Here is a 54,823-nt window from a genome sequence, read left to right as displayed (position 1 = left end):
ACGCCCTCGACCTGGACGACGTCTCCGGCAGCGCGGCGGCGGTCCGCGAGGTCCTCGCACCCGTGCTGGCCAAGCCCGCCCACGCCAGCGCGCACACGGTCTCCGGCGTCGGCCACGCCCACATCGACTCCGCCTGGCTCTGGCCCATCCGCGAGACCAAGCGCAAGACGTCCCGCACCTTCTCCAACGTCACCGCGCTCGCCGACGAGTACGACGACTTCATCTTCGCCTGCTCCCAGGCCCAGCAGTACGAGTGGGTCCGCGACAACTACCCGCACGTCTGGGCCCGCATCCAGGACTCCGTGAAGAAGGGCCAGTGGGCCCCGGTCGGCGGCATGTGGGTCGAGGCCGACGGCAACCTGCCCGGCGGCGAGGCCATCGCCCGCCAGCTCATCCACGGCAAGCGGTTCTTCATCGAGCACTTCGGCGTCGAGACCAAGGGCGTCTGGCTGCCGGACTCCTTCGGCTACACCGCCGCCTACCCGCAGCTCGCCAAGCTGGCCGGCAACGACTGGTTCCTCACCCAGAAGATCTCCTGGAACCAGACCAACAAGTTCCCCCACCACACCTTCTGGTGGGAGGGCATCGACGGCACCCGGATCTTCACCCACTTCCCGCCCGTCGACACCTACAACGCCCGCTTCAGCGGCGAGGAGATGGACCGCGCGGTCCGCAACTACAACGAGAAGGGCGGCGGAACGCGCTCCCTGGCCCCCTTCGGCTGGGGCGACGGCGGTGGCGGCCCCACCCGCGAGATCATGGAGCGGGCGCGACGCCTCGCCGATCTGGAGGGCTCGCCCAAGGTCGTCGTCGAGCACCCCGACGAGTTCTTCGCCAAGGCCCGCGAGGAGTACCCCGACGCCCCGGTCTGGGTCGGCGAGCTCTACCTCGAGCTGCACCGCGCCACCTACACCTCGCAGGCCCGCACCAAGCAGGGCAACCGGCGCTCCGAGCACAAGCTGCGCGAGGCCGAGCTGTGGGCGACGACGGCCGCGCTGCACGCGCCGGGCTACGCGTACCCGTACGAGAAGCTCGACCGCCTGTGGAAGACGGTCCTGCTGCACCAGTTCCACGACATCCTGCCGGGCTCCTCGATCGCCTGGGTGCACCGCGAGGCGGAGGCCGAATACGCCCGCGTGGCCGCGGAGTTGGAGGCGCTGACCGCCGAGGCGGTGGCCGCGCTGGGCGCCGGTGGCACCCGGGTCTTCAACACCAGCCCGTTCGACCGGGCCGAGGTGGTCCGCACGTCCGAGGGCGCACTGGCGTACGTCGAGGTGCCCGCGAGCGGCAGCGCGCCGCTGACGAACGCGGAGCCCGCCCGGGCCGTGAAGGCCGAGGGTCGGGTCCTCGACAACGGTCTGGTGCGCGTGGAGGTGGCGGAGGACGGCACCCTGTCGTCCGTGTACGACCTGCGTGCCCAGCGCGAAGTCCTGGGTGACAAGGGCAACCTGCTCCGCCTGCACACCGACCTCCCGAACTACTGGGACGCCTGGGACATCGACAAGCACTACAACAACCGGTACACCGATCTCCTGGAGCCCACGTCGGTCGAGGTCGTCTCGGCGGACCCGCTGCTGGGCGCGATCCGTGTGACGCGGGCCTTCGGCAAGGGCTCGACGATCACCCAGACCATCACCCTGCGCGCCGGCAGCCCCCGGATCGACTTCGAGACCGAGATCGACTGGCACGAGGCCGAGAAGATCCTCAAGGCGGCCTTCCCGGTGGACGTCCGGGCCGCGCACTCCTCCGCGGAGATCCAGTTCGGCCACATCCAGCGGCCCACGCACACCAACACCAGCTGGGAGGCGGCCCGCTTCGAGGTCTCCGGCCACCGCTGGGTGCACGTCGGCGAACCGGGCTACGGCGTCGCCGTGCTGAACGACTCCACCTACGGCCACGACGTCTCCCGTACCGTCCGGGAGGACGGCGGTACGACGACCACGGTCCGGCTCAGCCTGGTCCGCGCCCCGCGCATCCCGGACCCTGAGGCCGACCAGGGCACGCACCGCTTCACCTACGCGCTGCTGCCCGGCGCGAGCATCGAGGACACCGTCGCCGAGGGCTACTCCCTCAACCTCCCGCTCCGGGTGGCGGACGCGGCCGGTGCCCCCAAGCCGGTCGTCTCGGTCGACGGCGAGGGCGTGACCGTCGAGGCGGTCAAGCTCGCCGACGACGGGTCCGGTGACGTCGTGGTCCGGCTGTACGAGTCGGGCGGCGGTCGCGCCCAGGGCGTGCTGCGCACGGGCTTCCCGCTCGCCGGCGCCCAGGTCACCGACCTGCTGGAGCGCCCGCTGGAGGACGAGACGGCCGAGGTCGCCGACGGCGGTGTGCCCGTCTCGCTGCGGCCGTTCCAGGTGCTGACGCTCCGCCTGCGGAGGGGGTGACCCGTGACGATGCAACCCTGGTTCACCGACGCCAAGTTGGGGATTTTCATCCACTGGGGCATCTACGCCGTGGACGGCGTCCAGGAGTCCTGGTCGTTCTACGACGACATCGTCCCGCACGATCAGTACATGTCCCAGCTGGAGCGTTTCACGGGGGCCAAGTACGACCCCCGTGCGTGGGCCGACCTGTTCGCCCGGGCCGGCGCCAGGTACGCCGTGCTGACGACCCGTCACCATGACGGTGTGGCCCTGTGGGACACGGAGTACGGCGACCTGAACCTCGGCAAGGACTACGTCGGCCCCTACGCCGAGGCCCTGCGCGAGAAGGACCTCAAGGTCGGCTTCTACTACTCCCACTCCGACTGGAACCACCCGGACTACGCCTCCACGCGCAAGCCGGGCCGCCCGCCGGAGCAGGAGGACAACCGCTACTCCGAGGTCGCCGCCGAGGACGAGGACCTGGCGGCCTGGGAGCGGTTCATCGCCTACCGGGACGGCCAGATCCGGGAGCTCGCCTCCCGCTACCGGCCCGACCTGATGTGGTTCGACGGCGAGTGGGACCGCAGCGAGGAGCAGTGGCGCATCCCCGAACTCGCCGCGCTCATACGGTCGTACGTGCCGGACGTCGTCTTCAACGCGCGGATGCTCAGCGAGGGCGACTACGCCACCCCCGAACAGGGCGCTCCCATCGAACCGCCCGACGGTCCCTGGGAGTTGTGCCTGACGATCAATGACTCGTGGGGTTACCAGCACCACGATCACCACCACAAGTCACTCGCTCAGCTGATCCGCTACTTCACCGAGACCATCGGCGGGGGCGGCAATCTGCTGCTCGACGTCGGCCCGAGGGAGGACGGCACCATCCCCGAGCCTCAGGTGGAGCGCCTGGAGGGTCTGGGGGAGTGGATCCGCAAGCACTCCGAGGCCGTGTACGGGACCGTGCGCGGGCTGCCCGCGGGGCACCACTACGGGCCGAGCACGCTCTCCGCGGACCGCCGCACCCTCTACCTCACCCTGTTCGACGTCCCGCGTGCCGAGATCGGGGTACGCGGCCTGGCCACACCGGTCCGCAAGGTCACCGTCCTCGGCACCGGTACCGAGCTGGCGCACCAGGTGGTCGGCGGGCTGCACGAGGCGGTCGGAGTGCTGTGGATCGATCCGCCGGCCGGCGCGGACCTCGATCCCTACGCCACGGTGCTGGCGGTCGAGCTGGACGGGGAGCTGGAGCTGTACCGGGGGTCGGGGCGGTTCTGAGGCTCCTCGCCCGAGGCCCGTGAGGCGGGGCACCCGAGCCGGAATTGACCCATGATTCCGGCCGGGAAATGCCCCCCGCCGCCGGTCGGTCGGCTCCGTAACGTCGTAGGCATGACGACGACGAAGAAGAACGAGCTCGCGCGGACCACGGACTTCCCCCCGATCCTCACCCGCGCCGCCGACGCCGAGACGACCCGCGACCCGAGCAGCGTGATGACGCTCCTCGCGGACTCCGACCACACCGGCGGGCGGCTCACCGGCTACCGGTCGACCTTCGCCGAGGGTGCGGTCGGCGCGCCCGCGCATCTGCACACCAGGGCCTCCGAGATGTTCTTCGTGATCGACGGAGCGCTCCAGGTGCTGGTGGGCGAGGAGATCACCGTCCTGGAGGCGGGCGACTTCCTCGTGGTGCCGCCGCACACCCCGCACGCCTTCGCCGCCGCGCCCGGCAGGACGGCCGACGTGCTGTTCGTCTTCACGCCGGGCGCGGGCCGCTTCGACTACCTGCGGCTGCTCGGCCGGGTGATGCGCGGCGAGGCCGATCCGCAGGAGATCAAGGACTCCTCGGCGCGGTTCGACAACCACTACGTCGACAGCCCGGTGTGGCGCGAGGCGCTCGCGGCACGGGGCTGAGGGAGGACCGGAGGTCCCCGGCAGCCATACGGCGCCGGGGACCTCGCGCGTCCTCAGCCGGTGAAGCCGGCCGTGATCGAGGTGAACTGCCAGTTGTTCTGGCTGATGCCGGAGCAGTTGCTCGTCACTCCGCCGCCCGGGCACGGCCGGTCCCGGTTGACCGACCAGAACGCGAGCCGGGCGATGTGATGAGAGTTCGCCCAGTCACGGATCTGGGTCCAGATCGCCGTGCTGGTCAACTCCTGCTGATCACTGAGCCCGTTCATGCCGGAGATCCCGACGTGGGCGTAGGCCGTCGCGTCGTCCCACCCGAAGGTCGACTTCAGCTTGGTCTTCAGGCCCTCCGCCGCGTTCACGGTGTTGCCGTCCATGTCGCTGCCGCCGCCGAAGTCGAACGGCATGATCGTGAAGACGTCGATGTTCGCGTTCAGCGCCTTGGCCTGCTCGATCAGCCGGTTGCCCCAGTACGTCGGCCCGGTCGTCGAGGTGCCGAAGGTGAGGATGGTCCGCAGGCCCGGGTTGTTCGCCTTGACGATCTTCAGGGCGTTCAGGATCCGGTCCTGCACGGTCGCGTTCTCGAACTCGTCCGTGTTCTCGATGTCGACGTCGATGGCCTTGAGGCCGTACGCGTCGATCACCTTCTGGTAGGCACCCGCCAGCGCCTCGGGGGTCGAGCAGTTCGGACCGAGCTTGTTGCCGCTCCAGCCGCCGATCGACGGGACGATGTCACCGCCCGCGGACCGGATCGAGTTGATGACGGACTGGTCGTTGCCGCCGGTCAGCGGCCTGCTGCCGTCCCAGGCGGGGTTGCAGCCACCGGAGGAGAGGACGAACGCCATCGTGAACCACTTGATCCCGGTCGCGCTCATCACCGAGGTCGCGCTCGGCGGATCACCCCAGCCGAGGTAGAGATAGGGGGCGGCCTGCTTGAACCCGGTCCCGCCACCGCCGCCCGCGTCGGTCGTCACGGACACGGCGTTGGAGGCCGCCGAGACGTTGCCGGCCGCGTCCCGGGCCTTCACGGTGAAGGTGTAGGAGGTACTGGCGGCGAGGCCGCTCACGGTCGCGCTCGCGCCGGACACGCTCAGCACCTGGTTCGAGCCGCTGTAGACGTCGTACGCCGTCACCCCGACGTTGTCGGAGGAGGCGTTCCACGCGAGGGACACACTGGAGGAGGTCTTCCCGGTGGACCGCAGACTCCCCGGCGCGCTCGGCGCCTGGGTGTCCGAACCACCGCCCCCGCCGGGGCCGTCGAGGCTGATGTCGTCGGCGTAGTAGGTGCCCTGGGCGTACCAGCCGTGGACGTAGACGGTGGCACTGGTCTGTGAGGCGCCGGTGGTGAAGCTCGTGGTGAGCTGGCTGTACGCCGACGGGGACGAGGTCCAGGTGGAGGCGCCGCCGTTCACGCCGAGGTAGACGTAGGAGCCGCGCACCCAGCCGCTGAGGCTGTAGGTCGTGTTCGGCTGGACGGCGACGGTCTGGCTGCACTGGGCATTGTCGCTCGAACTCACCGCGCCCTGAAGGGACTTGGTGCCCCCGTGCACGGGTGAGGAGACAACCGAGCCGAGGTTGCCGGTGCAGGTCCAGGGGGAGAGGTTCCCGGATTCGAAGCCGGGGTTGGTCAGGACGTTGGCCGCCTGAGCCGTGCCGGGCAGAGCGACGGCACCGACGAAAGCCAGTGCCGCGGAACCGAGGAGAGCGAGAAGTCTGGAACGTCTGAGTGGGTTGCGCACGCGATCTCCCTGAAGATATGGGGGTGTTCGGGAGTGCAGAGAGGTGCAGGGGGGTGCGCAACCAAGTTGGTATGGACCAATCCGCCTGTCAAGATGAGCGGCGGGATTGGTCCATACCGGTGGGGGTGAGATGCCTGGGGGCGCGGGGCTGTGTCAGATGTGCGGCTCCGCCGCGTGCGCGCGATCAACCACGACGGCTCCGCACCCGGCGGGCAACCTAAAGCGGCAGGGCCTGAGCCGTTTCCACCGCATGTGCAGGCGCGGGAACGGAAGGCAGCAACGGCTCGACCTCCTCGACCCGCTGATGAGGCACCGACACCGGCCGCAACTGCCTCAGCCCCGACACCACCGTGTAGTCCTGCCCCAGGAACGGCGGCTCGATCACCCCGGTGTCCTCACCGAGCGCCAACTGCACAGCGGCCCAAGGCACGTTGACCCCGCACAGGGAGAGCTGGTGCAGCCCACCCGCAGGCCGCGTGTTGACGTCCATGAGCACGGGCCGGTCACCGAACATCCGGAACTGGATGTTGGACAGATAGTGCAGCCCGAACCCCTCGGCGATCAGCCGTGCCGGTTCCAGCCACTGCTCGTGCTGGGTGAACCCGCGCCGCCGCCCGTTCTTCGTGCGGCCGATCGCCAGCCGCACCCGGTTGTCGGTCCCGGTGAGCGTGTCCACCGACACCTCCGGCTGCTCGAGACGCGGCATGACCAGCCAGTCCACCTGCTCGTCGGCCTGCTCGAGCGCCTCGACGACCGTGTCGAGCGACACGTACGGGCTGGGGAACCCGTTGAGCTGCGCGAGCGAGAAGGGCGCGCGTGTGATGACCCGGAAGCCCACCCCGCCCGCGCCGGACGCGGGCTTGAAGCAGGCCTTGTGACCGTCGGCCTCCAGTTCCTCCACGGCCGCGACCAGCTCGTCCGCGGTCCGCACCCGCCACCACGGCGGCACCGGAACGCCGACCGCCTGGACCGCCTCGTAGGCGACGACCTTGTCGTGGAAGACGGCGACGGCCTCCGGCGGCGGTGCGAGCAGCGCCGTACCGATCGCGGCGAAGTCGGCGCGGTGGGCGACGATCGCCGCCTGGTGCAGCCGGGGCACGAACACGTCGATGCCACGCCGCTGACACTGGTCGAGGGCGAACTCTACGTAACCGGCCGGGGACAGCCCCTCCGGCTCCAGCTCGGCGGTGTCCGCGGCGGCCAGCACGGGAGAGTCGGCGTCTCCGTGCGTCGCATGGATCTCGACGGCTCTGGCGCTGGGATTTCGCCGCAACTGATCCATGAAGAACACGTTCTCCGCGTACGTGCGGTTGAGCCAGACGCGTACGCGAGAGAGCATGCAGGCCGCCTTTCGGGTTTGCGGGCAGGGCGAAGCAGGCCCGTGCCCGGGCAGGGTGGTTTGAGGGTCACCAAACAGCCCCTTGCGAAGGGGAAGTTTTCAGAGCGGTGGTGGTGGGGCGATCATACGGCTTTCCAGGGGGCACGCGTGCAACACCCGTGTTACGGAATTCCCGATCATGAAGCCCCGCCGCCCCGGGCCACTCTTGTACCAGGAAAACAAATGTGTTCTCGTGGTCCCACTCGGTGCGCGGAGGGGGCGAGAGGTGACGTCTACGGCCGGTGGTGCGGCCCAGCTGCTGGCCGTCAGTGACCTGCACATCGGCTATCCCGAGAACCGCTCCCTCGTCGAGCGGATGCGCCCCGACACCGACGACGACTGGCTCCTGGTGGCCGGTGACGTCGCCGAGACCGTCGCCGACGTCCGCTGGGCCCTGCAGACCCTCGCCGGCCGCTTCCGCCAGGTCGTCTGGGCTCCCGGCAACCACGAACTGTGGACCCACCCGAAGGACACCGTCACCCTGCGCGGGGTCGCCCGCTACGAGCACCTCGTCGAGATGTGCCGGGAGCTCGGCGTCCTCACCCCCGAGGACCCCTACCCGGTCTGGGACGGCCCCGGCGGCCCCGTCGCCGTCGCCCCGCTGTTCCTGCTGTACGACTACTCGTTCCTGCCCGCCGGCTGCACCACCAAGGAGCAGGGCCTGAAGTACGCGCACGGCACCGGCGTCGTCTGCAACGACGAGTTCCTGCTGCACCCCGACCCCTACCCGACCCGCGAGGCCTGGTGCCGGGCCCGGGTCGCCGAGACCGAGCGCAGACTCGCCGCGCTCCCCGACGACCTGCCCACGGTCCTGGTCAATCACTACCCGCTGGACCGGCACCCGACGGACGTCCTGTGGTACCCCGAGTTCGCGATGTGGTGCGGCACCACGCTGACCGCCGACTGGCACCGCAGGTTCCGCGTCGAGACCATGGTCTACGGCCATCTGCACATCCCGCGGACCACCTGGCACGAAGGTGTCCGCTTCGAGGAGGTGTCGGTGGGCTATCCGCGGGAGTGGCGCAAGCGGCCGGAGCCGCCCGGACGGCTGCGCCGGATCGTGCCCGGGGAGGTCGGCGCACGGTGATCGAGGAACTCCTTCCGGACTCGGTGGTGGCCGTCGAGGCCCACGGTCACGACGAGCCGGAGAACGCCACGCTGTACCCCGAGGAAGCCGCGCTCATCGCCCCCGCGGTCGCCAAACGCCGGCGTGAGTTCACCGTCGTGCGGGCCTGCGCCCGCCGGGCCATGGAGAAGCTCGGGGTGCCGCCGCAGCCGGTCCTGCCCGGGGAACGCGGCGCCCCGCGGTGGCCGGCCGGCCTCACCGGCAGCATGACCCACTGCGACGGCTACTGCGCCGCCGCCCTGGTCCGCGCCGCCGACCTGGCCTCCCTCGGTATCGACGCCGAGCCCCACGGACCGCTCCCTGAGGGCGTGCTGGAGAGTGTCTCCCTGCCGGGGGAACGGGTCAGGCTGCGGGAACTCGCCGGGACGTACCCCGCGGTCCACTGGGACCGGCTGCTGTTCAGTGCCAAGGAGTCCGTCTACAAGGCGTGGTTCCCGCTCACCGGCAAGTGGCTGGACTTCAGCGAGGCCGACATAGAGATCCTCGTCGACCCCGCACAGCCCTCAGGCGGCACTCTGCGCGCCGAACTCCTCGTCCCCGGCCCGCTGGTGGGCGGCGAGCGCCGAGGCGTCCTCGAGGGCCGCTGGACGGTCCAGGGCGGCCTGGTCGCGACATCGGTGACCGTGCCGCACGCCTGAGCGCGCGGCGTCGGTCGTACGTCCCGTCTCTACGGCTCCGGCGGACACCAGCTCTGCAGCAGCCTGAAGAACGCCTCCTCGTTGCCCGCGAGGCCCGCGTCCGCCAGCGCCTGTTCGGCCTCGGCGAGGACCGCCGGCGGGACGACCGGTGGTCGGGCGGAGTCGGGCGGGCCGGCCGCGGTGTCGAAGGCGGCTCGGACCGTGTGCAACAGCCGCAGATAGGCCTGGACGGCGGTGCGCTCACGGTCGGTCAGTACGGCGGTGGGCATCGGCGGCTCTCCCCAAGTCGGCGTCGGTCGCACCCCCGGGCGGGGCGCGTCGGTCGCACACCACATGGGCGTGCAGGTCCAGCTTGCCGTCCACCACTGACAATCCGGGTTCCGCGCCCATGCGTTCGCCCGCTTAGCGGAGGCGAAACCTCCCCGAAACCACGGGAGGGAAAGCGGTCCTACGCTGGGAGGAAGGGCTTTCGGCCGTGTTGATCCGCGGCCGGCAGAACGAGAGGCGAGCACATGGTCGACGACCCGCGCCGGCGCCCGGTGCGCGCCGTCCGGCTGCGCTCGGTGGGCGACGCGGAACTGGAGTTGCGGTACCGCGTGGTGCACGGATACCGCCGTGCCTTCCGCATGGCGGGCGAGGGACCGCCGCTCGTCCTCATCCACGGCATCGGTGACTCCTCGGCGACCTGGGCCGAGCTGATTCCCGACCTCGCCCGCACCCACACCGTGATCGCCCCCGACCTGCTCGGTCACGGCGACTCCGACAAGCCGCGGGCCGACTACTCGGTGGCCGCGTACGCCAACGGTGTCCGTGATCTGCTCACCACCCTGAACATCGAGTCGGCCACCCTGGTCGGGCACTCCCTGGGCGGGGGAGTGGCCATGCAGTTCGCCTACCAGTTCCCCGAGCGCACCGAGCGGCTCATCCTGGTCAGCGCCGGAGGTGTGGGCCGCGAGGTCAACCCCGTGCTGCGGCTGGTCTCCCTGCCCGGCGCCCACCTCATGCTGTCCTCGCTGCGGCTGCCCGGCATGCGGTTCCAAGTGGGCCTCGCCGTCCGCCTGATGAAGCTCCTGGACACCGACCTCGGCCAGGACGCCCCGGATCTGCTCAACCTCGTCGACGCGCTCCCGGACGAGACTTCACGCAACGCCTTCATCCGCACCCTGCGCGCGGTCGTCGACTGGCGTGGCCAGGTCGTCACCATGCTCGACCGCTGCTACCTCACCGAGGGCATGCCGACCATGCTTCTGTGGGGCGACCGGGACAGCGTGGTGCCCGTCCGGCACGCCTTCGGGGCGCACGAGGCGATGCCGGGCAGCCGCCTGGAGATCTTCGAGGGCGCCGGTCACTTCCCGTTCCACACCGATCCCACGCGGTTCGTCTCGCTGGTCGAGGAGTTCACGGCGACCACGGCTCCGGCGGACTGGAGCCGTGACCACTGGCGGCAACTGCTCCGGGACGGCGGCCCCGGCAGCTCGCCGACACGGCGCGGGGAGCGTGACCTGAGAGAGGCGAGCGAACGCAGCGCGACGTGACGTCGGGGCAGGCTCAGCCCTGTGGCCCCAGATACCCCAGTGACGCCTCGATCCGTCCCGCCAGACGGTCCCGCTGCACCGGCCCCCGCAGCGATGAACCGGCCAGCCACGTCCGGCACTTGCTGGCCAGCAACAGGCCGAAGCTCTCCGCCTCGCGCTCGTCGTCGAGCTCGAAGCGGCTACGCGCGGCCACCTTGCGGACCGTGGCCTGGAGATCGGCGTCGTCGTCCAGGAGGCGGGCGGCGACCGCGGCGCCCTCGACGTGGTGGGAGCAGTGGCCGGCGTTCATGTGCCACAGCTCATGGCCGAGGATGACCAACTGGTGGTCGGGGGCGGTGCGTTCCTCGATCACCACGAGGTCCTGGTCGGCCATGTCGAGCCACAGCCCGCTCGCCGTACCGGGCGGGAAGGGCGCCGTACGGAAGTGGACCGGGCGGCCCCGGCGTCTGCTCATCGCGTCGCACAGGGCACCGTAGAGGTCCTCGGGCCGTGCCGGGGCGTCGAGTTCGAGCTCCGCCACCAACTCGCCGCTCAGGCGGCGCATGTGCTTACCGATGCCCACAGTTGTCTCCCGGATCAGGACTCGGGCCGCTTGACGCTCTCCAGGAGCATGTCCAGCCACTCGGCGACCTTGTCACGGTGCTGGTCGGTGGGCAGCTGCGCGGCCCGCCAGGCGATCCCGCGGACGCCGTGGTCCTGGAGCAGTCGCTCCAGCGGGTCGTGGGCGGCTGCGGCGGCCTCCCGCTCCCGGTCGGCGAGCTTGTGCAGGAGCTCCTGCTCGGTGTGCTGGAGCGCACCCGCGAGCGCCTCGGGGTCCTCGGCCGTCAGGAACCCGGCGTGCACCCGGAAGAACCGCTGGATGGCGTCGCAGTGCTCCATGGTGGGGCGCCGGTCGCCGTTGATCAGGGCGCCCGCCTGCTGCCGGGACATGCCCGCGCCGTCGGCGATCTCCTGCTGGGTGTACTTGCGCCCGTTGGGCTTGAGCCTGGTGCGGCGCAACAGGTCGAGCCGCTGCAGGAACCGCGCCTGGACGTCCGGTTCACCCGCCGGGCGCCCGCTCAGCAGGGCCTTGACCACGGGCTCGGGGACACCCGAGGCGACGGACAGCCGACCGGTGTCGAAGACCTGCGCGTGCGGTACGCCGAGCCGGTCGGAGAGTGCGGTGACGCGGGCGACGACGGCCTTCAGCACGACCGTTGCCGCGTCGTCCGGGCTCTCGAAGCCATCCGACACCGACAGATCTCCTACGTCTCTCACCCGATGACCCACAGGCGGTCGCCGTGAACTTCCCGGAGAGTAGCCCCTTGTTCGAACTCACATCCAGGTGTCGCCACAACTGTGGCCAATTTCAGCCGTCAACAGCTACGGAATGCCACGATAGTTGACACCACTCGTTCCGGGGCAGCAGGATCAAGGCGCCGCGTGAAGGCCGCATAGGCAAGAGGGGTGACCTCCCGATGGCGTATCAGGCAGGTGGGCAGCGGTCGGAACTGCGGCCCGTCCCCGAGGGGCTGGAAGCCCAGGCGTATCTTCAGGACTACGCCACGCTCCTGGAAGCCGTCCCGTTCCCGTCCGTCGTCCTTGACCACCGCTGGGACGTCGTCCTCGCCAACGCCGCTTTCGCGTCACTTTTCCGTGCCGTGGGTCCGCATCCGACGGCCATGCCGGGCGACAACTTCCTCCGGTTCGTCCTCTTCCACCCCGACGCCGGCAGTGTTCTCGGTGAGCACGAGTCGCGCTGGTGTCTGCCGATGCTCGCGCACTTCGCGGCCGCGGTGGAGCGGCACGGCCACGACCACGGCATCCAGGCGATCCGCCGGGACATCGCCCAGGACCCGATCATGGACGCCGCCTACCGGCACGGCCTGCCGCACTGGATCCGCGCGGTCGGCGAGCGCGCCGTGGAGCACGACGGCTCCGTACGCCCGCTGGTGCACCCCGACCCGCGCTGGGGCGCCACCGACTGCCGGGTCGTCGACGAGACCCCGCGCACCCTGCGCGACCTGGGCTACACGCGCCTGACGCTGGTGCTCCGCCCGGCTCCCACCAGGCGCCGCCCGCGGCGCACGGCGGCCCATCTCACGGTGGTGCCCACCCCCGAGGCCTGACGGGCACCGTCGGCGTTCAGGTCGTCGACGGCGCCTCGTCAGTAGGTGTCGGGGGCCGCGTGGAGCAAGGGTGTTCACCCGGGGCCGCCCCTCCCGGCTCACTCCGCCACCACGAGCACCAACGGCACCCCCTCGCACGGCATCAACCGCGCCCCGCCGGTCCGTGCGGGCCTGCCGGTCGCCAACGCCCCCGCGAAGTCCGGGCCCTTGTCGAGGGAGCCGACCAGCCGGCGCGGGTCGGTGGAGGCGGCGACCCGGCCGCGGGCGTTCACCAGACGTGCCGGGCCCGGGAGTTGGTGCAGCATCGGCATCACGGCCGCCTCGAAGTGCCGTAGATACACATCGGCCGCGGCCACCCCGGCGAACCGGCCCGCCACCTCGACGGGCGCCGACAGCGTCAGGCTGTACTCGTCGGAGCAGAGGTAGTCGACATACGGCCCGGCCACCGCCCGCTCCCCGGTGTCGCGGGGGAGCGCGAACCAGTCCCAGTGCGTGTAGTCGGCGTACGCCGAGTGCTCGGGGTCCAGGTCGAGCAGCAGCGGCCGTACGTCACCCTCCGCGCCGCTCTGCCACCACTCCAGCCACGCGGGCACGTCCGTCAGCAGTCCCGGCGCGGCGACGAAGCCCACCCCGGACACCAACTCGTGCCGGGCGAGCCGCAGATGAAGACCCGGGCGCAGGGCGGCGAGGTCCACGGTGGCGGGGCGGCGGCCCTCGGCGGCCACCCGTTCCAGCAGGGCCGCGGTGTCCGCGCGGGTCGCGGCCACGGCGTCGAAGACCGTCTCCACGGCCGAGCGGACGCGCGCCGCGACCGATTCCTCCGGTGCCGTGTCGAGCATTGCCGTCGCGAGGCCCATGGCTGCCCTCCAGCGGACGGGGACCGGTCGAGCGAGGCGGCTACAGCGACAGACGCAGGGCGATCAGCCGCGCCATGGACTCCCGCACGCATCGCTCGGTCAGTTCCCTGGCCGATTCGTGGGCCCCATCCTGCACCGCGGAGATGACGAAACGGAGTCGCCCGGACACCTCTTCACGATATTCGCCGTCCCCCAGCACAAGACACAACAGCGCCCCGACCTCCGTCTGCAGGGCGACCTGCTCCCGGGTCAGCCGCGCCGACTGCGCGGCCGCGGCCAGCTCCACATGGAAGCGGCCGTAGAGGCGACTGCGCGCCGCCGCGTCCTCCGCCCGCGCCAACTCCTCGGCCGTACGCCGAAGTGGTACGAGGTCCTCGGGCTCCGTGCGCTCGGCCGCGAGCCCCGCCGCCGTACCGGAGAGGGCGGCCCAGTGGTCGCCGAGGTCACGCAGTTCCTCGGTGCTCCAGCCGTGCAGACGCACCTTGAGCCGTTCCTCGCCCGGGGCTTCGGGCAGCGAGACGAAGGAGCCGCCGCCGCGGCCCCGGCGGGTGGTGACGAGCCCCTGCTGGCGCAGTGCCATGAGCGCCTCCCGCAAAGTCACCGTGGACACGCCGAGCTGACCGGCCAGCTCGCTCTCGCCCGGCAGCTGCTCACCGTCGCCGAGCAGCCCGAGCTCGATGGCGTCGCCGATCCTGCGCACGACCGCGTCCACCCGTGCCCCGCTGTCGACCGGGGCGAAGACGGCTCTGCGGGCGCCGCCGTCGATGCGCTGCTGGTTCACGGCCACCACCTTGCACGTTGACTCAAGCTTTACCCCAAGGGGCCCTTGAGATTGGAACTATGACTTCATATGTTTTCGGTCTATCGGTCAACTCTCTAGCGAGCCAGAAAGGTTCCCGCCCATGGAGGGAAGCGCGATCCGGCTGCACCACCTGCGGAAGTCGTTCGGGGAGACGACCGCCGTGGCCGGGATCGACCTGGAGATCCGGGACGGGGAGTTCTTCTCGATGCTCGGCCCCTCCGGCTCGGGCAAGACCACGGTCCTGCGCCTGATCGCCGGCTTCGAGACCCCCACCGAGGGCCGCGTCGAGCTCGCCGGGCAGGAGGTCACCGGCCTCGCGCCCTTCGAACGGGACGTCCACACCGTGTTCCAGGACTACGCCCTCTTCCCGCACATGAGCGTCGAGCAGAACGTCGCCTACGCGCTCAAGGTCCGGGGTGTGCCCAGGGCGGAGCGGTCGGTGCGGGCACGCAAGGCGCTCGGCGAGGTGCGGCTGGAGGGCTTCGGCAAGCGGCGTCCGGCCCAGCTGTCCGGCGGGCAGCGCCAGCGCGTCGCTCTCGCCCGGGCCCTCGTCGGCCGTCCCCGGGTGCTGCTGCTCGACGAGCCGCTCGGGGCGCTCGATCAGAAACTGCGGGAGGAGATGCAGGTCGAACTCAAGGCGCTCCAGCGCGAGGTCGGCATCACCTTCGTGCTCGTCACCCACGACCAGCAGGAGGCCCTGACGCTGAGCGACCGTATCGCCGTCTTCCACCAGGGCCGTATCGAACAGGTCGGCACCCCGGCCGAGATCTACGAACGCCCCGCGACGCCCTTCGTGGCGTCCTTCGTCGGCACGTCCAATCTCCTCGAAGGGGACACCGCGCGGCGGATCGTCGGCGTGGCCGGCACCTTCAGTGTCCGGCCCGAGAAGATCCGCGTCCTGAAGGAGTCCGCGGAGCCCGACGAGCCGGAACAGGCTTTCGCGACCGGCACCGTCGCCGAGGTGGTCTACCTGGGCGACGCCACGCGCTTTCTCGTCGACCTCGACGGGGGCGGCCGTCTCACCGCCCTTCAGCAGAACCTGGAGACGTCGTCCGAGGATGTGGCCGCGTACCGGGGTGCCCGGGTGCGACTGCAATGGCACCGGCGGCATGCCGTCGCGGTGCCCACCACTGACTGACCCCTTCTCGCGGATGGAGTACGTCGTGCGCCTCACCCTCAAGGCGGCTGCGGCCGTCACCCTCCTGTTCGTCGCCACCGCCTGTGGCTCCTCCGACTCCGGCTCCGGCGGCTCCTCCTCCGGACTCAACCCGCCCGATCTCAAGGCCCCCACGAAGCTCGGCGCGACCGAGGGGCAGGTCAATCTGATCGCCTGGGCCGGCTATGTCGAGGACGGCTCCAACGACCCGAAGGTCGACTGGGTCAGCGACTTCGAGAAGCAGACCGGCTGTCAGGTCAACTCCAAGACCGCCGCCAGCTCCGACGAGATGGTCAAGCTGATGAAGACCGGTCAGTACGACGCCGTCTCCGCTTCCGGCGACGCCTCCCTGCGCCTCATCGCCTCCGGCGACGCGGCCCCCGTCAACACCGCACTCGTCCCCAACTACCGTGACATCTTCAGCGGGTTGAAGGACGGCGCCTGGAACTCCGTCGACGGGCAGATGTACGGCATCCCGCACGGCCGCGGTGCCAACCTGCTGATGTACAACACCGAGAAGGTCACACCCGCGCCGACCTCCTGGTCCGCCGTCTTCGACGACGCGTCCACCTACAAGGGCCACGTCACCGCGTACGACTCACCGATCTACATCGCCGACGCGGCGCTGTATCTGAAGGCGACGAAGCCCGACCTCGGCATCAAGGACCCCTACGCCCTCGACCAGAAGCAGTTCGACGCCGCCGTCGCCCTGCTCAAGCGGCAGAACGCGAACATCGGCGAGTACTGGAGCGACTACCTCAAGGAGATCTCCGCGTTCAAGAGCGGCGACTCCGTCATCGGCACCACCTGGCAGGTGATCGCCAACCTCACCGCCGACGAGGGCGCCAAGGTCAAGGCCTTCGTCCCCAAGGAGGGTTCGACCGGCTGGTCCGACACCTGGATGGTCTCCGCCAAGGCCAAGCACCCCAACTGCGCCTACAAGTGGCTCGACTGGATCGTCTCGCCGAAGGTCAACGCCCAGGTCGCCGAGTACTTCGGCGAGGCACCCGCCAACTCCAAGGCCTGCGACCTCACCAGCGACAAGAACTTCTGCACGACCTACCACGCCTCCGACGAGGCCTACTGGAAGAACATCGCTTTCTGGAACACGCCCATCGAGCAGTGCCTGGACGGCCGCACGGACGTCACATGCGTGCCGTACCCCAAGTGGGTCCAGGCCTGGACCGAGATCAAGGGCTGAGGCATGGCCCTGCTGACGCGGACCGCGGGGGCGCTGCACCGCCGCCCCCGCCTGAGGCTCTCCCTGCTCCTCGCCGCCCCGCTGCTGTGGCTGGCGGTGCTCTATCTCGGCTCGCTGACCGTGCTGTTCGTCTCCGCGTTCTGGACGACGAACTCCTTCACCTCCGAGGTGGTGAAGGTCTGGTCGACCGACAACTTCCGCGAGCTGTTCACCACGCCGGTGTTCCGGCAGGTGGTCCTGCGGAGCGTGGGGGTGGCGCTGGCCGTCACCGTCCTGTGCGCGGTCATCGCCTTCCCGGTCGCCTTCTACACGGCACGGGTCGCGCGGCCCAGGTGGCGCCCGCTGCTGGTCGTCGCCATCCTCACCCCGCTGTGGGCGAGTTACCTGGTCAAGGTGTACGCCTGGCGGCTGATCCTCTCCGAGGGCGGGCTCGCCGACTGGATGCTGAAGCCGTTCGGCCTGAGCGGCCCGGGGTTCGGCCTTCCGGCGGCCGTGCTGACACTGACGTACCTCTGGCTGCCGTACATGATCCTGCCGATCCACACGGCCCTGGAGCAGCTGCCCGCCAACCTGCTCGACGCCTCGGCCGACCTGGGGGCGCGGGCCGGCCGTACCTTCCGGTCGGTGGTGCTCCCGATGGTGCTGCCGTCGGTGGCGGCCGGGTCGATCTTCACGTTCTCACTGAGCCTCGGCGACTACATCACCGTGCAGATCGTCGGCGGCAAGACCCAACTGATCGGCAACCTCGTCTACTCCAACATCGAACTCAACCTGCCGATGGCCGCGGCGCTCGGCACGGTCCCGGTGGTCGTCATCGTGCTGTACCTGCTGGCGATGCGCCGCACGGGCGCACTGAGCAGCCTGTAGAGGAGCCTCGTGCAACTGTCCCGCTCCGCCCGTATCGCACTGCGCGTCGCCGCCGGGTTCGGCTTCGCGGTGATCTACGTCCCGCTCGTGCTCGTCCTCGTCAACTCCCTGAACCCCGACCGGAGCGCGAGCTGGCCGCCGCCGGGGCTGACCCTGCACTGGTGGTCGGTGGCCTGGGGGAACTCGGGCGCCCGAGAGGCGCTGTGGGTCTCGGTCAAGGCGGGCCTCGGCGCCACTGCCATAGCACTGGTCCTCGGCACGCTCATCGCCTTCGCCGTCGCCCGGTACCGCTTCTTCGGCCGGGACGCCCTCTCCTTCGTGGTCGTCCTGCCGATCGCGCTCCCGGGAATCGTCACGGGCATCGCGCTCAACTCGGCGTTCAACACGGTGCTCGAGCCGCTGGGCGTCGGCCTCGGCCTGTTCACCGTGGTCGTCGGCCACGCCACCTTCTGTATCGTCGTGGTCTTCAACAACGTCGTCGCCCGGCTCCGCCGCACCTCCGGCTCCTACGAGGAGGCCGCGATGGACCTGGGCGCGAACACCTTCCGCGCCTTCGTCGACGTCACCTTCCCCCTGGTCCGCTCGGCCCTCCTCGCGGGCGCCCTGCTCGCCTTCGCCCTCTCCTTCGACGAGATCGTCGTCACCACCTTCACCGCGGGGCCGGGCATCGAGACCCTCCCCATCTGGATCTTCAACAACATGACCCGCCCGCAACAGGCGCCGGTGGTGAACGTGGTGGCGGCCGTGCTGGTGCTGCTGTCCGTACTCCCGATCTACGTCGCCCAGCGGCTGTCGGCGGACACGGCGACGGGGAGCCGGGTCTGACGTCGCGACCCAGGCCCTGGTCGTACGAAGTACCTGACCGTGGCCGACCTGGGCCTGCTCAACGACCCCCTCGCGATCTTGCGGTTCTTCGACCAGCTCCCGCGCGATGTGCTGGAGGCCGCCGAGATCGACGGGGCCGGAAAACTGCGCGTCGTGTGGTCGATCGTGCTGCCCATGTCGAAGGCCGGTCCTCGGGGTGGTCTCGATCTTCGCCCTGGTCGCCGTCTGGCAGGACTTCCTGTGGCCGCTGATGGTCTTCTCCGACACCGGAGCGGGCCGACTGCCCGAGGACACCGCGGTCTGGCTCCGGAGCTGCGACCGCAGCACACCGCCGGCCGGCCCGCAGGGCAGTTCAGCGAACTGGAGGCGTATCCGACTTCGTGATGACGGCGTCCTGAACGACTCCGCGCTTCGCCGCCTGGATCTGCTCGTACACATGGGTGCGCAGTTCGGCGAAGCGCGGGGCCACACGCGTGTGCAACTGGTCACGCTCGTCCGGGAGATCGACCTTGAGCTGCTCCCGCACGACCGTGGGCGAGGCGGACAGCACGATCACCCGCTCGCCCAGGTAGACCGCCTCGTCGATGTCGTGGGTGACGAACAGGATCGTGATGCCGCGCTCCCGCCACAGCCGTCGTACGAGGTCCTCCAAGTCGGCGCGGGTCTGCGCGTCCACGGCCGCGAAGGGCTCGTCCATCAGCAGGACCTCGGGCTCGTACGCGAGTGCGCGGGCGATCGCGACGCGCTGCTGCATACCGCCGGAGAGCTGCCAGGGATAGGCCCCGGCGGCCTCTGTGAGGTCCACCGACTCCAGCGCGTCGGCGACCAGCTCGCGTCGTCTCGCCTTGCTCAAGTCCTTCTGCTTGAGCGGCAGTTCGACGTTGTCCGCGACCCGCATCCAGGGGAAGAGGCTGCGGCCGTACTCCTGGAAGACGAAGGCCATCCCGGGCGGGGGACCGCTCACCTTCCGTCCCGCCAGGAGGACTTCGCCGGCGGTCGGGGTGAGCAGGCCACCCATGCACTTCAGCAGGGTCGTCTTGCCGCAGCCCGACGGGCCGACCAGACACACGAGTTCGCCCGCTTCGACGGTGAAGGTGAGGTCGCGAACCGCCTCCACACGGCGGCCGGAACCCTCGTAGACTTTCTTGAGGCCGCGTACGTCGAGCATGGACCGCCCTTTCGGGTTCGGGTGATTCACGGGGACCGCCGGGTCGACGCGCGCAGGCCGTGGTACCAGGCGAGGGCCCGCCGCTCGACCAGCTGGAAGACGGCGGAGAGGACGAACCCGAGCAGGCCGAGGACGAGGATCCCGGTCCACATGTCGGGGACCGCGAAACTGCGCTGGAACTGGACGATGGTGAAGCCGATGCCGTTGCTGGCCGCGAACATCTCGCTGATCACCATCAGGATGATGCCGATCGAGAGGGACTGGCGCAGACCCGCGAAGATCTGCGGACTCGCCGAGCGCAGCACCAGGTTGCGCAGGCGCGAGGGGCCGGTGATGCCGTAGGAACGGGCCGTCTCCAGCATCACCGGGTCGACCGCGCGCACGCCCTCGACCGTGTTGAGCAGGATCGGCCAGACACAGCCGCTCGCGATCACCGTGACCTTCATGGTGTCGCCGATGCCCGCGAACAGCATGATGACCGGGACCAGGACCGGCGGCGGGACCGCCCGCAGGAACTCCAGGACCGGTTCGCACACCGCCCGCACCCGCCGGTAGGAGCCGATGACCGTGCCCACCGCCACCCCGACGACGGCCGCCAGCGCGTAACCGGCCGCCAGCCGCCAGATGCTGGGCAGGACGTCGGCGCGCAGGCGCTCGGCGGTCCACACGTCCGGGAAGGTCTTCAGGATCGTGCGCAGCGGCGGCCAGAAGACGTTGGTGCTGCCGTCCGACGCGAGCCACCAGACGGCGACCAGGAGCGCGGGCAGCGCGAGCACGAAGACCAGCCGGAGAGGGACCCGCTTCACACCGTCACCTCCCCGCGCACCGACTGGTGCCAGGCCAGCGCCCGTCGCTCCACGGTACGCGCGCCGACGTTGATGAGCAGCCCCAGAAGACCGGTCACCACGATCAGCGCGTACATCTCCGGGACCGCCTGCGAGTTCTGTGCGACCGCGATCCTGGCGCCCAACCCCGGTGCGCCGATGACGAGTTCACCGGTGATGGCGAGGATCAGCGCGACGGCCGCGGCCAGCCGGACACCGGTCATCACATACGGCAGCGCGGTCGGCCACAGCACGTGCCGGATCCGCGCCCAGGTGCCGAGACCGTACGACCGTGCCGTCTCGTCGGCGACGGGGTCGACGTCCTGGACGCCGTAGAGCGTCTGGATGAGGACCTGCCAGAAGCTGGCGTACACGACGAGCAGCAGCGCCGAGCGCAGTTCGCTGCCGTACAACAGCACCGCCAGCGGGATGAGGGCGACCGAGGGGATCGGGCGCAGGAACTCGATCGTGGAGGCCGTCGCCTCGCGCAGATACGGCACGACGGAGACGACCACGCCGATGACGATCCCCGCCGAGACGGCGATGGCCAGGCCCAGGGCCCAGCCGGTGAGGGTGTCGCCGAGCGCCGTCCAGAAGGCGCCGTCGGAGAGTTCGTCGGCGAAGGCGCGCGCGATCCGGCTGGTCGGCGGGAAGTACTCCTCCTTGACCAGACCGAGCCGCGGCACCGCCTCGCCCAGGGCGAGGAAGGCCGCGAGGCCGGCGGCGCCCAGCGCCGCGTTCTGGAGCCTCACGGAAGCAGCGCGTCCACGTCGGGGGTCTTCTTGAAGAACCCGTCGTCCTCGCCCAGCTTCGCCAGCGCCTCGATGGACTCCTTGTTCGGCTCGGCCGGCCACTTCGGGAGAGTCACCTGCGCCAGCACCGACGCCGGGATCTTGGTGTACGTCGTGATGATCTGGCGTGCCTCGTCCGGGTGGGCGTCCGCGTAGGCGAGGGACTCGGCGGTGGCCTCCTGGAACTTCTTCACCACGTCGGCGTGCTGCTGCTGGTACCGCGTCGAGGTGAAGTACAGGGCGACCGTGGTGTCCTTGGCCACGTCCACCAGCGGGGAGGCGATCACCTGGCCGCCCTGGCTCTTGATGGTGGCGAGCGCGGGCTCGACCGCGCAGGCCGCGTCGACCTGGCCGCTGTCGAGAGCGGCCGGCATCTGGTCGAATGCCAGCTCCACGAACTTCACCTTGTCCGGGTCGCCGCCGTCCTTGCGGACCGATTCGCGCACCGCGGACTCGTTGATGTTCTTCAGTGTGTTGATGGCGACCTTCTTGCCCTCCAGGTCCTTCGCGGACGTGATCGAGCTGCCCTTCTTCACCGCGATCGCCGCAAAGTCCTTGCCCGCCATGCCCGTTGAGGCGATGCCATTGGAGACCGCCTTGACCGGCACCCCGGAGGACTGGGCGATCAGCAGGGAGGTGACGTTGGAGAAACCGAACTGGAACTGCCCGCTGGCGACTCCGGGCACGATCGCCGCGCCACCGGACGCGTTCGATATCTCCAGCTTCAGGCCGTGCTTGTCGTAGAAGCCCTTCTTCTGGCCCAGATAGATCGGCGCGACATCGACGATCGGAATGAGGCCGAGCTTGACGGTGGTGGTGCCGCCGGACGACGATCCCGAGTCCGAGGCTCCCGAGTCGCCGGACGAACCGCAGGCCGACGCGGTGACCAGTAATGCTCCGGCCGCGAGGGCGACGAGCAGACGACGCATGGCTCCTCCTGTGCAGACTTGTTGTTCCGACAGGCTGTGCTGACGACAGGCTGTGCGCGCAGACCGCACAGTGGTGCTCAGCGCGAAAGGTATGGGGCTCGCGGGGGTGGGGTCAACACCTTCGGCTGACAATATTGTTGACAGTTTCCCTCGTCGACCAGGAACTGGAGGAGGGGTTGCGCTCGATCGCCGCCCCGGTGCGGGACCGGGGCGGCGAGGTGGTGGCGGCGGTCAACATCCCCTTGCAGGCGGGGCGTACGACACTCGCCGCGGTACGGCGGGATCTGCTGCCGCCGCTGCTGGAGACCGTGGCCGGCATCAACGCCGACCTCCGGATCGCTACAGGTCCAGTACCAGCTTCTTCCCGCGGCACCGGGACACACAGATCATCATCGTCTCCCCGGCCTCCCGTTCCTCGTCCGTGAGCACCGAGTCCCGGTGGTCCGGGGTGCCGTCGAGGACGTCGGTCTCACAGGTGCCGCAGGTGCCCTCGGTGCACGAGAACAGCACCTCCACGCCCGAGGCGCGCACGGCGTCCAGCACGGAGACGTCCGGAGCGACGGTGACCGTGGTGCCGGTCTGGGCCAGTTCGACCTCGAACTCGGTGTTCTCGCCTGCCAGTTGCTCCTTCGGCGTGAACCGCTCCATGTGCAGCAGTCCTGCCGGGCAGCGCTCCTCGACCGCGTCGAGCAGCGGGCCGGGACCGCAACAGTAGACGAGGGTTCCCTCGGGGACGCCGTCGAGCACCGAGGCGAGGTCCAGGAGTCCGGTCTCGTCCTGGGGAGCGACGGTGACCCGATCCCCGTAGCGGCTCAACTCCTCGGTGAACGCCATGGATTCGCGCGTCCGCCCGCCGTACAGCAGGGTCCACTCCGCGCCCTCGGCCTCCGCCGCCGCGAGCATCGGGAGGATCGGGGTGATGCCGATGCCGCCCGCGATGAAGCGGTAACGGGGTGCGGGCCGCAGCGCGAAGTGGTTGCGCGGTCCGCGCACCCTGACCTTGTCGCCCTGCCCCAACTGCTCGTGCACATGGGCCGATCCACCGCGCCCGGCGGACTCGCGCAGCACGGCGATCCGCCAAGCGGTGCGGTCGGCCGGGTCGCCGCACAGGGAGTACTGCCGCTCAAGGCCGGGGCCGAGCACCACGTCGATGTGGGCGCCGGGCTCCCACCGCGGGAGCTGTTCGCCCAGCGGGTGGCGCAGGGTGAGGGCGAGCACGCCGTCGGCCGCCGGGTCCCTGCGGTCGACGACGAGTTCGGCTTCGTAGGCGTCACTCATGAACTGTTTCCTTGCGGCTCGTGTCCCTGTGGGGCGTGCCCGTTCGGGTGCGCGAGCATCCACTCCCACATCTCGATCGGGTCCTGCGAGGTGTGCTCGCGGCCGCAGTGACAGGTGCCGTGCAGGACATCGGTGCCCGGCAGCCAGTCGATGCGGTAGATCTCCCCGGTGGCTCCGGCACTCACAGGACCTTCTCCACGGGCTTGTCGCCCTCCTCGACCAGGCGGGCGAGGATACGGCGGGCGGCGAGACCGCCGGTGTCGATGTTGATGCTCAACTCCTGGTAGCCGGTGCGCTCGGTGCCGAGCGTCCGCTGCAGCAGGTTGAGCGCGTCGACGTCCTGCATGACGACGGTGTGGTTGTTGCCCCGCAGGAACTCGGTGACCTCGGCGTCCTCGGTCGCCCAGTCCCGCGAGACCATCCAGAAGTCGTACACGTGACCGTCGCTCGACGGCGTGATGGCGTACGTGATCTCGGTGTGGAAGCCGTTCGGGTCGCTGCCGTCGGCCTCGGGCAGCACGCCGACCGGTGCGATGCGGCTGTGCAGCAGATACAGGCAGGGCGCGTGGTACTCGATGTCCTGCCAGCGGGTGATCCGGCCCTCGATGCCGGTCGACTTGGCGTAGAACGGCGGGCACGCGGCGTCGTCCATGTGTCGGCTCACCCGTACGATGCCCGCGCCCTCGTCGACCTCCGTGGTGATCGGCGTCTCGGCGACCTCGGGGGTGCCGATGTAACCGCCGTGCAGGTAGGTCTCGTGGGAGAGGTCGAGGAGGTTGTCGACCAGCAGGCCGTAGTCGGCGTCGATGGGCTCCATGCCGCGGACGGTGACCCAGCCGGGGGAGTCGAGGTGCCTGGCCCGCGGGATGGTGTCGGCATCGGCGAGGGCCGGGTCACCGATCCAGACCCAGACCAGGGAGTCCAGCTCGACGACGGGGTAGGAGGCGACGCGCGCGGTGCGCGGGACGCGCTTCTGACCGGGCACGTACACACAGGTACCCGTCGTGTCGTACGTGAACCCGTGGTACCCGCACACGAGCCGGTCGCCGTCGAGCCGGCTGGGCTTCTCGTGCAGCGGGAACCTGCGGTGCACACACCGGTCGGCGAGCGCGACGGGCGTCCCGTCCTCCTCGGTCCGGTAGAACACGAGCGGCTCACCGAGGATCGTCCGGCCGAGCAACTCCTCGCGCCCGACCTCATGGCTGTAGGCGGCGACGTACCACTGGTTCCTGGCGAAGGCGGTGGTGTGAGGCATGGGGTTCCCGTCCCTGTCGGCGGGGCGTCGTCGCCCCGCGTGCCGTCGTTGGAAACAGGGTCATGATGGTTGTGGTTGCCGCGCAAGGCGGCTTCTGCCAGGCGGAAGCACATCTGCGAAAGAGCTGGTCAGAGCCTTACCATCCGCTTTGTGTAGCAATAGCACCGCGTAGGGAGTAGCGCCGCTGGGGGGATCACTCCAGCGGTGGCCGCTGATGGATTGCGCGAGCGATGTCGTCATGCGTGAGCGGCGGGCCGCTGACGCCTTGGCTGTCCGCTGTGCCGGAGACGGTGACGGCTTTCGCGGATCGACTGGCGTGGCTCGTCGGTCAGTCAGTTGTTTCGGACGAGTCGGCCGGCTCGGAGTGGTCGGCCGGCGTGGATCGTTCGATGTCGTCGTTGGTCGCGGCCCAGCTGGCCAGCAGGTTCAGGGCGTCCTGGGTGGGAGAGGCGGGCTCGGCGGTGTAGGTGAGGAGGACCTGGCTGGGGTCGCCGCCCACCGGGAAAGTTTCGAACGGCAGGTCGAGGTCGCCGACAACCGGGTGGTGCAGAAGCTTCATGCCGGTGGTGTGTATCCGGACGTTGTGGGCGGCCCAGCGGTGGCGGAACTCCTCGCTGCGGGTGGACAGTTCGCCGATCAGGTCCGTCAGCCGCCGGTCGTAGAGGTCGCGGCCGACCTCGGCGCGCAGCATCGCGACACAGTCGCCTGCGACCTGTTCCCAGGCGCGGAAGAACTCGGTCGCGTGCGGGTCGAGGAAGACGAACCTTGCGTTGTTGGGCGGGCGCACGGGGTCGGCGTAGACCGGGGAGTACAGGGCGCGCCCGAGGTCGTTGGCGGCCAGGATGTCCCCGCGTCCGCTGAGGACGAACGCGGGCGTGCCGTCCATCGAGTCGAGGACGCGCTGCACGGCGGGCCGGATGCGCTGCTGGGCCGGCCGGCGGCGTGGTGGGCAGGTGGTGCCGGCGCCGCGCAGGAGGTCGTTCAGGTGCATGCGTTCGGCCTCGTCGAGCTGAAGCGCTTGCGCGATGCCTTCGATGATGCCCTCCGAGACCCCGGTGGCGTTGCCGCGCTCCAGCCGCGTGTAGTACTCGCTGGAGATGCCCGCGAGAAGGGCTACCTCCTCGCGGCGCAGCCCGGTGACCCGGCGGCGCTCTCCGCCGTACATAGGCAGCCCGGCCTGCTCGGGCGTGACCCTGGCCCGTCGCGTGCCCAGGAACTCGCGGATCTGGGCGCGGACGTCCTCACGGGTGTCGCGGTTGCTGCCATGTGGGTCGTTTCTGCCTGCCATGCGTTTCACTCTACGAGCGCTTCCGCCGGCTTGGGGGTCCCTGTCAGTGACCCTCTCATCAGGGACTCCCACGCGCCGGGGACAACGGGTTTTGTTGGTGGTGCACCGCCCACGGCGGTGTGAACGGCCCGGAACGGCGCTGCTTGCGCCGCCGGTCTCCTGCCGCCTCACGGCGCCGTCGGCGCCGTGATCACCAGAGCCAGAAGGACGATCATGCGTCGATACGCCAAGCCGGCCGCCGTAGTCACGGCGCTGGGAGCGCTCAGCCTCGCAGCCTTCGGATCGGGAGCCGCGGACGCGGTCGGCACGGCCGACCGCACCACCAGCTCCGGGTCACCGTCTCGCGTCACGGCGGAATCCGTCTCCTGGAACCACGGGATCACTCAGGTGAACAAGCGCATCATCGAGCGCTACACCAGCGAGTACTTGCCCGGTCGCCATCCCGCTCTGGCGAGCAGGTTCGTCAGCCCGGACATCGTCGTGCACTCCGGCGGCCAGACGTGGCAGGGCCGGGACACCTATCTCGGCATCGTGGCCGCGAACCTGAAGGCGTTCCCCGATCTCGAGTGGACGGTGCAGGACATGCGGGCCGAGGGCGACACCGTGGCCGTCCGCTACACCATGACGGGCACCCACGAAGGACCCTTCGCCGGTGTCGAGGCCACGGGCAAGGCGATCCGCTCGGAGAGCATGGCGTTCTACCGCCTCTCCCACGGCAAGATCGTCGAGGAGCGCGCCCAGCTCGACATGCTCGGCATCCTCCGGCAGTTGGGCGCCGTCCCCGCCGCATAGCAGCGGAGCGCGGTACTTCACGCACTTCCAGTCCCTGACGCCCCCCATGCCGAGGGCGGATGACTGGCGCTCGGCCCGCCCTCGGCACGCACAGGCCCGCCCCCGCCGGCCCTGTGCCGCACATGCAGAGAACCAAAGAAACAGGACACCCCCATGCCATCGAAACTGACCGGCACTGTCGCTCTCGTCACCGGCGCGAGCAGTGGGATCGGTGAGGCCACTGCACGCCAACTCGCCGAGCACGGCGCCTCGGTGGCCCTGGTGGCCCGCCGCAAGGACCGTCTGGAGGCACTTGCCGCCGAGATCGGGAACGCCGGTGGCACCGCGCTGGTGGTGGAGGCCGACATCACCGACCGCGCCCAGGCCGAGACCGCCATCGAGCAGACCGTCGAGCACTTCGGGCGGCTGGACACTCTGGTCAACAACGCCGGTCTGATGCTGCTGGGCCCGGTCGTCGGTGCGGACGCCGAGGAGTGGGAGCGCATGATCGCCGTCAACGTGAAGGGTCTGCTCTACACCACCCGCGCCGCGCTGCCGCACCTGCTTCAGGCTGCCGGGGACGGTACGCGCCGGGTCGCCGACATCGTCAACATCAGCTCCATTGCCGGCCGCGTGGCCTGGAACGGTTACGGCGTCTACAACCTCACCAAGTTCGGGGTGAACGGCTTCACCGAGTCCCTGCGCCAGGAAGTCACCCAGCGGCACGTGCGCGTCGGTGTCCTGGAGCCGGGCGGAGTGAACACCGAACTGGACTCGCACAACAGGCCCGAGATCCACGGCGAGATGATCCAGCCCTTCCTCGACACGACCGAGATCCTCGCCCCCGAGGACATCGCCGACGGTGTCATCTTCATGGTCACCCGGCCCCGCCATGCCTCCATCGCCGAACTGTGGATCATGCCCACCGACCAGGCCTGACGGCTGTCCGGCCCCGCTGAACCAACCCCCGCTTGGTCGGCCGCCGGGACGGCACGACGCATCACCACCGCACACACCGGATGCCGGATGAACGGCGCCTGAAAGGAAACCCATGAGCAAGGTCATACTCGTCACCGGTGCCGGACGCGGTCTGGGCACCGACATCGCCCGCGAGGCCCTCGCCGCCGGCCACCGGGTCGTCGCCACCGGCCGCCGCCCCGAGGAGGTCGAGAAGGCCCTGGGCGGACCGCAGGACAACCTGCTGGTCACCAGGCTCGACGTCACCAGCCCGGAGGACGCCGGGGCCGCCGTGCAGGCCGCCGTCGACCGTTTCGGCCGCATCGACGTCCTGGTCAACAACGCCGGGAATCTGTTCACCGGCTACTTCGAGGAGATCTCGCCCGCGCAGATGCGCCGGCAGTTCGAGACGAACCTCTTCGGCCCGATGAACGTTACCCGCGCCGTCCTGCCCGTCCTGCGCAAGCAGCGTGCCGGGCACGTCATCACCATCACCTCGACCGCCGGACTGGTCGGCATGGAGTTCACCTCCGCCTACGCGGCCTCCAAGTTCGCGGAAGAGGGCTGGATGGAGTCCCTGCGCCACGACGTCGAGCCGTACGGCATCCGCACCACGGTCGTGGAGCCCGGCTACTTCCGCACCGAACTCCTCGTGGACGGCTCCACCATCTGGCCCGAGCTGTCCATCGAGGACTACGCCCCGCGCACCGCCCCGCGGATCGAGGGCATGAAGAGCATGAACGGCCGACAGCCCGGCGACCCCGCCAAGCTCGCCCGCGCCCTGCTCACCATCGCCGACCAGGACGAGCCCCTGGAGCGCTTCGTCGCCGGTGCGGACGCCATCGAGGCCGTCGAGGCCAAGGCGAAGGAACTCCTCGCCCAGGCCGAGGCCTCCCGCGAGCTGGGCGACAACCTCGCCTACGACGACACCACCGTCTGACAGGGACCCATGCCACTGAACCGTCTGAGAGGGACCCATGCCACTGAACGGCGAGTACGAGCCGAGCACGGCGCAGTTCGTGCGTGACCAGGTCGAGCTGTACGAAAGCTCCGGCGGTACGCAGGGAACGACGCTGGGTGTCCTGGTCACCCGTGACTCCTACGCCGTGGTCGCCTCCGCCGGAGGAGCCCCCAAACACCCGGTCTGGTACCACAACGCCGTCGCCGACCCCCGGGTCGAGCTGCAGGACGGCCCGGTGCGCCAGGACATGCTGGCCCGCGAGGTGACCGGGGACGAGAAGGCTATGTGGTGGGCCCGAGCCGTCGAGGCGTTCCCGCCCTACGCCGAGTACCAGAAGAACACCGACCGTGAGATCCCGGTCCTCGTCCTGGAGCCGGCGGCCCAGGCGCACTGACCCGCGCACACACCGGTTCCGCATCCCGATCTCCGTCGCCTGTCACTGGCAGCACAGTCCTGGCTTACGGCGATCCCGCATCCGAGCAGTACACCCCGCATCGCATGGCCGCCGACCGGTGGCGCACTGCACTGACGTGCCCACCGACCAGGCCTGACGGTCGCTATGACAAGGAGTATCTGATGAAGCACGTATCCCTGGGCGGGCTCGATGTCTCCCGCATCGGTCTGGGAGCCATGACCATGGCCGGCGTCTACACCACCGGCGGGGGCCTCGACGACGCCGAGTCGATCCGCACCATCCACCGGGCCCTGGACCTCGGCGTCACCCACATCGACACCGCCGAGATCTACGGCCCGTTCCACAGCGAGAACCTCGTCGGCAAGGCCCTCAAGGGCCGGCGCGACAATGTCGTCATCGCGACGAAGTTCGGCCTCGTCTCCCACGCCGGCGGCGGCCCCGGCGTCATCGACAGCAGCCCCGCCAACGTCAAGACCGCCGTCGAAGGCTCCCTCAAGCGGCTCGGCACCGACCACATCGACCTCTACTACCAGCACCGCGTCGACCCCCACACCCCCGTCGAAGAAACGGTCGGCGCGCTGGCCGAGCTGGTCGCCGAAGGCAAGGTGCGCCACATCGGCCTGTCCGAAGCCGGACCCGACACGATCCGTCGCGCCCACGCCGTACACCCGGTGGCCGCGCTGCAGACCGAGTACTCGCTGTGGACCCGCGACGTCGAGGCCGAGATCCTCCCGCTGCTGCGCGAGCTCGGCATCGGGTTCGTGCCCTACTCCCCCCTCGGCCACGGCCTGTTGACCGGGCAGATCCGCACCGTCGACGACTTCACCGACGACGACTGGCGCAAGACCAACCCCCGCTTCACCGGCGAGAACTTCCAGCGCAACCTGGCCATCGTCGACGAAGTGCGCGCCATCGGCGCCGAGATCGGAGCCACCCCCGCCCAGACCGCGCTGGCCTGGCTGCTGACCCGCGGCGACGACATCGCCCCCATCCCCGGCACCCGCCGCGTCACCCGCGTCGAAGAGAACACCGCCGCCGACGCCGTCGAACTCACCCCCGCACAGCTCGACCGCCTCAACAACCTCACACCCGCCGCAGGTGAGCGCCACGACGAGGCCAACATGTCCAGCATCGACCACTGACAGCTGTTCCCGGCTCAGCCAGTGCTCCTGGACTTCGAAGGACCGACGCTCCAGCGAAGTTCCCGACCTGTCACACCTACCACCCCGCGTCCGTTCACCCATCTCACTGATCACTGAAAAGGTTTCTCACCATGTCCAAGGTTCTTCTTGTCGTAGGCCACCCCGACCTGTCCCAGTCGAGGGCCAACGCGGCGCTCGTGGACGCCGTCCGCGACCTGGCCCATGTCACCGTGCACGACCTCTACGCCACCTACCCCGACTTCCAGATCGACGTCGCCGCCGAGCAGGCGCTGCTGGCCGAGCACGATGTGATCGTCTTCCAGCACCCGGTGTTCTGGTACAACACCACCCCCCTGTTCAAGCAGTGGCAGGACAAGGTCTTCACCTTCGGCTGGGCCTTCACCCTCGACGGCTCCGCCTCGCAACTGGCCGGCAAGAAGGCCGTCGTCGCGGTCACCACCGGTGTCCCCGGCGACCACTACACCCCCGAAGGCTCGAACCAGGCCACCATCGAGACCCTCCTCAGCAACTGGCACGCCACCCTGCGGCTGTGCCAGTTCGACATCCAGCAGCCGATGGTCAAGGTGTACGGCACCGCCTTCGGCCTCTCCGACGAGGACCTGGCCACCGCCGCCAAGCAGTACAACGAACTGCTCGCCACCTACGCCGCCTGACGCGCTCCACCACCGCGGCCACTTGCCCTCAAGGTGACGCGATGGTGCTGGGTCACACCAGCCCGGTAAAACGCCGCAGCTCAACCGACGTACCGTGGCGAGGTGGAGGTGGAGGTGGGCGGCATGGTGCCGTCACCTACCTCTCACCGATACCTCCCAGGTCACCGAAAGCCGCCGTGGGCACACGCCCCGCGGCGGCTTCTCGTGGACCGCTACCTTCGCGATCGCGTCCGAGGGGTGGGCCGCCGGAGGAGATGCTGCCCGCTTCCTGTTCAGCCGGATGGACGCCCATGGACAACGGGTCGGTGCAACTACGCACCAGGGGAGGGTGGTTCCGGGCATCCACCGCAACCGCCGTAGCACAGAAGCTGCTTCGTGTTGCTTCCTCTCCCGCTGAGCGATGCCAAGAGCCGACCACACTCCCGCCAACACCGCTGATGCCGCGGACAAACCCCATCCATACCGCCCTCGGCTATGGCAGTCGATGACCTATCTGACCTGCTCTGATGGGGCTATCGCACCGTGCTGCAATCTTCGACGTCGCGGCTTCGACCGTCTCCAGGGAATCCCTCGCCAAGCACTTGTGCGGCGCGTCCACGCATGTCGCTCTTCGCGGAATACGCCCGTGGCGGGTAGCAGGACGACAGTTCCGCCCGCCTGTTCACAGGCTCTCGCCGCCGCCGAGCTCGTAGCCGGCCTCGTCGACCGCGGCGGCGACGGCGGCGGAATCCAGCGGCTGGTCGCTGGTCACCGTGACCTTGCCCGACTGCAGATCCACCTGGACGTCCCCGACTCCGGGGAGGCCGTTGAGTTCGGAGCTGACGGCCTGGACGCAGTGATCGCACGTCATGCCCTTGACGTCGTACACCTTCTGAACCACGTACTTGCTCCTTCCCAAGAGGCGACTCATCATACCCCTAGGGGGTAAGGTGTCGCCCGGGGCGGGAGTGGTCCCGGAGGGTTGCCTCCCGGCGCCCTGGGCCGCGCCTGCAGGGCCCGCACCAGCCGGCCCCGCGCCATGAGCGGTACGACGCCGAGAACGGAGGTCGGACGGGATGGACGCGTGGCAACCGATGCTGGTCCTTCTCGGTGTGGTCGGGGCCGGTCTGGCTGCGCTGTACGGGCTGGGGCTCTGGCTGGCGGCAGCGCGGACCCCTCTCGAAACAGGTCCCTTCGCCGGGGGCCTCAAGCCGGGCGAGCACGCCGTGTCCCGGTTTCACGTGCGCTGGTACCCGGTCACCATGATCTTTCTGGCCTTCGACATGGAGATGCTGTTCATGTACCCGTGGGTGAAGGTCGTCTCGGAAGTGGGCACCACGGCTGTCGTCGAGATGTTCCTCTTCCTGGGGATCCTGTTCGCGGCGGTGGCCTACGCCTGGCGTGAGGGGGCCCTGCGGTGGACCTGAAGAGCCTTCTGCGGCGTACCGCGATGCAGCGCCCGGCGGTGCTGGTGATCGCGCTGCCAGGAGCGACGGAAGTCCGGATGGCCGTGGAAGCGGAGGTGCGTCGACGGGGATGGCCGGTAGCGGGCGCTCCGGCCGCCGCCGACCTGCTGGTCGTCTGCGGTGTCCCCCAGCCAGGGGACGCGGAGTGGCTGGAAGGCATCCAGCGGTCGATGGCGGAGCCCGCTCTGCGGATTGTGGTGCAGGAGACCGGGCAGGTCACGCACGCGCTCGACACGGCGCGGAGGGACCTCACGGACAGAGCGGTGAATCCGGGTGCGGCCGACACAGCCGACCAGCAGGAGACCGCGGGGGGCGAGCCCGGCGGCCATGCGCACGGCGGGCACCACGGGCACCACGGGCACGGGGACGATCAGGGCCACGGCGGGCACCATGACGGCTCGCCGCCTCGGATGCCCGACGACCAAGGCCATCACCACCACTCTTTGGACCACGGCCACGGCCCCGGCGACCATGCGGCTCATTCCGGCCACGGCGGCCACGGCGACCACGGCGACCATGACGGCCATGACGGCCATGACGGCCAGCAAGCCGACGACCATGCATCGCGCATGGATCACATGGATCACATGGATCACCAGAGCCATGCCGGCCATATGGATCACATGGGTCACGACATGCACGCCATGGGCGAGGTAGCCGGCCTCCCGATGGCCGAACGGGCCGACGACCGGGACGAGTTGAGACTCGACCAGCTGCACGTACCGATCGGCCCCGGCCTGACCGACTGGCCAACGGGGCTCATTCTCCGCCTCACCCTCCAGGGAGACGTCGTACAGGACGTCGAGGTCGACCATCTCCCCGTACCGCCCGGCCATCGACCCTCCTTCTGGAACGAGCCGTGGCTGCGGGCCGCGCAGGGCGAGGAGGTCACCAGAGGCAGTGCGGCGCGTCGGCGCTGTGCCGCGCATCTGGACAGTGCGGGACGGCTGTTCGCCGTCATCGGCCTGGACGACGTCGCAGGACGGTGCCGTCGGCTGCGGGACGAGTTGCTGTCCGGAGCGCCGCGCGAGGGGATCGGAGGCGAGCTGCGCAAGGTACTGCGCAGAGTGGAGCAGTCGGCAACCCTGCGCTGGTCGATCTCCGGGCTGGGGCAGTTGCCGTCCTCCAGGGCGGGCGAGGCGGGAGTGACAGGGCCGGCCCTCGCTGCGGACGGGGACGCGTACGACCGACTGCGGATCTGGACGCAGGAGATCGAGCGCGGCCTGGAAGTGCTCGACGAGGAGCGGCCGTTGACGCCGGATGAGCTCACCGGCCCGCGCGGACGCCTGGACGGACCGCTGCCGCCGTCGCAGGCGCTGCTAGACATCCTTCCGGAGTTGCTGACCGGCGCGGAGTTCGCCTGCGCGCGGATCATTGTGGCGAGCCTGGACCCCGACATCGAGGAACTCGCGTTCACGCCCGTGTCGGGAGCGGCCCATGCCTGATGCAGCGCCCCTGTGGGCAACCGTCATCCTTCCCGTCGCCCTGGCCGTGGCCGCCGTGATCACGGCTGGGTTCGACGCGGTGCTGACCGGGGCGGCCGAGCGGGGTCCCGCCGGCAGCGCCCGGGAGGCCGGGGTGCGGGCGGTGGCCCCTTTGCGCGAGGCCCTGCGGCTGCTCGTCCAGCAGCCGCGCCGTACGACAGCCGCCGACCGGCTCCTCGGACGGCTGGGCGTGGTGCTGGTCCCGGTGGCGGCGGTGCTCGCGGGTGCCGTACTTCCGTGGGGCTTCCGTGCCGTGAGCGACCCCTCCGTCGGCGTCGTGTGGTTCAACGCGATGGAGGCGCTGGCCTGGGCGGCGGTCTGGTTGGCGGGCTGGGGGCCGAACTCGGCGCTGTCGCTGATCGGCGGGTACCGGTTCCTGGCGCAGGGCCTGGCGTACGAACTGCCGCACATGTTCGCGATCACCACCGCCGCGCTGGGAGCCGAGTCGCTACGGGTCGGCGACGTGGTCGCGGCTCAGGACGGGCTGTGGTTCGTGGTGTGGATGCCGGCCGCCTTCGTCGTCTATCTGCTGAGTGCGCTCGCGATGTCCTTCTGGGGACCCTTCGCGTACCCGCTCGCACGGGACGCGGCCGGGGGCGCCGCCGTCGAACTGGCGGGCGTGGACCGGCTGGTGTTCCTCGGCGGCCGGTGGATGCTGCTCGTGGTGACCGCCGGCTTCAGCGTGCCGCTGTTCCTCGGCGGCGGGCACGGTCCGCTGCTGCCGGGCTGGGCGTGGACGCTCCTCAAGACCGCGGCGGTGCTGGCGCTGCTGGTGGCCGGGCGCCGGCTGCTGCCCACGCTGCGGATGGAGCGGTACATGGAGCTGGCGTGGCTGGTGCTGGTGCCGCTGACACTGCTTCAGGCGCTGGTCGTGGCCGTCGTCGTCCTGAACCGATGAGGAGGTGAGGGCCGTGCTTGCCGACGTGGTCTTCTGGGTGCTGGCCCTGCTGGCGGTGGCCAGTGGCGTCATGGTGTTCCGGTACGACTCCATGGCCCGGGCGACGTACGCGCTGCTGACTTCGCTGCTGTGCGTGGGCGGTGAAGTGCTGTTGCTCGGGTTGGACTACCTCGGGGTCGTGATCGTGCTGATGATGACCATCGAGATGGCCATCATGGCCGTGTTCATGGTGATGTACATGATGAACCCGGCCGGACTCATGCCGATGACCATGGTCCACAACAAGAAGGGCGCGGCCGTGATCTGCGCCGCGGTCTTCGCCGCCCTCGCCGCCGGCATCCTGCTCGCCCCGTGGCCGTCCCGGCGCGGTGAGCCGTCAGGCGATCCGACCATGGACCTCGGCCGGTCGCTGATGGGACCCCAGATGCTCACGATGATGACCCTGGGCCTCGCCCTGTTCGCCACCATCGTCGCGACCGTCGTCCTGGCCACCCGCCGGGGCCGCTACGACCGCTTCGGCGACGACCTCAAGGCGCGCACCGCCGACGACCCGGTACGGGGAGGGATGGGCCGATGAGCCTGGAGCTCTTCCTGCTGCTCGCCGCGGCTCTCTTCAGCATCGGCCTGTTCGGCGCCCTGACCCAGCAGTCGGTCGTGATGCTCATGATGGGCCTCGAACTGATGCTGGGCGGCATCATCGTCGGCGCGGCGGCCGTCTGGCACTACATCGCCCCGGCCGCCGCCGACGGGCAGGTGCTGATCGTCCTGGCGGTCACGGTCATGGCGGTGGAGATGGCCATCGGCTTCGCCGTCGTCACCGCGCTGTTCCGATCCCGCGAGGTCGACATGACCGACATGGCCGCGGAGTTGAAGGAGTGAGCGCGCTGCTGTGGGCGCTCGTCGCGCTGCCGCTGACCGTGGGGACGCTGCTCGCGGTCGTCGGACGCCCGGCGGACCGGTACGCCCCGGGGGTCGCGGTCGGTACGGCCGTCGCCGCGCTCGGCCTCGCCGTCGTGGCGGCGCTCGAGCACCCTCGGATCGAGGCGCCGCTGCTGGAAGGGCTGCCCGCCGGGCTCGCGGTCGACGGCCTGTCGGGCCTGATGGTCGTGACCGTCACGGCGGTGACCGCGGCCGTCCTCCTGTTCAGCGTCGCCGACATCGGACCGGGCGAGGCCCGCGCCCGCTTCTTCGGGCTGATGCTGCTGTTCTCCGGCGCGATGCTGACGACGGTCACCGCCACCACGCTGCCGGTCCTGCTGATGGCATGGGAGGTGATGGGTGCCACCTCCTGGGCCCTGATCGGCTACTGGTGGCACGATCCCGAGCGCGGGGACGCCGCCAACACGGCCTTCCTCACCACCCGCGCCGCCGACCTCGGCCTCTACCTCGCCGCCGGGGCGGCGCTGGCGAGCGGGCGGACCGGCTCCCTCGCCCTCGACGAGCTCCCGGACGCGACCGGCGCGTGGTCGGCGGTCGTCACCGTCGGCGTCATCGCGGCCGCGTTCGGCAAGTCGGCCCAACTGCCGTTCAGCTTCTGGCTGTCCCGGGCCATGCAGGGCCCGAGCCCGGTCTCCGCCCTGCTGCACTCGGCGACCATGGTGGTGGCCGGGGCGTATCTGCTGCTTCGGCTGGAGCCGCTGCTCGCGCAGTCCGGCTGGGGCGGGCCCGTCGTGGCGTGGACGGGCGCGGTGACGGCGGTCGTGCTCGGCCTGGTCGCCGTGGCGCAGACCGACCTCAAGCAACTGCTCGCCGCCTCGACCTGTGCCCAGATCGGCTTCATGGTGCTCGCCGCCGGGGCCGGAGCGGTCACCGGCGGAACCCTCCAGCTCATCGCCCATGCCGCCGCGAAGAGCCTGGCCTTCCTCGTCGCGGGCGCCTGGCTGACCACCCTCGGCACCAAGGCGCTGCCCGCCCTGCGCGGCGCGGCCCGTCGCCACCGCACGGCCGGGATCACCTTCACCGTCGCGGCCCTGGCCCTGGCCGGGGTTCCGCCGTTGTCGCTGTGGGCCGCCAAGGACGTACTCCTCGCCGGCGCCCTCGAAGACCAAGTGGCGCTGTACATCGTCGGGTTGGCCGGTGCGGTGATCTCCGCCGTCTACAGCGTCAAGGCCCTGTGGTTCGTCTGGCAGCCCGTCGCCGTACCGGACGACCGCGGCAAGGTGCTGCCGTATGCGACCCGGCTGCCGCTCGTGGCCCTGGCCGTTGCCTGCGCCGCTCTTACTGCCACGTCCTTTCCGCCCGTTCGGGACGCGGTGGAGCGGGTCCTCGGTGGAGGGGAGCAACCGAGCCCGTATGCATGGGAGTTCGCGTTGTCGGGTGCTCTCGCGGTCGCCGTCTCGGCTGTGGTCTGGATCCGCGGTCCTCAACTCCTGGCCGCGCCCGGGCGGATCACGGCCTTGGCATCCGATTGGCTTCGCCTGGAGAACGCCGCGCGCACGCTCCTCGTACGTCCCCTTCTGCGCCTTGCCGACGCGCTCGCCGCCTTCGACGACCGGGTGCTGGACCGCGCCGTCGAGGGCACCGCGCGCGGCTCGGTCCGGCTGGCGCAGTGGACCAACGCCCGGGCGGAGCGGCTCGTCGACGGCGCCGTGGAGGGCGTGGCGGGCGGTGCCCGTGCGCTCGGACGCCTGGCGCGCCGGCCGCAGACCGGGCAGCTGCACCAGTACCTCGCTCAGGCGGTCGCCGCATTCACCGTCCTCGCCGTCGTCCTCGTCCTCGTGAGGTGACCGCCGTGCTCACGGCCATCGTCCTGCTCCCCACCGCCATGGCGGCCCTCCTGCTGTGCGTGCCGCGCAGCGCTCCCCGCACTCTGTTCCTGACGGCCTGGGCGGCGACGGCCGCCGTCGAACTGATCCTGACGGTGATCGTCTGGGCGGGATACCGTGCCGACGGCGGCATCCAGTACGAGACCCGAGCCCGCTGGATCCCCAGCGCCGGCATCAGCTACCACGTCGGAGTCGACGGACTGTCCCTGCCCCTGGTGGCCGTGACCTGCGTGCTGTTCCTCGCCTGCGCCGCCTACGCGTGGCGCGAGACCAAGCGGGTCAGGGAGTTCGCGGCCCTGTTCCTCTTCCTCCAGACCACCTGCCTGGGCCTGTTCGTAGCCCTCGACCTGATCCTGTTCTTCGTCTTCTTCGACCTGTCCATCGTCGCGATGTACTTCATCATCGCGGGGTGGGGGCACCAGGGCGCCGCCCGGGCCGCGCTGAAGTTCTTCCTCTACACCTTCATCGGCTCCCTCGCCCTGCTGCTCGGCTTCATCGGCCTCTACCTCGCCGCGGACCCGCACACTTTCGACATCGTCGACCTGACCCGCGCCAACCCCCTGGCCGGGCGCTCCACTTACGGAGCCCTGGTCCTCCTCGCCGTCGGCGTCGGGCTGGCGGTGAAGACCCCGACCGTGCCCTTCCACACCTGGCTGCCACCCGCGCACACCGACGCCCCGGCGGCAGGCTCGGCGATCCTCGCCGGCGTGCTGCTGAAGATGGGCACCTACGGCTTCCTTCGCATCGCCCTGCCGGTCCTGCCGGACGCCTGGCGCGACCACGCGCTCGTCTTCGTCGTCGTCGGCGTGGTCTCGGTGCTGTACGGGGCACTGGTCGCCGTCGCCCAGACCGACTTCAAGCGGATGGTCGCCTACACCTCCGTGAACCACATGGGCTACATCATCCTGGCGATCGGCGCGGCCGGGGCCGTCGGCGGCGGCCAGGAGGAGGCCCGCCGCCTCGCCGTCACCGGCTCGGTCTTCCAGATGGTCAGCCACGGCCTGCTGACCGGGGCGCTGTTCCTGCTGTCCGGCGTGCTGTACGAGCGCGGGCGTACGTACGAGATGTCCGCGTACTCCGGCGTCGCCGAGCGGGCACCCGTCTTCGCCGCGCTGACCGGCGTCGCCGCCTTCGCCTCGCTCGGGCTGCCCGGCTTCTCAGGATTCATCGCCGAGTTCCAGATCCTCACCGGCAGCCTGGGACCGGAGCCGGTCGCCACCGGCCTGGCCGTGCTCGGGATCCTGCTCACCGCCGGCCTGTTCCTGCGCGCCCTGCAACAGATCTTCCTCGGCCCGCTGCGGCTGCCGGTCGCCGCACCCGGCGCCGACCGGCCGTTCCCCGACATCCGCCTCCACGAAGGACTCGCGATCGTCCCCCTGCTGGCGCTGGGCGTTGTCCTCGGCCTCGCACCCCGTTTCGTCCTCGACGTCATCGAACCGGCCTCCCGCGCCGTGCTGGAGCTGCTCGCGCGATGAACGAGATGACCGGGATGAACGAGAACCCCCTCGACCTCCTGCCCGAGGTGCTGCCGGCCGCCTCGGCCGTGCTGGGGCTGCTGCTCGGGGCATGGCTGCCGCGTCGCCGGCAGTGGCTGATCGGGGCCATGGCGGGAGTGGCCTGCACAGGGGGGATCGTGGCTGCCGCCATCGCCGCGGCCGGGCCGGTGGAGACAGCCTTCGGCGAGTCCTTCGCCCTGGACACGCTCACGGCCACCAGCAGGATCATCATCCTGGGCGGCACCCTGCTCGTCCTCGCGCTCGCCATGCCGCGCCTGTACGCCGACCCGCGCGAGACCGAGTTCTACGTCCTGCTGCAACTCGCCGCCACCGGCGCCCTGATACTGGCCGGAGCCCAGGACCTGCTGCTCCTCGCCGCCGGCTACCTGCTGGCCAGCGTGCCCGCCTACGCGCTCGCCGGATTCCGCAAGGACGGCCCCGGCACCGAGGCGGCCCTGAAGTTCTACGTCGTCGGCGCGCTCCTCGGCGTCCTGATGCTCGCCGGCATCACCGTCCTGCTCGCCGCCGGCCGGGCGACCGCGTACCCCATGCTGCGCACCGAACTCGCCGAGGCACCGGCCGGACCGGTGGCGGTCGGCACGCTCGCCCTCCTCGCCGGTCTGCTGTTCAAGGCCGGAGGCGTGCCCGGCCACTTCTGGGTACCGGACGCCATCCAGGGCAGCTCCGCCCCGGTCGCCGCCTTCCTCACCACCATCCCCAAGATCGGCGCCCTGGCGGCCCTCTACCGGCTCGCCGCCGTTCCGCTCGCGGACGCCGACCTGCCGTGGGCCGACCTGGTGGCCGTACTGGCGGTCGCGTCGATGACGTTGGGCAACCTGGCGGCCTTCTTCCAGCAGGACGTCAAACGCCTGCTCGCGTACTCCACCATCAGCCAGGTCGGCTATCTCCTGCTCCCGGTGGCCGTCGCCGGGCGCACCGACCTCGACCAGAAGGCGCTGCTGTACTACCTGGCCGGGTACGCGCTCACCAACCTCGGAGCCTTCGCCGTCGTCTGCGCACTGCCCGGAGCCGACACCATCGACGACTACCGGGGCCTGGCACGGGCGCACCCGGCCCTGCTGGCCTCGCTCGTCGTCTGCCTGCTGGGCCTGGTGGGTACGCCCCCGACCGCGGTCTTCCTCGGCAAACTGGAGGTCTTCAGCGCGGCCTTCGACGGCGGCTACGCCTGGCTGGCCGTCGTCGCGGCCGTCAACACCGTGGCCTCCCTTTTCTACTACCTGCGCTGGATCGCCCCGGCGTTCCTCGCGCACGGGCCCGCCGGTGACGTCCGCGTGTCCTCACGGACGGCCGCCGTGATCGCCTACGGGGCGGCCACCGCATCCGTCGTCCTCGGGCTGCTCGGCGGGACCGTCCTGGCCGTACTGGGCGGTCCGCTCGCACCCTGACCGCCCGGGTGCGTGTCTCCGCCGCTGAGCAGGGGTACCCGCTCGACGTCCATCCTGGCCGGTGAGGCGATACGCATGGACGCCGCGAAGGTCGCCGTTGATTCCCGACGTCATCTTGCTGCGTCGTCGAAGTCGAGGATCGGACCCGGGCGGGGACCACGCATCTACTAAGCTAGCTAGCAGAAGTCTGCCTCGTCGGACTTCTGCGGCCGGATGCCTCCTCGTTCGCTCAGCGCGACAGGAAGGCGAGGAGGTGTTCGGCGCCGAGAAGGGGATGGCTCGGTAGGCAGGCCGGCATGAGCGGCCGGTGTGGCGCAGGCGGGGCTGGGGATGTTGTGCGAGCAAGGTGGTGAGTCGAGGGGTAGCCGCGACCACCGAGGCCCTCCAGGCGGTGGCCATGCGACTGCTGGAGGACCATGTGCAGCACTGTGTGCGCGAGGCCATGGTGGCCGGAGGGGAAGAGGCCCGGGACAAGGTCACCGAGGCCTCGCGGGCCATCGCGCGGCTGCTGCGCACGTGAACCGGTGTCCAACGCCGCGGCGCCCGGCCATCCGGCCGGGCGCCGCGGTCAATGGCGCTGGTTCCGCGCCTACTTGAAGGACCGCAGGCGCAAGCTGTTCGTCACGACGAAGACCGACGAGAAGGCCATCGCGGCCCCGGCGATCATCGGGTTGAGCATGCCCGCCGCGGCGAGGGGAAGGGCGGCGACGTTGTAGCCGAAGGCCCAGAACAGGTTGCCCTTGATGGTGGCCAGGGTCCTGCGGGAGAGGCGGATCGCGTCGGCGGCCACGCGCAGGTCGCCGCGTACGAGGGTCAGGTCGCCTGCCTCGATCGCCGCGTCCGTGCCGGTACCCATCGCCAGCCCCAGGTCGGCGGTGGCGAGGGCGGCCGCGTCGTTGACGCCGTCGCCGACCATCGCCACCGTACGGCCCTCGCTCTGCAGCCGCTTGACGACGTCCACCTTGTCCTGCGGCAGGACCTCGGCGATCACCTCGTCGATGCCGACGGAGCGGGCGACGGACTCGGCGACGAGCTGGTTGTCGCCGGTCAGCAGGACGGGCTTCAGCCCCAGCCGGCGCAGCTCCGCCACGGCCTCGGCGCTCGTCTCCTTGACCGCGTCGGCAACGGTGAGGACGCCACGCGCCTCGCCGTCCCAGGCGACGGCGACCGCCGTACGCCCCTCGGCCTCCGCGGCGGCCTTTGCCTCGGCCAGCTCATGGGGCAGCTCGATGCCCCACTCCTCGAGGAGCTTCTCGCGCCCGACGAGTACGGCGTGGCCGTCGACGACGCCCTGGACGCCGAGGCCGGCGACGTTCTCGAAGTTCTCCGGCACGGGAAGGCTTCCAGCTTTCCCCCACTCTCGGCTTCGCTCGAGCGGGGGGACCCCCATGACAGCCCCCGCCGCGATGGCCTGGGCGATCGGGTGCTCGGAGGCATGCTCCAACGAACCGGCCAGCCGCAGCAGTTCGTCCTTGTCCACGCCGGGTGCGGTGAAGACGTCGTGGAGCTGCATGCGGCCCGTGGTGACCGTGCCGGTCTTGTCGAGGACGACGGTGTCGACGCGGCGGGTGGACTCCAGAACCTCGGGGCCCTTGATGAGGATGCCCAGCTGGGCGCCGCGCCCGGTACCGACCATCAGCGCGGTCGGAGTGGCCAGGCCCAGTGCGCACGGGCAGGCGATGATCAGGACGGCCACGGCGGCCGTGAAGGCGGCGGTCGCGTCGCCGGTGACACCGAGCCAGGCGCCGAGGGTGGCGGCGGCGATCAGCAGGACGGCGGGGACGAAGACGCCGGAGATACGGTCGGCCAGGCGCTGCACCTCAGCCTTGCCGTTCTGCGCGTCCTCGACGAGCCTCGCCATGCGGGCGAGCTGGGTGTCGGGGCCGACCCGGGTCGCTTCCACGATCAGGCGCCCACCCGCGTTCACCGTCGCCCCGGTCACCGCGTCGCCCACCGTCACGTCCACCGGCACCGACTCGCCGGTCAGCATGGAGGCGTCCACTGCCGACGCGCCCTCGACGACGGTGCCGTCGGTCGCGATCTTCTCACCGGGACGCACGACGAAGCGGTCACCGAGGGCCAACTGCGCAACGGGGATGCGTACTTCGGTGCCGCCCCGGAGCACCGCGACGTCCTTCGCGCCCAGTTCGAGCAGGGCCCGCAGCGCGGCACCCGCCTTGCGCTTGGACTTCGCCTCCAGGTAGCGCCCGGCGAGGATGAACGTGGTCACCCCGGCCGCGGCCTCCAGATAGATGGAGGAGGATCCGTCTGAGCGGGAGACGGTGAACTCGAAGCCGTGCCGCATGCCCGGCATGCCGGCGTTCCCGAAGAACAGGGCCCACAGCGACCAGCCGAGCGCGGCGAGGGTGCCGATGGAGACGAGGGTGTCCATGGTCGCGGCCCCGTGCCGGGCATTCGTCCCGGCGGCCTTGTGGAAGGGGAAGGCGCCCCAGACCACGACAGGTGCGGCCAGGGTCAACGACAACCACTGCCAGTTGTCGAACTGCAGGGACGGAACCATCGCCATCAGGACGACAGGCACGGTGAGCACCAGCGACAGGTACAGACGCTGCCGCAGCGACAGCAGCTCACCGTCCGCCGCCGGGGCAGCCTCCGCCGCACGCCCGTCGGCGGCGGCAGCAGGCGGGGGAGGCTCCTCGGCCGTATAGCCGGTCTTCTCCACGGTGGCGATCAGGTCGGCGACGTCGATGCCGTCCGGGTAGGCGACCTTCGCCTTCTCCGTGGCGAAGTTGACGGTCGCGCTGACGCCGTCCATGCGGTTGAGCTTCTTCTCGACGCGGGCCGCGCACGAGGCGCAGGTCATGCCGCCGATGGAGAGCTCGACCTCCTGGGCGGGCGCGGGCGCCGTGCCGGGGGCTGTCTTCTCGGGAGCCGTGCTGGTCATGTGCGTATCTCCAGGGGGAGGCCGGGACGTACGGCATCCGTATCAGCGGAACGATACGTCCCGGCGCGGGGGAGGGATTCGCGTTGCCGGGGCCGGGAGCCCCGGCCGGGTTCGATCAGGCCCGGCCGACTAGCTCGTACCCGGCCTCGTCCACGGCGGCGCGGACGGCCTCCTCGTCGAGCGGGGTGGCGGAGGTGACGGTCACCTCACCGGTCCTGGCGACGGCCGTGACCGCGGTGACGCCGTCCAGCGCGGATATCTCCTGTGAGACGGCGCCCTCGCAGTGACCGCAGGTCATGCCGGACACCTTGTACACGGTGGTGACGCCGACGCCCTGGACGTCGACCGTGGTGCCGGAGCCGCAGGAACCGGAGCCGCAGCAGGAGCCGGAGTTCGTCTCGGTGGTCATGGCTTCTTCCTCCCATGGGGGGTGCGCGGGTCGTCATCCGGGAGAGGTGTTGGTTCGAGTCCCCTCACCGGATGCCAACACTATACCCCCTAGGGGTATTCCATGGATCGGTGGTGCGGCCCGCACCGGTCTGTCTGATCGCTGCCCTCCCCGTCGGCGCAGCGTTCGGGGTTCTGCTCGCCGTCGTGTATGCCGTCCTGTATCGCCGGGGTCCGGACGCTGCCTCGTGGCGAAGGTCGCTGATGCCGGCCGGTGCCGGATCCGCCGGGGTGTGGCTGCCGCCCATCCTCCGCTACCCCGTGAACCCGCCGACGTGGGCGATCCGGGCACCATGGACGCCCGCACCGACGCGTGAACCGCAGCCCGTACGGGAGGAATGATCGCCGTCGCACTGGCGTGACGAGTCCATGCGTGGCTGGAGGGGCACGATCACCCCCTGTGACGGTTGACCGTGACCACCATCGTGCCGGCCGGGCCGACGCCGCTGTTCGCCCTGCATATGGGGCTCGTTGCCGAGTACGCAGAGTGGGGAGACGTCGAGGGGGGTTCGTCGTCCCCGTCGGCACCGGCGGTCGCCGGCAGGAGCCGCGGCGGCCACTCCGATGGCCAAGGGGGCCGCACGCCTACGGCGGTGTGAAGGGGGCATCGCAACGGATCCTTCGGACGGGCGCCCGGGGCTGGCCTGTGCTGCACGCCGAATGCGAAGTACCTGCTCCCCGCCCGGTGGGCCAAGCAGTCGCCGTGGTGCTCAGACGGGCCCAGCCGTCACGCGGCCATCATCAGCAGCATCGCGGACATGGTCCCGCCCATGCCGATGTGCGCCGCGAGCGCCGCGTCCGGCGCCGCCCCGAGCTTGCGGCGCCGGCCGTGGCCGCGCCGCTCCGCCGTCCTTGCCCTGTCCCAGACCGAGACCGTCAAAGACGCCAGGAAAACGAACACGGTGTCCGGCATGGCGAGCAGCCAGCGCCCCGGGCTGAAGCCGGAGCCGGCGCTACGGCCGCCCCTGCCGCTGCCCTGTACCCTCGCCCACACGGACGCCCCGATGGACAGCAGGAAGTAGACGGCGAGCGCCGCGATCACGAACCGCCACACAGAGGTGGAGCCCGCCGACGAAGCGGCGCCGGCCGCGGTATGCGTCATGCCCTGCATGTCCGTCCCCTGCGCGGCACCCATCCCGTGCATGTCCATGCCGCCCATGTGGTGCGCGTCCGTCGTGCTCGCCGTGTTCTCCATGCCCGGCATGTGCGCCATGGAATGCCCGCCGCCCAGTGCGAGGACCGGTCCGGACGACGTGCTCGTCATGGCGAGCGTCATGATCACCATGCCCGCGCTGCCGACGATGAGATGGACCCAGTGACGGCCGCGCGTCCACCCGCCCTCGCGGGTGTGCCGGACCGCCACCGCGACACCCCCGAGCCCCAGGACACCGAACGCCACCGCCCACCACACGCCGTAGCCCGCATACCAGCCGACCGTCGCCGGCAGCGCCATGGCGGCCATGCTCAGGCCCATCAGCAGATCGCCGCCCGCCGCGAACCGGGCCTCACCGCGCGTGGTCACCACCCTGACCGCACTGACGGCGGCCACCAGGGCGGCGACCAGCGCGATGGCCCAACTGAGCGCCGTAACTCCCATGTTCACCTTCCCGATCGTCCGGACATGGCGGGCCTGCGCTGCCGGCCCCACCTCGCCGTACGGCGCGTCCGGAGGTCGCAGCGTGGGCTCCAACTGCTAGGGCCCTTAGTACGTGTGGGGGCCGCGGAGCGTTCAGGATGACGGTGGCATCCCGGGCTGTGTCGGCCAGACCGGCCCCTTGGTCCCTTGGCAGCCGAAACGAGGCACATGTACCCCCGGGGGGTAGGATGTCGGCTCGGCAGGGTGACCGGTGAGGACGAGTGGAGCTCATGACGACTCGGACAGCTCGCAGCGGCGGTACAGCCGTCCGCTGGACGTACGGGGTGTTCCTCACCCTGTGCGTGGCGCTCGCTGTGCTCGTCCACCATGAGACATCCGTGACCGAAGCCCCACCGATGGGGGGTGCCGCCGACCACGCCGTCCACACGATGGTGGCGGGGCACCCGCACGCACAGCACGTCCTGGAGTCCTCCCCACACAGCGCCGACGCCGGTGGCTGCGCCATGCCGGGCATGCAGCACTGCACCACGGCGAGCGTCGACGCCGTACAGCTCGCGCCGCCCGGCCGGAGCGCGTTCGACGCATCGGCGGACCTGCGGCGGGCCACGGTCGGCCGCGCACCCGGTCCTACGGTCGGCCGCTCCCCGCCAGACCTGTCCGTCCTGTCTCAACTGCGCCTATAGGCCGCGCCGGACGGCGCGTGAGGTGCCGTCCCTGCGTGACCACATTCGGCAGTTACGACACAGAGGACACCCACTCGATGAACAGCATCAACCGCCGCTCCGTCCTGCTCGCCGGGCTGGGAGTCGCCGGGGCGGGCGCGACGGCCGCCTGCAGCAGCGGCTCCGGTTCAGGCGGCGGGGCCGCCCTGACCAACCCTTCCGGTTCTGCGGTCGCGGCCACCGAGCAGCAGCGCAAGAGCACGGGACGCCGGCACGAGCTCACCCTGACCGCAGCGCCCGCCATGATCGACCTGGGCGGCGGGATCATGCCCAGGACCTGGGCCTTCGACGGCCGCACCCCGGGCAAGGAAGTCCGGCTCTCCGTAGGTGACACCCTGGTCGCCGAGCTGTCCAACCAGCTCCCCGACAAGACCGCCACGTCGATCCACTGGCACGGCATCGCACTGCGCAACGACATGGACGGCGTGCCCCCGGCGACGCAGACCGCCGTCCGGGCCGGGTCCACGTTCACCTACCGCTTCATCGCCGACGCCCCGGGCACGTACTTCTTCCACCCGCACGTCGGCGTCCAGCTCGACCGCGGCCTGTACGCCCCTCTGATCGTCGAGGACCCGAAGGAGACCCTCGACTACGACGACGAATGGGTCGTCCTCCTCGACGACTGGGTCGACGGCGTCACCGGCACCCCCGACCAGGTCTTCGCCGAGGTCAGGCAGGGCATGGCCGGCATGCACATGGGGCAGAGCAGCAGCCCCGGCGCCGACGGCATGCAGGGCCACGACATGGACGCCATGGCGGGGATGGACATGGGCGACTCCGCCGCGCCCTCCTCGCCTTCGGCCCCCGCCTCGTCCGGCGGCGTGTCGATGAAGTTCATGCTCATGGGCGCCGAAAGTGACCTGCTCGGCGGCGACGCCGGCGACGTGAGGTACCCGTACCACCTGATCAACGGCCGAGTGGCGAGGGACCCCGACGTCCACACCAGCAAGCCCGGCAGGAAGGTGCGGCTGCGGATCATCAACGCGGGCGGCGACACCGCCTACCGGGTCGCCCTCGGCGGCCACAAGCTGACCATCACCCACACCGACGGCTTCCCGATCCGGCACCAGGAGGTGGACGCCCTGCTGGTCGGCATGGGCGAGCGCTACGACGTCCTGGCCACCCTCGGCGACGGAGTCTTCCCGCTCGTCGCCCTGGCCGAGGGCAAGAACGCGAACGGCCTGGCCCTGGTACGCACCGGCTCGGGAAGCGCGCCGGACGCGAGGGTCCGCCCGAAGGAACTCAACGGCATGATCATGACGGCGTCCCAGCTGCGCGCCACCGACGACGTGCGCCTGAAGTCCGCCACGCCCGACGTCACGCACCAGGTCAAGCTGACCGGCGGCATGGCCAAGTACAACTGGGCCATCAACGGCATGCCGTTCACCATGAAGGACCCCGAGGCGCGTCCGATCCTCATCGAGGAGGGTCAGCGCGTACGGCTCGACTTCGTCAACGACACCGACATGTGGCACCCGATGCACCTGCACGGCCACACCTACCAGCTCGGAACCTCCGGGCCGCGCAAGGACACCGCGATCGTGCTGCCCAGGAGGAAGCTGTCCGTGTTCTTCGACGCCGACAACCCGGGCCAGTGGATGCTGCACTGCCACAACGCCTACCACGGCGAGGCCGGGATGATGGCGAACGTGGCATACCGGGCCTGACCGCAGTCACGCCGGAGGGCGAAGGGTCGTCTCTTCCGCCCTCCGGCGTGCGCGAGCCCCGATGACGCGGGGTATCAGGGCCGGCTCGCGGCGAAGAACGGCATGCTGTCGAGGGGGACGATCTCGATGTTCTTGCCGGTGCGCGGGGCGTGGATGGCCTTGCCGTTGCCGACGTACATCCCGTTGTGCTGGTTGTCGTTGTACCAGTAGATGACGTCGCCGGGCTGCAGGTCCGACTTGGCCACCTTGCGGCCCGCGTCGTACTGCTGCTTGACGGTGCGCGGCAGCGAGACGCCCGCCGCACGCCACGACGCGCCGGTCAGCCCTGAGCAGTCGTACGAGTTGGGGCCGGTCGAGCCCCACTCGTAGGGCTTGCCGAGCTGCGCGTACGCGAAATCCAGTGCGGCCTTCGCGCGGCCGCTGGCAGGGCCGTCGTAGGTGGCGGCGGAGTCGCTGACGCCCGCGGAGGCGTCCTCGCGCTCCTGGGCGGCCTCCATCGTGGCGCGCTGCTGGGCGGTCAGGCTGTTCAGGAGCTTGCGTGCCGCGGCGAGCTTGTCCTGGACCTCGTCCTTCTTCTCGGCGGCCTTGGCGCGCGTCTCCTCCAGGGACTTCAGCCGCTTCTGGGCGTCCTTGCGCTCCTGTGTCAGTTCTCGCTGCTTGGCCTGCATCGTCCGCAGAGCGTCGGCCTGCCGGCTGCTCGTACGGTCCAGCATCTCGGCCTGGTGGAGGTAGCTGTCCGGATCGCCGGACAGGAACAGCTGGACACTCGGGTCGATGCCGCCGCTGCGGTACTGCGCGGCCGCCAACGGGCCTGTCTTCTCCCGGAGTTCGTTGACCTCCTGCTGCTTGCGGGCCAGCCGGTCCCGTGCGCCGTCCACCTCGCGCTGCAGCTTCTCCCGCTCCTCGCTGATGGCGTTGTACTCCTCCGTGGGAGCCTCGGCCTCCTCGTAGAGCTTCTCCACCTGCTCGCGCACCTCGTCCACGGTGGGCTTGGGAGCGGCCTGGCTCTGCGTCGGCAGGAGACTGACGGCGCCGGCGGCCATCCCGAGGGTGGCTATCCGGGCACGGCTGGGCGGCTTCGGCCGTCGGTGCGTTCCCATCGTGGAGTAGCTCCTCTGCTCGTCTGTGGACCAGGCGACGGGCTCAGGCCCTCGCGCCCGACCTCACGGCGAGCCCGGGCATCAGCGATCCAAACGAGTAAGAACTTAGTAGCTTCGTAGTTCGGATCGCAAGCAAGTCCGTGTCGCGGGCGGTCTCAGGGGAGACGGGTCAGCCGAGAACGGGCGGGCAGGCGGCCAGCAGCGGCAGCAGCGCTACGGCCGCGGTCAGGGAGGCGACAGCGCCCCGCAGGGCGGGATGGGGGGTCTTGCACGGGCCGAGCACCCGCTTCAGACGGATCAGGACCGTATGCCCGCCCGCCGCGAGCGCGCCCTTGGGTGTGCGGGCCGCCGCCATCTCGTACATGGCCGTGGCCAGCGCTTCGCGGGACTGGCTGCGCAGCGCGCGATCGTCCGCGATCATCTCCAGCAGCAGCGCCGTCTGCTCCCGGGCATGCCGGGCCAGCGGCAGCCACCGGAACACCGAGTGGAACGCCTCCACGGCAGCCAGAAGCAAGTGGTGACGCCCTGCGATGTGCGCCCGCTCGTGTTCCAGTACGGCGTCGAGCTGCTCCGGCGCCAGCCGCTCCACCGCCGCGTCACTGATCACGATCCGGGGGCGGCGGCCGGGCAGGCAGTACACGGCGGGTACGTCGTACGGCAGGACAGTGGCGCACAGCCGGGCCGAGTGGCGGCCCACCAGGTCCACGGCCTCCCGGTGCCGCTCCCGGGCCCGTCGGGCTCGTACGGCATGAAAGGAGAAGCCGGAGAACAGGGCGATGGCGACAACGGCGGGCACGCCGAGAGCGAGCCGGTCCGCCGTGTCCGGGTCGGGGTGCCCCGCACCCGTACCCAGGCCGCAGGAGTGAAGGAGTCCAACGAGGCCCGCGTGCAGGTGCTCGGCCGGCATGGCCAGGTTGTACGCGGCGAGCGCGGCCCCGATCGAGAACGACGCCGTCAGGGCGTGCCACACGGCTGCCGCAAGGGCGGGGGCCCGGTGCGGCCAGCTGCTGCGGAGGATGACGTGGGGTGCGAGAAATCCCACCGCTGCCGTGTAGCCGACGAGGAAGGGGGCCGCGTTCACGGCTTCGCCTGCCGTCCTGCGTTGCGCAGGGCCTTGCGCAGGGCGGCGACCTCTTCCTCGGACATGTTCTCCACGAAGTGGACCAGCGCGGCCGGACGGTCCTTGCTTTCCCCCAAGCCGTCCTCCATGAGGGCGGCGGCGTACGCCTCGCGACTGCGGACCGGGGTGTAGAGCCAGGCGCGGCCCTGTTTGCCGCGCCGCAGCCAGCCCTTCGTGTACAGGATGTTGGTGACCGTCATCACCGTGGTGTAGGCGATGGGGCGGGTCTTGTTGATGTCGTCGACGACCTCGCGCACCGTCGCCGGCCGGTTCCACGTCCACAGACGATCCATGATCTCCGCCTCGAGATCCCCCAGCCGCCGCATGCCCCCGACTCCCTTTCATCACCGAATACGCAACGCCATAGTAGGCGGCTCGTCAGTCGAACCACCCGGGAAGGCGAGGGTGGCCCTGTGGCCGTCGGAGTTGTTCCGGAGGCCCTGGCCGCCTGTCGGCTTGGCGGGCAGGTCAGCCGAGGGACTGGATGAGATCGTTGCACGCCTGTTCACAGGAGCGGCAGGCTTCGGCGCACAGACGGCAGTGCTCGTGCATGTCGGCGTGCGCTGATCATTCGTCGGCGCAGGCTTTGCAGGCGGTGGCGCACGCCTGCAGCATCGCGCGGGTGACGTTGGCGTCGTAGCCGGTGTAGCGGGACAGCACGGACGCGGTGGCGTTGCAGATGTCCGCGCAGTCCATGTCGCTGCGGATGCATGTGGTGAGCTCGCCGACCATGCCCTCGGACAGGCATGCGTCCGCACACGCGGACCGTGGCGGCGCTGCATGTGCCCGCCCAGGACGCCTGCAGCGACGCTCGCGCCGATACGTCGACGGCGTCCTCTCTCAACTGCCACCGTTTCAACGGGAGCGAGCCGCAGGAGCCGTCCGACATCAAGGAGCTCCCCGCCTGGCGTGCCCCGGCCGACCGGCGGATGCGGGCGCGGATCAGCCGGGTCCCGCATGCCAAAGTGGGCAGGTCCGTTCTCCGCCCCGGCTGCATCGAGGTCCTGCCGTGTCCCAGCCCGTCGGCCGCGTGCCGCAGCGACGCAACGCACGGTCCAACCGGGCGCGCATCCTGGCCACCGCGGGCACTTTCCCGGCCGGGCCGCGATGTGTGGCCGCGCCGCTGTCCCCTTCGGCGCACCCGAGTTGTCCCCCCCGTCCGCCTCTCCCACGCCCGGCGTGCGTTCCGCCGTGATGCCCCCCCATGACGCAAGACCCTGGCGGTCTCTCCTGACGGTCAGGGTGCAGTCCGTTTGTTGCGGGTCAGGACGGTGGTGACGGCGCATAGTGGTGGGCAAGATTGGTGGCGAGGTCGCGGAGGTGAGCCCTGGCTTCGGTGGGGCCGTGCACAGTGATGGCGCTCCCGAACGGCAGTAGTGCTCGCACGTCCTCCAGATGCAGGAAGCGGATTGTCACCTTGCGGCCGGTGGCGGATTCTTCATGGTCGTCCCGGACGAGTCGTAGGCCAAAGATCCGTTGCGCTCGCTCGATCTGGGTCTGGTCGATGGTGGCGCTGACCTCTAGCGCGTGGTTGTGTTCCCACTGAGCGATGAGCGCTGCAGCGACGGAGGTCAGGGTCTGGCTCTCGCGGATCCGCCGTGGCTGGTCGACCTCTTTCCACGTCGTGATCCGTTCGAGTCGGTACATCCGTGGCACTCGGGCACAGTCGGCGACGAGGTACCAGATGCCGGCCTTGGCGAACAGCCCGTAGGGATCCACGACCAGGTCGCGTGGGCATGACTCGCGTGGGCTGTCGTACTCGATCCGTAGCCGGCGCCCTCGCCGCACTGCGCCGATCAGCGAAGCCGGAGTCGGGCCGAAAGCTCCTGTCTGACGCCAGGGACGGCTGTCCACGTGCACTACGTCGGCGAGCGGCAGGAGTTCATGAACCCGACGTGGCTGTGTAGCGGCGATCTTGGAGAGCGCGCGCCGGCTATCGACCGATGCGTCGAGCTCCGCGCGTTGCTTCTCATCCAGCCCGGTGAGCGACAGATGATCACGCTCGCCCGGTGTGAGTCGCGTGAGGTCGAGTCCGGATCCGGGCAGCATGGTCACGCCTCCGAGGCGGCCCCGGTGTGCGGTCACCGGCAGACCGGCGTCGCGGAGCCAGTTCAGATCCCGGGTGATGGTGCGAAGGGACACCCCGAGCACTGAGGCAAGTTCCTGTGTGGTCACGGCCTCCCTCGATTCGAGGAGCAGCATCAGGGTGAAGAAGCGGTCTGGGGTCACCCACCAATTTTTTCCAGGAATTGCGACACGATGCGGCGCATATCCCGGTCAGGCTGGCGGATGCGTACCTACCACCTGCGAGAAGGAACAACCATGACCACATCCGTCGTGTCCATCGTCTACGTGAACGACGCTCCCAACGCAGCTCGTTTCTACGGCGACCTCCTCGGCATGAGCCCCTCGTTCGAGACTCCGGGATACATCACCTTCGACCTCGGGCCAGGCGCTGACCTCGGTCTGTGGTCCGGCCAGTTCGAGGATCTGTCACCGGACGTCCCGCGCACCAGTGAGATTTGCCTGGCCATTGACGGTGGACGACCCGACGAGCTCAACGCGACCTTTGAGCAGTGGAAGTCCAAGGGGGTCACGATCCTGCGCGAGCCTCATGATGCGGGGTTCGGGCTGACCTTCCTCGCAGCCGATCCTGACGGCAACCGTATCCGCGTCGCACCGAAGGACTGAAAGGCCGCAATGCGGCGGCGAGGGCCGTAGGCGGTTCGTGAAGACGTGGGTAAATCGCTGGCGGCTACACGGTGATAGTGATGAGGACCAGTCGTCCATCGGTGGCGACGCGTCAGTCGGCGTCCGGACGACCTGTGACCGGGTCCAGAACGCGCCATCCGGGGCGTGACACATCGGTGGGATCTCGTCGACTTGGTGGCCTCGCAGACGATTGCCACGGCCCTGCTGCAGTGCTCCGCGAGCCGGTCCAACGCTTGCCCGTACACGGCGCGTTGGGCCGCGTGCAGGGCCTTACGCCGGGCATCGAGGCCTGTGGTTCCGTCTTGCTCGGTCGCGGTGTCCGCACCCTTGGCCGGTATGGCGTCGAGCCCGGTAACAGGGGCAGGGAGACTGCTCCCGAGGCCCTCCAGCGCTCGTGGCGCGAGGGGTTCAGGTCTCCCCGGTGTGGTGGACGAGGACGTGGACCGTTGCCCAGCTCGTCGGTACGTCCTCGGTCTCCCGCCTCACCACCTGTCGCACCCTGCGCTACTCCTCAAGTGCCGAGGTCGGAGGGGCACTGAGTGGTCCGCAAACGAGACAGAGCGGGGGCCGTGGCCAACCCGCGGGCGGCGCAGCCGGCCCTGCGGCTTGGGGACCGTCTCGTAGACCGCCCGCAGGGGCACGGCAACACCGCTTCCGTCTCATGGAAGAGGAAGGCCGGACATCCTGCCGGAATGGACTAGACCATCTAACTGTAAAGAGCCTTGACAGTCAGGTGGTCTAGTCCAATTATGGGCACGGTTCTTCTTCCCCGCGGTTCCCCCATTCCGCTGTCCCCGCATGCCCTTTCCCCTGGGAGCGTCAGTGAGACGACCTGGTCACCTTCGTGCGTTGCTGTCCTGTCTGAGTGTGAGCGCTCTGTCCGCCGGGCTCGTCGGACTCGGGGGAGGGGGCGCACTCGCGGCGCCCTCCTCGCCCTTGCCCTCGGCCTTCGGCAAGCCCCTGCCCGCCCAGGTGGCGGCGCCCTACTTCGAGTCGTGGACCGGCCAGAGCCCGGCCGCACTCGCCGCGGCCTCCGGAAACAAGTACCTCACGCTGGCCTTCCTCCAGACGGCCACGGCCGGTTCGTGCACCGCCTACTGGAACGGCGCGACGGGTCAGCCGATCTCGAAGGCGTCCTTCGGCCGTGACATCGCCACCATCCAGGCGCGCGGCGGCGACGTCATCCCCTCGTTCGGCGGCTGGTCCGCGGACACGACCGGCACCGAACTGGCCGACAGCTGCACCAGCGTCGACGCCATCGCCGACGTGTTCAAGAGCCTCGTCACGACGTACGGCATCAGCCGCATCGACCTCGATGTCGAGGGCGACTCGATCAACAACGCCGCCGGGATCGACCGCCGCAACAAGGCGATCGCCCAGGTCCAGCGCTGGGCCGAACGCACCGGCCGCACCGTGCAGTTCTCCTACACGCTCCCGACCTCCACGGCCGGCCTCGCCGCCAACGGCCTTGCCGTGCTCCAGAACGCCGTCGACAACGGCGCACGCGTGGATGTCGTCAACCTCATGACGTTCGACTACTACGACGGTGCCACGCACGACATGGCGGCCGACACCCGGACGGCCGCCGAGGGGCTGCACGGCCAGCTCGCCGCGCTCTACCCGCACAAGAGCTCCGCGAAGCTGTGGAGCATGATCGGGGTCATCGAGATGCCCGGCATCGACGACTACGGCCCCGCGGAGACCTTCACCGTCGAGAACGCGGTCGCGGTGGAGCAGTGGGCCGAGGCCAAGAAGATCAACAGCCTCTCCTTCTGGGCGCTCCAGCGCGACAACGGCGGCTGCCCCGGCACCGGCGGCTCCGACTCCTGCTCCGGCATCGCCCAGGACACGTGGGCCTTCAGCCACACCTTCGAGCAGTTCACGAGCGACGGCGGCCGCAAGTAGCGGAACACCCCGGAAGACGAGGGCCCGGTGCGCGGGATGCGCACCGGGCCCTCGCCCCACCGATTTCGCTACAAGTTCCGAAATTATTCGGGGCGAGGACCGCCACGTGGCCGAAACACGCGGTTCATAGCGTCGGGACACACCACGCCACCGCCCTCAGTACTCGTGAGGAATCTCGTGTCACAGGAGTCCCCGTGCCCAACC

At 70.1% G+C, this 54,823-nt stretch carries 56 protein-coding genes and 4 pseudogenes (2 of these 60 cut by a window edge); 35 read left to right on the top strand and 25 right to left on the bottom strand.

What is annotated here, in order from left to right; translation table 11 throughout:
- The 3 genes from ACIBJB_RS16140 to ACIBJB_RS16130 all read left to right on the top strand — a co-directional run.
- Positions 1–2,384, top strand: the 3' portion of a protein-coding gene (locus ACIBJB_RS16140) for an alpha-mannosidase (RefSeq protein ID WP_398930832.1). 664 nt of this gene lie to the left of the window's left edge; only the last 2,384 of its 3,048 coding nucleotides appear in the window; its start codon lies off the left edge, out of view; the stop codon is at positions 2,382–2,384.
- A 3-nt stretch (positions 2,385–2,387) separates the two neighbouring features.
- On the top strand, positions 2,388–3,638 hold the full coding sequence (locus ACIBJB_RS16135) for an alpha-L-fucosidase (RefSeq protein ID WP_398930830.1): 1,251 nt from the start codon (positions 2,388–2,390) through the stop codon (positions 3,636–3,638).
- A gap of 111 nt (positions 3,639–3,749) precedes the next feature.
- A complete protein-coding gene (locus ACIBJB_RS16130; protein ID WP_398930828.1) occupies positions 3,750–4,271 on the top strand; it encodes a cupin domain-containing protein in 522 nt (173 codons plus the stop codon).
- A gap of 53 nt (positions 4,272–4,324) precedes the next feature.
- Here the strand turns inward: ACIBJB_RS16130 and ACIBJB_RS16125 are convergent, their stop codons facing one another.
- Together ACIBJB_RS16125 and ACIBJB_RS16120 are read right to left on the bottom strand one after the other, a co-directional pair.
- The gene (locus ACIBJB_RS16125) at positions 4,325–6,004 is read right to left on the bottom strand and encodes a carbohydrate binding domain-containing protein (protein WP_398930826.1); all 1,680 of its coding nucleotides are present in this window, start codon (positions 6,002–6,004) and stop codon (positions 4,325–4,327) included.
- A 217-nt stretch (positions 6,005–6,221) separates the two neighbouring features.
- Entirely contained in the window at positions 6,222–7,343 is a 1,122-nt protein-coding gene (locus ACIBJB_RS16120) for an ATP-grasp domain-containing protein (RefSeq protein WP_398930824.1), read from the bottom strand.
- 265 nt (positions 7,344–7,608) lie between these two features.
- Here ACIBJB_RS16120 and ACIBJB_RS16115 point away from each other — a divergent pair, with 265 nt between their 5' ends.
- Together ACIBJB_RS16115 and ACIBJB_RS16110 are read left to right on the top strand one after the other, a co-directional pair.
- Positions 7,609–8,469: a metallophosphoesterase family protein gene (locus ACIBJB_RS16115; RefSeq protein WP_398930822.1), complete on the top strand. Its 861-nt coding sequence runs from the start codon at positions 7,609–7,611 to the stop codon at positions 8,467–8,469.
- Positions 8,466–9,146, top strand: a complete 681-nt coding sequence (locus ACIBJB_RS16110; RefSeq protein WP_398930820.1) for a 4'-phosphopantetheinyl transferase — start codon at positions 8,466–8,468, stop codon at positions 9,144–9,146. The genes ACIBJB_RS16115 and ACIBJB_RS16110 overlap by 4 nt, the downstream gene beginning before the upstream one ends.
- Positions 9,147–9,175: 29 nt before the next feature.
- On the opposite strand, the gene ACIBJB_RS16105 is transcribed toward ACIBJB_RS16110, so the two are convergent.
- The gene (locus ACIBJB_RS16105) at positions 9,176–9,415 is read right to left on the bottom strand and encodes a hypothetical protein (RefSeq protein ID WP_398930818.1); all 240 of its coding nucleotides are present in this window, start codon (positions 9,413–9,415) and stop codon (positions 9,176–9,178) included.
- Positions 9,416–9,658: 243 nt separating this feature from the next.
- Between ACIBJB_RS16105 and ACIBJB_RS16100 the strand changes: the two genes are divergently transcribed.
- The gene (locus ACIBJB_RS16100) at positions 9,659–10,681 is read left to right on the top strand and encodes an alpha/beta fold hydrolase (protein ID WP_398930816.1); all 1,023 of its coding nucleotides are present in this window, start codon (positions 9,659–9,661) and stop codon (positions 10,679–10,681) included.
- A gap of 13 nt (positions 10,682–10,694) precedes the next feature.
- On the opposite strand, the gene ACIBJB_RS16095 is transcribed toward ACIBJB_RS16100, so the two are convergent.
- The gene (locus tag ACIBJB_RS16095) at positions 10,695–11,225 is read right to left on the bottom strand and encodes a toxin-antitoxin system, toxin component (RefSeq protein ID WP_398931025.1); all 531 of its coding nucleotides are present in this window, start codon (positions 11,223–11,225) and stop codon (positions 10,695–10,697) included.
- A gap of 32 nt (positions 11,226–11,257) precedes the next feature.
- Positions 11,258–11,914: a helix-turn-helix domain-containing protein gene (locus ACIBJB_RS16090; RefSeq protein ID WP_398930814.1), complete on the bottom strand. Its 657-nt coding sequence runs from the start codon at positions 11,912–11,914 to the stop codon at positions 11,258–11,260.
- Positions 11,915–12,138: 224 nt separating this feature from the next.
- Here ACIBJB_RS16090 and ACIBJB_RS16085 point away from each other — a divergent pair, with 224 nt between their 5' ends.
- A complete protein-coding gene (locus ACIBJB_RS16085) occupies positions 12,139–12,789 on the top strand; it encodes a hypothetical protein (RefSeq protein ID WP_398930812.1) in 651 nt (216 codons plus the stop codon).
- 98 nt (positions 12,790–12,887) lie between these two features.
- On the opposite strand, the gene ACIBJB_RS16080 is transcribed toward ACIBJB_RS16085, so the two are convergent.
- Together ACIBJB_RS16080 and ACIBJB_RS16075 are read right to left on the bottom strand one after the other, a co-directional pair.
- Positions 12,888–13,646 (bottom strand): cache domain-containing protein, encoded by a 759-nt coding sequence (locus ACIBJB_RS16080; RefSeq protein ID WP_398930809.1) that lies wholly within the window; start codon positions 13,644–13,646, stop codon positions 12,888–12,890.
- Between the two features lie 40 nt (positions 13,647–13,686).
- Positions 13,687–14,427 carry a FadR/GntR family transcriptional regulator gene (locus ACIBJB_RS16075; protein ID WP_398930807.1) on the bottom strand — a complete coding sequence of 247 codons (741 nt, stop codon included), beginning with the start codon at positions 14,425–14,427 and terminating at the stop codon, positions 13,687–13,689.
- Between the two features lie 121 nt (positions 14,428–14,548).
- Between ACIBJB_RS16075 and ACIBJB_RS16070 the strand changes: the two genes are divergently transcribed.
- The 5 genes and pseudogenes from ACIBJB_RS16070 to ACIBJB_RS16050 form a co-directional block, all read left to right on the top strand.
- Positions 14,549–15,586 carry an ABC transporter ATP-binding protein gene (locus ACIBJB_RS16070; protein ID WP_398930805.1) on the top strand — a complete coding sequence of 346 codons (1,038 nt, stop codon included), beginning with the start codon at positions 14,549–14,551 and terminating at the stop codon, positions 15,584–15,586.
- A 13-nt stretch (positions 15,587–15,599) separates the two neighbouring features.
- Positions 15,600–16,805: an ABC transporter substrate-binding protein gene (locus ACIBJB_RS16065; protein ID WP_398930803.1), complete on the top strand. Its 1,206-nt coding sequence runs from the start codon at positions 15,600–15,602 to the stop codon at positions 16,803–16,805.
- Positions 16,806–16,808: 3 nt separating this feature from the next.
- Entirely contained in the window at positions 16,809–17,672 is an 864-nt protein-coding gene (locus ACIBJB_RS16060; RefSeq protein WP_398930800.1) for an ABC transporter permease, read from the top strand.
- Positions 17,673–17,681: 9 nt separating this feature from the next.
- Positions 17,682–18,497, top strand: coding sequence for an ABC transporter permease (locus tag ACIBJB_RS16055; protein ID WP_398930798.1), 816 nt, complete (start codon positions 17,682–17,684; stop codon positions 18,495–18,497).
- Between the two features lies 1 nt (position 18,498).
- A pseudogene (locus ACIBJB_RS16050) lies at positions 18,499–18,765 on the top strand (ABC transporter permease subunit); the annotation flags it as partial.
- 84 nt (positions 18,766–18,849) lie between these two features.
- On the opposite strand, the gene ACIBJB_RS16045 reads toward ACIBJB_RS16050, so the two are convergent.
- From ACIBJB_RS16045 to ACIBJB_RS16030, 4 genes are read right to left on the bottom strand one after another with little or no spacing between them, the layout of a single operon-like run.
- Positions 18,850–19,665: an ABC transporter ATP-binding protein gene (locus ACIBJB_RS16045; protein ID WP_398930796.1), complete on the bottom strand. Its 816-nt coding sequence runs from the start codon at positions 19,663–19,665 to the stop codon at positions 18,850–18,852.
- Between the two features lie 26 nt (positions 19,666–19,691).
- Positions 19,692–20,471, bottom strand: a complete 780-nt coding sequence (locus ACIBJB_RS16040) for an ABC transporter permease (protein ID WP_398930794.1) — start codon at positions 20,469–20,471, stop codon at positions 19,692–19,694.
- The gene (locus ACIBJB_RS16035; RefSeq protein ID WP_398930791.1) at positions 20,468–21,241 is read right to left on the bottom strand and encodes an ABC transporter permease; all 774 of its coding nucleotides are present in this window, start codon (positions 21,239–21,241) and stop codon (positions 20,468–20,470) included. The genes ACIBJB_RS16040 and ACIBJB_RS16035 overlap by 4 nt, the downstream gene beginning before the upstream one ends.
- On the bottom strand, positions 21,238–22,209 hold the full coding sequence (locus tag ACIBJB_RS16030) for an ABC transporter substrate-binding protein (protein ID WP_398930789.1): 972 nt from the start codon (positions 22,207–22,209) through the stop codon (positions 21,238–21,240). Before ACIBJB_RS16030 ends, ACIBJB_RS16035 begins: the two co-directional genes overlap by 4 nt.
- Before the next feature lie 146 nt (positions 22,210–22,355).
- Here ACIBJB_RS16030 and ACIBJB_RS16025 point away from each other — a divergent pair.
- Positions 22,356–22,634, top strand: a pseudogene (locus ACIBJB_RS16025) (IclR family transcriptional regulator C-terminal domain-containing protein); the annotation flags it as partial.
- On the opposite strand, the gene ACIBJB_RS16020 reads toward ACIBJB_RS16025, so the two are convergent.
- The 4 genes from ACIBJB_RS16020 to ACIBJB_RS16005 form a co-directional block, all read right to left on the bottom strand.
- Positions 22,549–23,487, bottom strand: a complete 939-nt coding sequence (locus ACIBJB_RS16020) for a PDR/VanB family oxidoreductase (RefSeq protein ID WP_398930787.1) — start codon at positions 23,485–23,487, stop codon at positions 22,549–22,551. The pseudogene ACIBJB_RS16025 and the gene ACIBJB_RS16020 sit on opposite strands and share 86 nt — an antisense overlap.
- Positions 23,484–23,672, bottom strand: coding sequence for a hypothetical protein (locus ACIBJB_RS16015; protein ID WP_398930785.1), 189 nt, complete (start codon positions 23,670–23,672; stop codon positions 23,484–23,486). The genes ACIBJB_RS16020 and ACIBJB_RS16015 overlap by 4 nt, the downstream gene beginning before the upstream one ends.
- Positions 23,669–24,742 carry a Rieske 2Fe-2S domain-containing protein gene (locus ACIBJB_RS16010; protein ID WP_398930783.1) on the bottom strand — a complete coding sequence of 358 codons (1,074 nt, stop codon included), beginning with the start codon at positions 24,740–24,742 and terminating at the stop codon, positions 23,669–23,671. The genes ACIBJB_RS16015 and ACIBJB_RS16010 overlap by 4 nt, the downstream gene beginning before the upstream one ends.
- Positions 24,743–25,070: 328 nt before the next feature.
- Positions 25,071–26,030: a helix-turn-helix domain-containing protein gene (locus ACIBJB_RS16005; RefSeq protein WP_398930781.1), complete on the bottom strand. Its 960-nt coding sequence runs from the start codon at positions 26,028–26,030 to the stop codon at positions 25,071–25,073.
- A gap of 213 nt (positions 26,031–26,243) precedes the next feature.
- Here ACIBJB_RS16005 and ACIBJB_RS16000 point away from each other — a divergent pair, with 213 nt between their 5' ends.
- From ACIBJB_RS16000 to ACIBJB_RS15975, 6 genes are all read left to right on the top strand, one after another.
- On the top strand, positions 26,244–26,822 hold the full coding sequence (locus ACIBJB_RS16000; RefSeq protein ID WP_398930779.1) for an ester cyclase: 579 nt from the start codon (positions 26,244–26,246) through the stop codon (positions 26,820–26,822).
- A gap of 153 nt (positions 26,823–26,975) precedes the next feature.
- A complete protein-coding gene (locus tag ACIBJB_RS15995; RefSeq protein WP_398930777.1) occupies positions 26,976–27,740 on the top strand; it encodes an SDR family NAD(P)-dependent oxidoreductase in 765 nt (254 codons plus the stop codon).
- 112 nt (positions 27,741–27,852) lie between these two features.
- Positions 27,853–28,698: an SDR family oxidoreductase gene (locus ACIBJB_RS15990; protein WP_398930775.1), complete on the top strand. Its 846-nt coding sequence runs from the start codon at positions 27,853–27,855 to the stop codon at positions 28,696–28,698.
- A 37-nt stretch (positions 28,699–28,735) separates the two neighbouring features.
- Positions 28,736–29,113 carry a nitroreductase family deazaflavin-dependent oxidoreductase gene (locus tag ACIBJB_RS15985; RefSeq protein ID WP_398930773.1) on the top strand — a complete coding sequence of 126 codons (378 nt, stop codon included), beginning with the start codon at positions 28,736–28,738 and terminating at the stop codon, positions 29,111–29,113.
- A 182-nt stretch (positions 29,114–29,295) separates the two neighbouring features.
- Positions 29,296–30,276: an aldo/keto reductase gene (locus tag ACIBJB_RS15980; RefSeq protein ID WP_398930771.1), complete on the top strand. Its 981-nt coding sequence runs from the start codon at positions 29,296–29,298 to the stop codon at positions 30,274–30,276.
- 131 nt (positions 30,277–30,407) lie between these two features.
- A complete protein-coding gene (locus tag ACIBJB_RS15975; protein WP_398930769.1) occupies positions 30,408–30,950 on the top strand; it encodes an NAD(P)H-dependent oxidoreductase in 543 nt (180 codons plus the stop codon).
- A 661-nt stretch (positions 30,951–31,611) separates the two neighbouring features.
- Here the strand turns inward: ACIBJB_RS15975 and ACIBJB_RS15970 are convergent.
- Positions 31,612–31,830: a heavy-metal-associated domain-containing protein gene (locus ACIBJB_RS15970; protein WP_398930767.1), complete on the bottom strand. Its 219-nt coding sequence runs from the start codon at positions 31,828–31,830 to the stop codon at positions 31,612–31,614.
- Positions 31,831–32,005: 175 nt separating this feature from the next.
- Here ACIBJB_RS15970 and ACIBJB_RS15965 point away from each other — a divergent pair, with 175 nt between their 5' ends.
- The gene (locus ACIBJB_RS15965; protein WP_398930765.1) at positions 32,006–32,356 is read left to right on the top strand and encodes an NADH-quinone oxidoreductase subunit A; all 351 of its coding nucleotides are present in this window, start codon (positions 32,006–32,008) and stop codon (positions 32,354–32,356) included.
- Here the strand turns inward: ACIBJB_RS15965 and ACIBJB_RS15960 are convergent.
- Positions 32,320–33,027 (bottom strand): hypothetical protein, encoded by a 708-nt coding sequence (locus ACIBJB_RS15960; RefSeq protein ID WP_398930763.1) that lies wholly within the window; start codon positions 33,025–33,027, stop codon positions 32,320–32,322. The two genes, ACIBJB_RS15965 and ACIBJB_RS15960, sit on opposite strands and share 37 nt — an antisense overlap.
- Between ACIBJB_RS15960 and ACIBJB_RS15955 the strand changes: the two genes are divergently transcribed.
- The 8 genes from ACIBJB_RS15955 to ACIBJB_RS15920 all read left to right on the top strand — a co-directional run bounded on the left by ACIBJB_RS15955 (position 33,019) and on the right by ACIBJB_RS15920 (position 40,964).
- The gene (locus ACIBJB_RS15955; RefSeq protein ID WP_398930761.1) at positions 33,019–33,840 is read left to right on the top strand and encodes a hypothetical protein; all 822 of its coding nucleotides are present in this window, start codon (positions 33,019–33,021) and stop codon (positions 33,838–33,840) included. The two genes, ACIBJB_RS15960 and ACIBJB_RS15955, sit on opposite strands and share 9 nt — an antisense overlap.
- Entirely contained in the window at positions 33,833–34,777 is a 945-nt protein-coding gene (locus ACIBJB_RS15950; RefSeq protein ID WP_398930759.1) for an NADH-quinone oxidoreductase subunit H, read from the top strand. The genes ACIBJB_RS15955 and ACIBJB_RS15950 overlap by 8 nt, the downstream gene beginning before the upstream one ends.
- Positions 34,778–34,847: 70 nt before the next feature.
- Positions 34,848–35,354, top strand: a complete 507-nt coding sequence (locus tag ACIBJB_RS15945; protein ID WP_398931023.1) for an NADH-quinone oxidoreductase subunit J — start codon at positions 34,848–34,850, stop codon at positions 35,352–35,354.
- Positions 35,351–35,656, top strand: coding sequence for an NADH-quinone oxidoreductase subunit NuoK (gene nuoK / locus ACIBJB_RS15940; RefSeq protein WP_398930757.1), 306 nt, complete (start codon positions 35,351–35,353; stop codon positions 35,654–35,656). Before ACIBJB_RS15945 ends, nuoK begins: the two co-directional genes overlap by 4 nt.
- Positions 35,653–37,503: an NADH-quinone oxidoreductase subunit L gene (locus tag ACIBJB_RS15935; protein ID WP_398930755.1), complete on the top strand. Its 1,851-nt coding sequence runs from the start codon at positions 35,653–35,655 to the stop codon at positions 37,501–37,503. The genes nuoK and ACIBJB_RS15935 overlap by 4 nt, the downstream gene beginning before the upstream one ends.
- Before the next feature lie 5 nt (positions 37,504–37,508).
- A complete protein-coding gene (locus tag ACIBJB_RS15930) occupies positions 37,509–39,017 on the top strand; it encodes a NuoM family protein (RefSeq protein ID WP_398930753.1) in 1,509 nt (502 codons plus the stop codon).
- A 5-nt stretch (positions 39,018–39,022) separates the two neighbouring features.
- A complete protein-coding gene (locus ACIBJB_RS15925) occupies positions 39,023–40,444 on the top strand; it encodes an NADH-quinone oxidoreductase subunit N (RefSeq protein ID WP_398931021.1) in 1,422 nt (473 codons plus the stop codon).
- A 349-nt stretch (positions 40,445–40,793) separates the two neighbouring features.
- Positions 40,794–40,964 (top strand): metal-sensing transcriptional repressor, encoded by a 171-nt coding sequence (locus ACIBJB_RS15920; protein ID WP_398930751.1) that lies wholly within the window; start codon positions 40,794–40,796, stop codon positions 40,962–40,964.
- 69 nt (positions 40,965–41,033) lie between these two features.
- On the opposite strand, the gene ACIBJB_RS15915 is transcribed toward ACIBJB_RS15920, so the two are convergent.
- On the bottom strand, positions 41,034–43,349 hold the full coding sequence (locus ACIBJB_RS15915) for a heavy metal translocating P-type ATPase (RefSeq protein WP_398930748.1): 2,316 nt from the start codon (positions 43,347–43,349) through the stop codon (positions 41,034–41,036).
- A 115-nt stretch (positions 43,350–43,464) separates the two neighbouring features.
- Entirely contained in the window at positions 43,465–43,758 is a 294-nt protein-coding gene (locus ACIBJB_RS15910; RefSeq protein ID WP_398930746.1) for a heavy-metal-associated domain-containing protein, read from the bottom strand.
- 14 nt (positions 43,759–43,772) lie between these two features.
- Here ACIBJB_RS15910 and ACIBJB_RS15905 point away from each other — a divergent pair, with 14 nt between their 5' ends.
- Complete coding sequence (locus tag ACIBJB_RS15905) at positions 43,773–44,138, top strand: CbtA family protein (RefSeq protein WP_398930744.1); 366 nt, start codon at positions 43,773–43,775, stop codon at positions 44,136–44,138.
- Positions 44,139–44,523: 385 nt separating this feature from the next.
- Here the strand turns inward: ACIBJB_RS15905 and ACIBJB_RS15900 are convergent, their stop codons facing one another.
- Positions 44,524–45,393 (bottom strand): DUF5134 domain-containing protein, encoded by an 870-nt coding sequence (locus ACIBJB_RS15900; protein ID WP_398931020.1) that lies wholly within the window; start codon positions 45,391–45,393, stop codon positions 44,524–44,526.
- 269 nt (positions 45,394–45,662) lie between these two features.
- Between ACIBJB_RS15900 and ACIBJB_RS15895 the strand changes: the two genes are divergently transcribed.
- Together ACIBJB_RS15895 and ACIBJB_RS15890 are read left to right on the top strand one after the other, a co-directional pair.
- Positions 45,663–46,076 carry a hypothetical protein gene (locus ACIBJB_RS15895; protein ID WP_398930742.1) on the top strand — a complete coding sequence of 138 codons (414 nt, stop codon included), beginning with the start codon at positions 45,663–45,665 and terminating at the stop codon, positions 46,074–46,076.
- Positions 46,077–46,153: 77 nt separating this feature from the next.
- Positions 46,154–47,782, top strand: a complete 1,629-nt coding sequence (locus tag ACIBJB_RS15890) for a multicopper oxidase family protein (RefSeq protein ID WP_398931017.1) — start codon at positions 46,154–46,156, stop codon at positions 47,780–47,782.
- 74 nt (positions 47,783–47,856) lie between these two features.
- Here ACIBJB_RS15890 and ACIBJB_RS15885 read toward each other — a convergent pair whose 3' ends face one another.
- The 4 genes and pseudogenes from ACIBJB_RS15885 to ACIBJB_RS15870 form a co-directional block, all read right to left on the bottom strand.
- Positions 47,857–48,882: an NlpC/P60 family protein gene (locus ACIBJB_RS15885; RefSeq protein ID WP_398930741.1), complete on the bottom strand. Its 1,026-nt coding sequence runs from the start codon at positions 48,880–48,882 to the stop codon at positions 47,857–47,859.
- 169 nt (positions 48,883–49,051) lie between these two features.
- Positions 49,052–49,963 (bottom strand): M56 family metallopeptidase, encoded by a 912-nt coding sequence (locus ACIBJB_RS15880; RefSeq protein ID WP_398930739.1) that lies wholly within the window; start codon positions 49,961–49,963, stop codon positions 49,052–49,054.
- On the bottom strand, positions 49,960–50,328 hold the full coding sequence (locus ACIBJB_RS15875) for a BlaI/MecI/CopY family transcriptional regulator (RefSeq protein ID WP_398930737.1): 369 nt from the start codon (positions 50,326–50,328) through the stop codon (positions 49,960–49,962). Before ACIBJB_RS15875 ends, ACIBJB_RS15880 begins: the two co-directional genes overlap by 4 nt.
- A 142-nt stretch (positions 50,329–50,470) precedes the next feature.
- A pseudogene (locus tag ACIBJB_RS15870) lies at positions 50,471–50,767 on the bottom strand (four-helix bundle copper-binding protein); the annotation flags it as partial.
- A gap of 244 nt (positions 50,768–51,011) precedes the next feature.
- On the opposite strand from ACIBJB_RS15870, the pseudogene ACIBJB_RS15865 reads away from it, so the two are divergent.
- A pseudogene (locus ACIBJB_RS15865) lies at positions 51,012–51,086 on the top strand (TetR/AcrR family transcriptional regulator); the annotation flags it as partial.
- 179 nt (positions 51,087–51,265) lie between these two features.
- Here the strand turns inward: ACIBJB_RS15865 and ACIBJB_RS15860 are convergent.
- Entirely contained in the window at positions 51,266–52,231 is a 966-nt protein-coding gene (locus tag ACIBJB_RS15860) for a helix-turn-helix transcriptional regulator (protein WP_398930735.1), read from the bottom strand.
- Between the two features lie 93 nt (positions 52,232–52,324).
- On the opposite strand from ACIBJB_RS15860, the gene ACIBJB_RS15855 reads away from it, so the two are divergent.
- The 3 genes from ACIBJB_RS15855 to ACIBJB_RS15845 form a co-directional block, all read left to right on the top strand.
- The gene (locus tag ACIBJB_RS15855; RefSeq protein WP_398930733.1) at positions 52,325–52,693 is read left to right on the top strand and encodes a VOC family protein; all 369 of its coding nucleotides are present in this window, start codon (positions 52,325–52,327) and stop codon (positions 52,691–52,693) included.
- Between the two features lie 888 nt (positions 52,694–53,581).
- The gene (locus ACIBJB_RS15850; protein ID WP_398930731.1) at positions 53,582–54,619 is read left to right on the top strand and encodes a chitinase; all 1,038 of its coding nucleotides are present in this window, start codon (positions 53,582–53,584) and stop codon (positions 54,617–54,619) included.
- A 194-nt stretch (positions 54,620–54,813) separates the two neighbouring features.
- Positions 54,814–54,823: the beginning of an extracellular solute-binding protein gene (locus ACIBJB_RS15845; protein ID WP_398930729.1), read on the top strand. Its footprint extends 1,289 nt past the window's final position; 10 of the gene's 1,299 nt are visible here — the first part of the coding sequence; the start codon lies at positions 54,814–54,816; its stop codon lies off the right edge, out of view.

The sequence above is a fragment of the Streptomyces sp. NPDC050759 genome, from assembly GCF_044456945.1.
Taxonomy (GTDB): Bacteria; Actinomycetota; Actinomycetes; order Streptomycetales; family Streptomycetaceae; genus Streptomyces.
Note: the sequence above shows the minus strand (reverse complement) of the source record. Positions and strands in the feature narration are given on the sequence as shown.

Excerpts from the sequence above, each read along its gene's own strand:
- ACIBJB_RS16130 (WP_398930828.1), top strand. The coding sequence starts at position 3,750 with ATGACGACGACGAAGAAGAACGAGCTCGCGCGGACCACGGACTTCCCC.
- ACIBJB_RS16120 (WP_398930824.1), bottom strand. The coding sequence starts at position 7,343 with ATGCTCTCTCGCGTACGCGTCTGGCTCAACCGCACGTACGCGGAGAAC.
- ACIBJB_RS16105 (WP_398930818.1), bottom strand. The coding sequence starts at position 9,415 with ATGCCCACCGCCGTACTGACCGACCGTGAGCGCACCGCCGTCCAGGCC.
- ACIBJB_RS16100 (WP_398930816.1), top strand. The coding sequence starts at position 9,659 with ATGGTCGACGACCCGCGCCGGCGCCCGGTGCGCGCCGTCCGGCTGCGC.
- ACIBJB_RS16095 (WP_398931025.1), bottom strand. The coding sequence starts at position 11,225 with ATGCGCCGCCTGAGCGGCGAGTTGGTGGCGGAGCTCGAACTCGACGCC.
- ACIBJB_RS16085 (WP_398930812.1), top strand. The coding sequence starts at position 12,139 with ATGGCGTATCAGGCAGGTGGGCAGCGGTCGGAACTGCGGCCCGTCCCC.
- ACIBJB_RS16080 (WP_398930809.1), bottom strand. The coding sequence starts at position 13,646 with ATGGGCCTCGCGACGGCAATGCTCGACACGGCACCGGAGGAATCGGTC.
- ACIBJB_RS16070 (WP_398930805.1), top strand. The coding sequence starts at position 14,549 with ATGGAGGGAAGCGCGATCCGGCTGCACCACCTGCGGAAGTCGTTCGGG.
- ACIBJB_RS16065 (WP_398930803.1), top strand. The coding sequence starts at position 15,600 with ATGGAGTACGTCGTGCGCCTCACCCTCAAGGCGGCTGCGGCCGTCACC.
- ACIBJB_RS16060 (WP_398930800.1), top strand. The coding sequence starts at position 16,809 with ATGGCCCTGCTGACGCGGACCGCGGGGGCGCTGCACCGCCGCCCCCGC.
- ACIBJB_RS16045 (WP_398930796.1), bottom strand. The coding sequence starts at position 19,665 with ATGCTCGACGTACGCGGCCTCAAGAAAGTCTACGAGGGTTCCGGCCGC.
- ACIBJB_RS16030 (WP_398930789.1), bottom strand. The coding sequence starts at position 22,209 with ATGCGTCGTCTGCTCGTCGCCCTCGCGGCCGGAGCATTACTGGTCACC.
- ACIBJB_RS16020 (WP_398930787.1), bottom strand. The coding sequence starts at position 23,487 with ATGAGTGACGCCTACGAAGCCGAACTCGTCGTCGACCGCAGGGACCCG.
- ACIBJB_RS16010 (WP_398930783.1), bottom strand. The coding sequence starts at position 24,742 with ATGCCTCACACCACCGCCTTCGCCAGGAACCAGTGGTACGTCGCCGCC.
- ACIBJB_RS16005 (WP_398930781.1), bottom strand. The coding sequence starts at position 26,030 with ATGGCAGGCAGAAACGACCCACATGGCAGCAACCGCGACACCCGTGAG.
- ACIBJB_RS16000 (WP_398930779.1), top strand. The coding sequence starts at position 26,244 with ATGCGTCGATACGCCAAGCCGGCCGCCGTAGTCACGGCGCTGGGAGCG.
- ACIBJB_RS15995 (WP_398930777.1), top strand. The coding sequence starts at position 26,976 with ATGCCATCGAAACTGACCGGCACTGTCGCTCTCGTCACCGGCGCGAGC.
- ACIBJB_RS15990 (WP_398930775.1), top strand. The coding sequence starts at position 27,853 with ATGAGCAAGGTCATACTCGTCACCGGTGCCGGACGCGGTCTGGGCACC.
- ACIBJB_RS15985 (WP_398930773.1), top strand. The coding sequence starts at position 28,736 with ATGCCACTGAACGGCGAGTACGAGCCGAGCACGGCGCAGTTCGTGCGT.
- ACIBJB_RS15980 (WP_398930771.1), top strand. The coding sequence starts at position 29,296 with ATGAAGCACGTATCCCTGGGCGGGCTCGATGTCTCCCGCATCGGTCTG.
- ACIBJB_RS15975 (WP_398930769.1), top strand. The coding sequence starts at position 30,408 with ATGTCCAAGGTTCTTCTTGTCGTAGGCCACCCCGACCTGTCCCAGTCG.
- ACIBJB_RS15965 (WP_398930765.1), top strand. The coding sequence starts at position 32,006 with ATGGACGCGTGGCAACCGATGCTGGTCCTTCTCGGTGTGGTCGGGGCC.
- ACIBJB_RS15955 (WP_398930761.1), top strand. The coding sequence starts at position 33,019 with ATGGGTCACGACATGCACGCCATGGGCGAGGTAGCCGGCCTCCCGATG.
- ACIBJB_RS15950 (WP_398930759.1), top strand. The coding sequence starts at position 33,833 with ATGCCTGATGCAGCGCCCCTGTGGGCAACCGTCATCCTTCCCGTCGCC.
- ACIBJB_RS15945 (WP_398931023.1), top strand. The coding sequence starts at position 34,848 with ATGGTGTTCCGGTACGACTCCATGGCCCGGGCGACGTACGCGCTGCTG.
- nuoK (WP_398930757.1), top strand. The coding sequence starts at position 35,351 with ATGAGCCTGGAGCTCTTCCTGCTGCTCGCCGCGGCTCTCTTCAGCATC.
- ACIBJB_RS15925 (WP_398931021.1), top strand. The coding sequence starts at position 39,023 with ATGACCGGGATGAACGAGAACCCCCTCGACCTCCTGCCCGAGGTGCTG.
- ACIBJB_RS15915 (WP_398930748.1), bottom strand. The coding sequence starts at position 43,349 with ATGACCAGCACGGCTCCCGAGAAGACAGCCCCCGGCACGGCGCCCGCG.
- ACIBJB_RS15910 (WP_398930746.1), bottom strand. The coding sequence starts at position 43,758 with ATGACCACCGAGACGAACTCCGGCTCCTGCTGCGGCTCCGGTTCCTGC.
- ACIBJB_RS15905 (WP_398930744.1), top strand. The coding sequence starts at position 43,773 with ATGGGGGGTGCGCGGGTCGTCATCCGGGAGAGGTGTTGGTTCGAGTCC.
- ACIBJB_RS15900 (WP_398931020.1), bottom strand. The coding sequence starts at position 45,393 with ATGGGAGTTACGGCGCTCAGTTGGGCCATCGCGCTGGTCGCCGCCCTG.
- ACIBJB_RS15895 (WP_398930742.1), top strand. The coding sequence starts at position 45,663 with ATGACGACTCGGACAGCTCGCAGCGGCGGTACAGCCGTCCGCTGGACG.
- ACIBJB_RS15890 (WP_398931017.1), top strand. The coding sequence starts at position 46,154 with ATGAACAGCATCAACCGCCGCTCCGTCCTGCTCGCCGGGCTGGGAGTC.
- ACIBJB_RS15885 (WP_398930741.1), bottom strand. The coding sequence starts at position 48,882 with ATGGGAACGCACCGACGGCCGAAGCCGCCCAGCCGTGCCCGGATAGCC.
- ACIBJB_RS15875 (WP_398930737.1), bottom strand. The coding sequence starts at position 50,328 with ATGCGGCGGCTGGGGGATCTCGAGGCGGAGATCATGGATCGTCTGTGG.
- ACIBJB_RS15855 (WP_398930733.1), top strand. The coding sequence starts at position 52,325 with ATGACCACATCCGTCGTGTCCATCGTCTACGTGAACGACGCTCCCAAC.